The 44361-nt window shown below is 71.5% G+C and carries 39 protein-coding genes and 4 pseudogenes; 19 read left to right on the forward strand and 24 right to left on the reverse strand.

What is annotated here, in order from left to right:
* Positions 1-125 precede the first annotated feature (125 nt).
* The 3 genes from ACZ6NC_RS04760 (at position 126) to ACZ6NC_RS04770 (ending at position 5622) form a co-directional block, all read left to right on the forward strand.
* Positions 126-1637 carry a glycoside hydrolase family 43 protein gene (locus ACZ6NC_RS04760; protein WP_465729000.1) on the forward strand — a complete coding sequence of 504 codons (1512 nt, stop codon included), beginning with the start codon at positions 126-128 and terminating at the stop codon, positions 1635-1637.
* 46 nt (positions 1638-1683) lie between these two features.
* Positions 1684-3435 carry a cellulase family glycosylhydrolase gene (locus ACZ6NC_RS04765; RefSeq protein ID WP_465729002.1) on the forward strand — a complete coding sequence of 584 codons (1752 nt, stop codon included), beginning with the start codon at positions 1684-1686 and terminating at the stop codon, positions 3433-3435.
* 69 nt (positions 3436-3504) lie between these two features.
* A complete protein-coding gene (locus ACZ6NC_RS04770; protein WP_465729004.1) occupies positions 3505-5622 on the forward strand; it encodes a beta-galactosidase in 2118 nt (705 codons plus the stop codon).
* Between the two features lie 67 nt (positions 5623-5689).
* Here the strand turns inward: ACZ6NC_RS04770 and ACZ6NC_RS04775 are convergent.
* Together ACZ6NC_RS04775 and ACZ6NC_RS04780 are read right to left on the reverse strand one after the other, a co-directional pair.
* Positions 5690-5845: pseudogene (locus tag ACZ6NC_RS04775) on the reverse strand (aldose epimerase family protein); the annotation flags it as partial.
* Positions 5833-6078: pseudogene (locus ACZ6NC_RS04780) on the reverse strand (ribulokinase); the annotation flags it as partial. The pseudogenes ACZ6NC_RS04775 and ACZ6NC_RS04780, both read right to left, overlap by 13 nt.
* A 42-nt stretch (positions 6079-6120) precedes the next feature.
* Between ACZ6NC_RS04780 and ACZ6NC_RS04785 the strand changes: the two are divergent.
* Positions 6121-6480 (forward strand): MarR family winged helix-turn-helix transcriptional regulator, encoded by a 360-nt coding sequence (locus ACZ6NC_RS04785; RefSeq protein WP_465729403.1) that lies wholly within the window; start codon positions 6121-6123, stop codon positions 6478-6480.
* A gap of 46 nt (positions 6481-6526) precedes the next feature.
* Here ACZ6NC_RS04785 and aspA read toward each other — a convergent pair whose 3' ends face one another.
* The 5 genes from aspA to ACZ6NC_RS04810 all read right to left on the reverse strand — a co-directional run bounded on the left by aspA (position 6527) and on the right by ACZ6NC_RS04810 (position 12088).
* Positions 6527-7936: an aspartate ammonia-lyase gene (aspA, locus tag ACZ6NC_RS04790; protein ID WP_465576997.1), complete on the reverse strand. Its 1410-nt coding sequence runs from the start codon at positions 7934-7936 to the stop codon at positions 6527-6529.
* A 37-nt stretch (positions 7937-7973) separates the two neighbouring features.
* Positions 7974-8990 (reverse strand): asparaginase, encoded by a 1017-nt coding sequence (locus ACZ6NC_RS04795; protein ID WP_465576995.1) that lies wholly within the window; start codon positions 8988-8990, stop codon positions 7974-7976.
* A 109-nt stretch (positions 8991-9099) separates the two neighbouring features.
* Positions 9100-10539, reverse strand: coding sequence for an amino acid permease (locus ACZ6NC_RS04800; protein ID WP_465729007.1), 1440 nt, complete (start codon positions 10537-10539; stop codon positions 9100-9102).
* Complete coding sequence (locus tag ACZ6NC_RS04805) at positions 10536-11213, reverse strand: FadR/GntR family transcriptional regulator (protein WP_465577036.1); 678 nt, start codon at positions 11211-11213, stop codon at positions 10536-10538. The genes ACZ6NC_RS04800 and ACZ6NC_RS04805 overlap by 4 nt, the downstream gene beginning before the upstream one ends.
* An 86-nt stretch (positions 11214-11299) precedes the next feature.
* On the reverse strand, positions 11300-12088 hold the full coding sequence (locus tag ACZ6NC_RS04810) for a gamma-glutamyl-gamma-aminobutyrate hydrolase family protein (protein WP_465576989.1): 789 nt from the start codon (positions 12086-12088) through the stop codon (positions 11300-11302).
* 269 nt (positions 12089-12357) lie between these two features.
* Here ACZ6NC_RS04810 and ACZ6NC_RS04815 point away from each other — a divergent pair, with 269 nt between their 5' ends.
* Complete coding sequence (locus ACZ6NC_RS04815) at positions 12358-13266, forward strand: LysR substrate-binding domain-containing protein (protein WP_465576986.1); 909 nt, start codon at positions 12358-12360, stop codon at positions 13264-13266.
* 68 nt (positions 13267-13334) lie between these two features.
* On the opposite strand, the gene ACZ6NC_RS04820 is transcribed toward ACZ6NC_RS04815, so the two are convergent.
* The 3 genes and pseudogenes from ACZ6NC_RS04820 to ACZ6NC_RS04830 form a co-directional block, all read right to left on the reverse strand.
* Entirely contained in the window at positions 13335-14597 is a 1263-nt protein-coding gene (locus ACZ6NC_RS04820; protein WP_465729010.1) for a hypothetical protein, read from the reverse strand.
* Positions 14598-14682: 85 nt separating this feature from the next.
* Positions 14683-15369, reverse strand: coding sequence for a hypothetical protein (locus ACZ6NC_RS04825; protein ID WP_465729012.1), 687 nt, complete (start codon positions 15367-15369; stop codon positions 14683-14685).
* A gap of 147 nt (positions 15370-15516) precedes the next feature.
* Positions 15517-16197 (reverse strand): annotated as a pseudogene (locus ACZ6NC_RS04830) (endonuclease/exonuclease/phosphatase family protein); the annotation flags it as partial.
* A 294-nt stretch (positions 16198-16491) separates the two neighbouring features.
* On the opposite strand from ACZ6NC_RS04830, the gene ACZ6NC_RS04835 reads away from it, so the two are divergent.
* Positions 16492-17412, forward strand: a complete 921-nt coding sequence (locus ACZ6NC_RS04835; RefSeq protein ID WP_465576978.1) for an NADP-dependent oxidoreductase — start codon at positions 16492-16494, stop codon at positions 17410-17412.
* A 590-nt stretch (positions 17413-18002) separates the two neighbouring features.
* On the opposite strand, the gene ACZ6NC_RS04840 is transcribed toward ACZ6NC_RS04835, so the two are convergent.
* On the reverse strand, positions 18003-20588 hold the full coding sequence (locus ACZ6NC_RS04840) for a GH32 C-terminal domain-containing protein (RefSeq protein WP_465729014.1): 2586 nt from the start codon (positions 20586-20588) through the stop codon (positions 18003-18005).
* Between the two features lie 91 nt (positions 20589-20679).
* On the reverse strand, positions 20680-21645 hold the full coding sequence (locus ACZ6NC_RS04845) for a carbohydrate kinase family protein (RefSeq protein WP_465729016.1): 966 nt from the start codon (positions 21643-21645) through the stop codon (positions 20680-20682).
* 256 nt (positions 21646-21901) lie between these two features.
* On the opposite strand from ACZ6NC_RS04845, the gene ACZ6NC_RS04850 reads away from it, so the two are divergent.
* The 4 genes from ACZ6NC_RS04850 to ACZ6NC_RS04865 are packed head-to-tail and all read left to right on the forward strand — an operon-like array spanning position 21902 to position 25874.
* Positions 21902-22915 carry a substrate-binding domain-containing protein gene (locus ACZ6NC_RS04850; protein WP_465729018.1) on the forward strand — a complete coding sequence of 338 codons (1014 nt, stop codon included), beginning with the start codon at positions 21902-21904 and terminating at the stop codon, positions 22913-22915.
* Between the two features lie 56 nt (positions 22916-22971).
* Positions 22972-23970, forward strand: a complete 999-nt coding sequence (locus ACZ6NC_RS04855; protein WP_465729020.1) for an ABC transporter permease — start codon at positions 22972-22974, stop codon at positions 23968-23970.
* Positions 23967-24794 (forward strand): ATP-binding cassette domain-containing protein, encoded by an 828-nt coding sequence (locus ACZ6NC_RS04860; protein ID WP_396320980.1) that lies wholly within the window; start codon positions 23967-23969, stop codon positions 24792-24794. Before ACZ6NC_RS04855 ends, ACZ6NC_RS04860 begins: the two co-directional genes overlap by 4 nt.
* Before the next feature lie 57 nt (positions 24795-24851).
* Complete coding sequence (locus ACZ6NC_RS04865) at positions 24852-25874, forward strand: LacI family DNA-binding transcriptional regulator (RefSeq protein ID WP_396320978.1); 1023 nt, start codon at positions 24852-24854, stop codon at positions 25872-25874.
* A 190-nt stretch (positions 25875-26064) separates the two neighbouring features.
* Here ACZ6NC_RS04865 and ACZ6NC_RS04870 read toward each other — a convergent pair.
* A pseudogene (locus tag ACZ6NC_RS04870) lies at positions 26065-26225 on the reverse strand (ricin-type beta-trefoil lectin domain protein); the annotation flags it as partial.
* Positions 26226-26301: 76 nt separating this feature from the next.
* Between ACZ6NC_RS04870 and ACZ6NC_RS04875 the strand changes: the two are divergent.
* On the forward strand, positions 26302-26682 hold the full coding sequence (locus ACZ6NC_RS04875; protein WP_465729023.1) for a transposase: 381 nt from the start codon (positions 26302-26304) through the stop codon (positions 26680-26682).
* Positions 26679-26849, forward strand: coding sequence for a hypothetical protein (locus ACZ6NC_RS04880; protein WP_465576963.1), 171 nt, complete (start codon positions 26679-26681; stop codon positions 26847-26849). Before ACZ6NC_RS04875 ends, ACZ6NC_RS04880 begins: the two co-directional genes overlap by 4 nt.
* A 126-nt stretch (positions 26850-26975) precedes the next feature.
* On the opposite strand, the gene ACZ6NC_RS04885 is transcribed toward ACZ6NC_RS04880, so the two are convergent.
* Positions 26976-27509 carry a hypothetical protein gene (locus ACZ6NC_RS04885; protein ID WP_465729025.1) on the reverse strand — a complete coding sequence of 178 codons (534 nt, stop codon included), beginning with the start codon at positions 27507-27509 and terminating at the stop codon, positions 26976-26978.
* Positions 27510-27752: 243 nt separating this feature from the next.
* Between ACZ6NC_RS04885 and ACZ6NC_RS04890 the strand changes: the two genes are divergently transcribed.
* Both ACZ6NC_RS04890 and ACZ6NC_RS04895 read left to right on the forward strand, forming a co-directional pair.
* Entirely contained in the window at positions 27753-28205 is a 453-nt protein-coding gene (locus tag ACZ6NC_RS04890; RefSeq protein ID WP_465729027.1) for a nuclear transport factor 2 family protein, read from the forward strand.
* A gap of 245 nt (positions 28206-28450) precedes the next feature.
* The gene (locus ACZ6NC_RS04895; RefSeq protein ID WP_465729029.1) at positions 28451-29968 is read left to right on the forward strand and encodes an MFS transporter; all 1518 of its coding nucleotides are present in this window, start codon (positions 28451-28453) and stop codon (positions 29966-29968) included.
* A 22-nt stretch (positions 29969-29990) separates the two neighbouring features.
* Here ACZ6NC_RS04895 and ACZ6NC_RS04900 read toward each other — a convergent pair whose 3' ends face one another.
* The 3 genes from ACZ6NC_RS04900 to ACZ6NC_RS04910 are packed head-to-tail and all read right to left on the reverse strand — an operon-like array spanning position 29991 to position 34770.
* Positions 29991-32075 (reverse strand): PQQ-dependent sugar dehydrogenase, encoded by a 2085-nt coding sequence (locus ACZ6NC_RS04900; protein ID WP_465729031.1) that lies wholly within the window; start codon positions 32073-32075, stop codon positions 29991-29993.
* Positions 32075-33730, reverse strand: coding sequence for a glycosyl hydrolase family 8 (locus ACZ6NC_RS04905; protein ID WP_465729033.1), 1656 nt, complete (start codon positions 33728-33730; stop codon positions 32075-32077). Before ACZ6NC_RS04905 ends, ACZ6NC_RS04900 begins: the two co-directional genes overlap by 1 nt.
* Before the next feature lie 11 nt (positions 33731-33741).
* Positions 33742-34770, reverse strand: a complete 1029-nt coding sequence (locus ACZ6NC_RS04910; protein WP_465729035.1) for a chitinase — start codon at positions 34768-34770, stop codon at positions 33742-33744.
* Between the two features lie 259 nt (positions 34771-35029).
* On the opposite strand from ACZ6NC_RS04910, the gene ACZ6NC_RS04915 reads away from it, so the two are divergent.
* Positions 35030-36460 carry an APC family permease gene (locus ACZ6NC_RS04915; RefSeq protein ID WP_465729037.1) on the forward strand — a complete coding sequence of 477 codons (1431 nt, stop codon included), beginning with the start codon at positions 35030-35032 and terminating at the stop codon, positions 36458-36460.
* A gap of 50 nt (positions 36461-36510) precedes the next feature.
* On the opposite strand, the gene ACZ6NC_RS04920 is transcribed toward ACZ6NC_RS04915, so the two are convergent.
* From ACZ6NC_RS04920 to ACZ6NC_RS04930, 3 genes are read right to left on the reverse strand one after another with little or no spacing between them, the layout of a single operon-like run.
* Positions 36511-36684 (reverse strand): hypothetical protein, encoded by a 174-nt coding sequence (locus ACZ6NC_RS04920; RefSeq protein ID WP_465729039.1) that lies wholly within the window; start codon positions 36682-36684, stop codon positions 36511-36513.
* Entirely contained in the window at positions 36681-36968 is a 288-nt protein-coding gene (locus ACZ6NC_RS04925; protein WP_396322315.1) for a hypothetical protein, read from the reverse strand. The genes ACZ6NC_RS04920 and ACZ6NC_RS04925 overlap by 4 nt, the downstream gene beginning before the upstream one ends.
* A complete protein-coding gene (locus tag ACZ6NC_RS04930; RefSeq protein WP_465729041.1) occupies positions 36965-37411 on the reverse strand; it encodes an ATP-binding protein in 447 nt (148 codons plus the stop codon). The genes ACZ6NC_RS04925 and ACZ6NC_RS04930 overlap by 4 nt, the downstream gene beginning before the upstream one ends.
* Before the next feature lie 280 nt (positions 37412-37691).
* On the opposite strand from ACZ6NC_RS04930, the gene ACZ6NC_RS04935 reads away from it, so the two are divergent.
* Positions 37692-38537, forward strand: coding sequence for a helix-turn-helix domain-containing protein (locus ACZ6NC_RS04935; RefSeq protein WP_465729043.1), 846 nt, complete (start codon positions 37692-37694; stop codon positions 38535-38537).
* Positions 38534-38752 carry a DUF397 domain-containing protein gene (locus tag ACZ6NC_RS04940; protein WP_465729045.1) on the forward strand — a complete coding sequence of 73 codons (219 nt, stop codon included), beginning with the start codon at positions 38534-38536 and terminating at the stop codon, positions 38750-38752. The genes ACZ6NC_RS04935 and ACZ6NC_RS04940 overlap by 4 nt, the downstream gene beginning before the upstream one ends.
* Positions 38753-38858: 106 nt before the next feature.
* Here ACZ6NC_RS04940 and ACZ6NC_RS04945 read toward each other — a convergent pair whose 3' ends face one another.
* Positions 38859-39254 (reverse strand): cupin domain-containing protein, encoded by a 396-nt coding sequence (locus ACZ6NC_RS04945; RefSeq protein WP_465729047.1) that lies wholly within the window; start codon positions 39252-39254, stop codon positions 38859-38861.
* A 52-nt stretch (positions 39255-39306) separates the two neighbouring features.
* Here ACZ6NC_RS04945 and ACZ6NC_RS04950 point away from each other — a divergent pair, with 52 nt between their 5' ends.
* Complete coding sequence (locus ACZ6NC_RS04950) at positions 39307-40299, forward strand: GlxA family transcriptional regulator (protein WP_465729049.1); 993 nt, start codon at positions 39307-39309, stop codon at positions 40297-40299.
* 411 nt (positions 40300-40710) lie between these two features.
* Positions 40711-41562 carry a hypothetical protein gene (locus ACZ6NC_RS04955; RefSeq protein WP_465729051.1) on the forward strand — a complete coding sequence of 284 codons (852 nt, stop codon included), beginning with the start codon at positions 40711-40713 and terminating at the stop codon, positions 41560-41562.
* Positions 41563-41957: 395 nt separating this feature from the next.
* Here the strand turns inward: ACZ6NC_RS04955 and ACZ6NC_RS04960 are convergent, their stop codons facing one another.
* From ACZ6NC_RS04960 to ACZ6NC_RS04970, 3 genes are read right to left on the reverse strand one after another with little or no spacing between them, the layout of a single operon-like run.
* A complete protein-coding gene (locus ACZ6NC_RS04960) occupies positions 41958-42350 on the reverse strand; it encodes a hypothetical protein (RefSeq protein ID WP_465729053.1) in 393 nt (130 codons plus the stop codon).
* Entirely contained in the window at positions 42343-43206 is an 864-nt protein-coding gene (locus ACZ6NC_RS04965) for a heavy metal-binding domain-containing protein (RefSeq protein WP_465729055.1), read from the reverse strand. The genes ACZ6NC_RS04960 and ACZ6NC_RS04965 overlap by 8 nt, the downstream gene beginning before the upstream one ends.
* A 1-nt stretch (position 43207) precedes the next feature.
* Positions 43208-44011: a heavy metal-binding domain-containing protein gene (locus ACZ6NC_RS04970; RefSeq protein ID WP_465729057.1), complete on the reverse strand. Its 804-nt coding sequence runs from the start codon at positions 44009-44011 to the stop codon at positions 43208-43210.
* Positions 44012-44361: the final 350 nt, after the last annotated feature.

Here is a 44361-nt window from a genome sequence, read left to right on the forward strand (position 1 = left end):
CCTCCCTTCGCCTACTCCCAATCACCACCCGCCCCTTACCCGGCCGCCCCCCCCCCCCCCCCCCCCCCCCCCCCCCCCCCCCCCCCCCACCACCCCGACATGCACCTCCGAAAGGAACCGACCACGTGTCAGACCAGACCCAGCCGACCGGCACCCTCCCCAATCCGGTGATCCCCGGCTTCCATCCGGACCCGAGCGTCTGCCGCGTGGGCGACGACTACTACCTCGTCTGCTCCAGCTTCGAGTACTTCCCCGGCATCCCCGTCTTCCACAGCCGCGACCTGTTCAACTGGACGCAGATCGGCAACGCCCTCGACCGGCCGAGCCAGCTGCGCCTGCCGCGCGAGTCCCCGTCCTCCGGTGGGATCTACGCCCCGACGCTGCGCCACCACGACGGCCGCTTCTGGCTGATCGTCACCAACGTCAGCGGCGACGGCAACATGCTCTTGACCGCCACCGACCCGGCCGGCCCCTGGTCCGACCCGGTCCGGCTGCCCGGGGTCCCCAGGATCGACCCGGACCTCGCCTGGGACGAGGACGGCACCTGCTGGTGCACCGTCGCCGGCGTCTCCCAGGTCCGCCTCGACCCGGCGACCGGCGAAACCCTCGGCGAGCCGCAGCGGATCTGGTCCGGCGCGCCCGACGCCACGGCCCCCGAGGCCCCGCACCTGTACCGGATCGGCGAGTACTGGTACCTGATGATCGCCGAGGGCGGCACCGAGCGCGGCCACGCCGTCTCCATCGCCCGCGCCACCTCGCCCTCCGGCCCCTTCGAGCCGTGCCCGGCCAACCCGGTGCTGACCCACCGCGGCATCAAGAGTCCCATCCAGAACACCGGGCACGCCGACCTCGTCCAGGCGCCCGACGGCTCCTGGTGGATGGTGCTGCTCGCCGTCCGGCCGCGCGGCGGCACCCCCGCCTGGTACGTGCTCGGCCGGGAGACCTTCCTCGCCCCGGTCGAGTGGGTGGACGGCTGGCCGGTGGTCGGCCGGGTCAGCCCCGAACTGCCCACCCCGGCCTGGCCGCTGCACCCCGTGCCCGCAGTCCCCGCCCGGGACGACTTCGACCAGGCCGAGCTGCACCCCCAGTGGATCTCGGTGCGCGAGCGCCCCGAGCACCTGTGCACCACGAAGGAGCGTTCCGGCTGGCTCACCCTGCGCGCCGCGGGCGCCTCCCTGGACGAGTACGACGTGGTGTTCGTCGGCCGCCGACAGCAGCACCTCGGCTGCCGGGCCCGCACCCTGATCGACCCCACCGGGGGCCGCGGCGGCCTCGCCGTCCGCATGGACGAGGAGCACCACTACGAGATCGAGGCGGCCGGCGGCGAGGTGAAGGTCTTCGCCCGGATCGGCTCGCTGCGCACCGAGGTCGCCTCCCGTCCGGTGCCCACCGGAGCCGTGGTGCTCGGTGTCGACGTCGTCCCGCGGCCGACGCGCGGCCCGCGCACCGGCCCCGACGACGTCGTCCTCGGCATCGAGGAGCCCGACGGCACCTTCACCGGGCTCGCCACCCTCGACGGCCGCTACCTGTCCACCGAGGTGGCCGGCGGCTTCACCGGCCGGGTCATCGGCATGTACGCCGCCGAAGGCACCGTCCACTTCGACCGGTTCGACTACGAGCCCCTCCCGCTCCCCTGACCACCCGCCAGGGGATCCTCCGCCCGTTCACCCGAAGGGATGACCCGTGAACGACGCACAGCAGACCGCACGCCCCCGCAGCCGCCGCCTCCACCGGACGGCCGGCCTCGTGGTGGCCCTGGTCACCACCGGAGCCCTCTGCGGCGGCACGGCGATCGCCGCCCCCGCCGACAAGGCCCCGTCCGCGGCCGAGGCGGCCGGGGCGAGGGCCCCGCACGACCCGATGGCCGCGGTGGCCGCGATGCAGCCCAGCTGGAACCTCGGCAACACCCTCGACGCCATCCCCGACGAGACGTCCTGGGGCAACCCGCTCACCACCAAGGCCACCTTCGACGGCCTCAAGGCCCAGGGGTTCCGCAGCGTCCGGATCCCCGTCACCTGGTACCCGCACCAGTCCGACACCGCGCCCTACATCATCGACCCGGTGTGGATGAACCGGGTGAAGCAGGTGGTCGACTGGGCCCTGGAGGACGGCCTCTACGTCGAGATCAACGTCCACCACGACTCGTGGAAGTGGATCGAGTACATGTCGACCGACCACGACACCGTCATGGCGCGGTTCAACTCGACCTGGCAGCAGATCGCCACCGCCTTCAAGGACGAGCCGCGCACCCTGCTCATGGAGAGCATCAACGAGCCGACGTTCGTCAACGCGACCGACGCCCAGAAGACCCAGTACCTGAACGAGCTCAACACCTCGTTCCACTCCGTCGTCCGCAACAGCGGCGGGAAGAACAAGGACCGCCTGCTCGTCCTGCCGTCGTACGAGACCAACAACGCCCAGCACTGGCTGGACGACCTGTCCACGACGATCAACTCGCTGCACGACCGCAACCTGGTCGCCACCGTGCACTACTACAGCTGGTACCCGTTCAGCGTGAACATCGCCAACGGAACCACCTACGACGCCACGGCCCGGAAGGACCTCACCGAGGGCTTCGCCCGGGTGCACGACACCTTGGTCGCCAAGGGCGTCCCCGTCTACCTGGGCGAGTACGGCCTGCTCACCTCGCCCTACTCCGGCGTGGTCGAGCGCGGCGAGATGCTGAAGTACTTCGAGCACGTCAACTACGAGGCGCGGCGCAACGGCATGACCTCCGCCGTGTGGGACGCCTTCAACGACTTCCTGAACCGCTCCACCATGCAGTGGCAGGTCCCCGAGATGAAGGCCCTGATCCAGAGCTCCTGGCGGACCCGCTCGGGCACCGCCTCCACCGACAACCTCTTCGTGCCGAAGTCCGGCCCGATCGCGGCGCAGACCATCACCCTGAACCGCAACGGCCTCTGGTTCGCCGGCCTCTGGCAGGGCGACCGCCCGCTGATCCCCTTCATGGACTACACCCTCGACGGCGACAAGCTCACCCTGACCGCCGGCGCCCTCACCCGCCTCGCGGGCGACCGCGCCGCCGGGGTCAACGCCACCCTCGAAGTCCGGTACTCCGACGGCGTCCCGTGGAAGCTCTACGTGCGCTCGTACGACAAGCCCACGATGGCCAACGCCACCGGAACGCTCGACGGGCTCACCATCCCCACCCGGTTCAACGGCTCCCTGATGGCCAACGTCCAGTCCACCTACCCCGACGGCACCGCCGCCGGCCCCGCCTCCTGGACCACCTACCAGACCTTCGACAACTACCGCACCGACTACGGCGCCAACACCACGACCGTCAAGCCCGACTTCCTCAAGTCCCTCAAGGACGGCGCCCCCGCGACGCTCGTCTTCCGCTTCTGGACCGGTGACACCGTCACCTACACCGTCACCAAGTCCGGCAACACCGTCACCGGCACCGCCTCCTGATCCCTGTTCCTCCCCGCCCCGGCTGCCTCCCACGGCAGCCGGGGTTCCCACACGTCCCGAGGTGCACCCGTGTTCCCGCTGCCCCCGCGCGTCCTGTTCGGCGCCGCCTACTACCCCGAGTACCAGCCGTACGAGCGGCTGAAGGAAGACCTCGACCTGATGGCCGGGGCGAAGTTCACCGTCATCCGGGTCGGCGAGTCGGTCTGGTCCACCTGGGAGCCCGAGAACGGCCGGTTCGAGCTGGACTGGCTGGCCCCGGTCCTCGACGGCGCCCACCAGCACGGCATCGCCGTCGTCCTCGGCACCCCCACCTACGCCGTGCCGCCGTGGCTGGCCCGGCAGTACCCGGAGATCGCCACCGAGCCGGAGACCGGCCGGCGGACGGGCTGGGGCGCCCGCCAGGAGGCCGACTTCTCCCACCCCGCCTTCCGCCACCACGCCGAACGCGTCAGCCGGGCCATCCTCGGCCGCTACGCCTCGCACCCGGCCGTCATCGGCTTCCAGGTCGACAACGAGCCCGGTCTGCGCCTGCCCCACAACCACGGCGTCTTCCAGCGCTTCGTCGACCACCTGCGGCACACCTACGGCGACGTGGAGACCCTCAACCGGGAGTGGGGCCTGGTCTACTGGTCGCACCGGCTCTCCACCTGGGCCGACCTCTGGCGGCCCGACGGCAACCAGCAGCCGCAGTACGACGTCGCCTGGCGGGCGTTCCAGGCGCGCCAGACCACCGAGTTCGTCGCCTGGCAGGCCGGCCTCGCCCGCGAGTACGCCCGGCCCGACCAGTTCGTCACCACCTGCCTCGCCTACCAGCACCCCGCGCTGGAGGACGACGAGATCACCGACACCCTGGACGTCACCGCGGGCAACCCCTACTACGACATGCAGGACGCCCTCACGCTGCCCGACCCCACGCCCGAGGACCACGAGCAGCAGTGGAAGACACGCGGCGTCTGGGCCCTGTACCAGAGCGCCGACCGGATCTTCTCCTCCCGCCAGGAGCCCTTCCTGGTCACCGAGACCAACGCCCAGGCGATCAGCGGCACCGAGGACAACCGGCCCGCATTCGACGGCCAGTGGCGGCAGGCCGCCTGGGCCCTCGTCTCGCGCGGTGCGCGGATGATCGAGTACTGGCACTGGCACACCCTGCACTTCGGCACCGAGACCTACTGGGGCGGTGTGCTGCCGCACAGCGGCAAGCCCGGCCGGGTGTACGCCGAACTCGCGCGCCTCGGTGTCGAGTTCGAGACCGCGGGCGCACTGGTCGCCGGGATCGAGCCCGATGCCGACCTCGCGATGGTCCACTCGATGCCCAGCAAGTGGCTGATGCAGAAGTACCCGCCGCTGGCGACCCCGGACGGCCGCCCGGACCCGGCCTCCTACCAGCGCTTCTTCGATCCGTTCTACCGCGGCGCCTTCGAGGCCGGCCGCCAGGTGCGGATCCTGCACGCCCGGCAGCTGCACGACGCCCGGGGCGGGCGCCGGGGCCTGGCACCCGACGAGGCCGCGCGGCGCCACCCCGTGCTGGTCGTCCCCGGCCTCTACCTCGCCGAGGACTCCCTGCTCGATTGGCTCGCCTCCTACGCCGAGGCCGGCGGCCACCTCGTCCTCGGCCCCCGCACCGGCTACGCCGACCACGAGGCCCGGGCCCGCCACGAGACCGCCCCGCCGCGCCTGACGACCGCCGCGGGCGCGTGGTACGACGAGTTCAGCAACCTGTCCTCGGACCTGCCGCTGCGCGCCGTCCCCGGCAGTTCGCTGGAGCTCCCGGCCGGCGCGACCGTGAACCGGTGGGTCGAGGGCCTGACGGTCACCGACGCGACGGTGCTGGCCGGGTACGACCACCCCCACTTCAGCCGCTGGTCCGCCGTCACCACCCGTGCCCACGGCGCGGGCCGGGTGACCTGCGTCGGCGCGGTGCCCGGACGCGACCTGGCCAGGGCGCTGGCCGCGTGGCTGGCGCCCGCCCCCGCGAGCGGCTGGCGCGATCTGCCCGCCTCCGTCACCGCGACCACCGGTACGGCCCCCGACGGGCGACGCGTCCACGTGGTGCACAACTGGAGCTGGCAGCCCGTCCGGACCCAGGCTCCGGTGGCCCTGGTCGACGTGCTGGGCGGTGCCTCGGTGCCCGCCGCCGGGTCGGTCTCCCTCGGCGCCTGGGACGTCCGGGTCTTCGTCTCGGACTGACGAACGACGTGAAGGGGGCGGCGGGCCCTGCCGGCCACCGCCCCCGCTCCCCTCGACGGACGGTCCGCTAATCCGCCGAGAAGCAGTAGACCGTCGTCGAGCGGAACTCCTCGCCCGGGCGCAGGACGGTGGAGGGGTACTCGGGACGGTTGGGCGAGTCCGGGAAGTGCTGCGTCTCCAGCGCGACGCCCGCGTACGCGCGGTAGGGGCGGCCGGAGCGATGACGTCCGCCGGATCGACGCCGGCGGCGCCGAGCGCGGCCGGGACGGCGGTCTGCGGCACCTCGCGCCAGTCCCCGGGGTGCTGCAGTGCCCAGTCGGGCGGCAACGGCCCTCCCACGCCGGGCAGTTCGCGCTCGATGACAGCGTGCGGGTACTCGTGGACGGCGGTGCCGACCTCCTCGCCGTCCCGTACGCGGACCACCACGGCGCGGCCGGAGAGGGTGCCGAAGTCGATCCCGACCACGTACAGGGCGCCCAGGCCGCCCTGCGCGGCGCCATGGACCGGGCTCTGCGAGAGCACGAACTGACCGTTCCGCAGTACGCCACCCTCGAACTCCTGGCCCTGAACCCCGGCATGTCCAACGCCGACCTCGCGCGCGCGACCTTCGTCACCCGCCAGTCCGGCAACGTCGTGCTGCAGGGCCTGCAGGAAGCGGGGCTGATCACCCGCCCGGCCACCGCCGACCACGGCCGGGCCCGCCCCGCCCACCTCACCGAGGAGGGCCGGGCGCGCCTGGCCGCCGTCGAGGACGCCGTCTACGCCATCGAGCGGCACATGGTGGGGTCGATCCCGCCCGAGCGCATCGCCGTGCTGCTCGCCGACCTCGACCGCATGGCGGCGGCTCTGGAGCAGTGACCACCCGTCAGGATCACCGCCCCGGGAGCCGCCCGGGGCCCCGTCCTCAGGCCACGGCCACGCCGCTGCCGGCGATGACCTCGGGCCGCAGCAGGGCCGCGAGCCGCTCCGCCGGGAGCAGGCCCCTCTCCAGCACGAGTTCGGCGACACCCCGGCCGCTGGCAAGGGCCTCCTTGGCGATGTCGGTGGCTGCCGTGTACCCGATGTGCGGGTTCAGGGCGGTCACCAGGCCGATGGAGTTCTCGACGGTCGCGCGCAGCACCTCGGTGTTGGCGGTGATGCCGACGACGCAACGCTCGGCGAGGGTGTGGCAGGCGGCCCGCAGGTGGGTGATGGACTTCGACAGCGAGTGCAGGATGATCGGTTCGAAGGCGTTGAGCTGGAGCTGACCCGCCTCGGCGGCCATGGTGATCGCGATGTCGTTGCCGATCACCTCGAAGGCGACCTGGTTGACGACTTCGGGGATCACCGGGTTGACCTTGCCGGGCATGATGCTCGAACCGGCCTGCACCGGCGGCAGGTTGATCTCGCCGAGGCCCGCACGCGGCCCGGAGGACAGCAACCGAAGGTCGTTGCAGGTCTTGGACAGTTTGACGGCTATGCGCTTGAGGACGCCGGACATCTGGACGAACGCGCCGCAGTCCTGGGTGGCTTCGACCAGGTTGGCCGCGGTCACCAGGGGCAGTCCGGTGATGTCGGCGAGATGGCGCCGGGCGTATTCGGCGTACCCGGCGGGGGCGTTGAGGCCGGTGCCGATCGCGGTCGCGCCGAGGTTGATCTCGTGGATCAGCTCGGCGGCTTCCGCGAGCCGGCTGCGGTCCTCGTCGAGCATGACGGCGAAGGCGGAGAACTCCTGGCCGAGCGTCATCGGCACAGCGTCCTGCAGCTGGGTGCGGCCCATCTTCAGGACGTCGCGGAACTCGACGGCCTTGCGGGCGAAGGCGTCCTGGAGGACGGCCATCGCGTCGAGCAGGCCGCGCACGGCGGACACCGTCGCGACCCGGACCGCGGTCGGGTAGACGTCGTTGGTGGACTGGCCGAGGTTGACGTCCTCGTTGGGGTGCAGGTGGGAGTACTCGCCCTTGGCGTGCCCCAGCAGTTCCAGCGCCCGGTTCGCGACGACCTCGTTGGCGTTCATGTTGGTCGAGGTGCCGGCGCCGCCCTGGATGACGTCCACGACGAACTGGTCGTGCAGCTTCCCGCCCCGGATCTCGCGGCAGGCGGCGACGATCGCGGCGGCCTTCGCGGGTTCCAGCAGGCCGAGTTCCTCGTTGGCGAGGGCGGCGGCCTCCTTCACGGCGGCCAGTGCGTCGATCAGGTGCGGGTAGGCGGAGATGGGGGTGCCGGTGATGGGGAAGTTCTCGGTGGCGCGCAGTGTGTGGACGCCCCAGTAGACGTCGGCAGGGACGTCACGGTCCCCGAGCAGGTCGTGTTCGCTGCGGGTGGCGACGGTCATGGGTGTGCGGTTCCTCTTCTCGGAGTGGTGGGTCGGGTCACGCGTGGGCGAGCAGGGCCTCCGGGTCCAGGGCGGCCACCGGCCGCACGCCACCGACCGGCCGGCCACCGCCGACCACCGGCTCCCCCGCGAACCCGGTCAGCAGCCGCTTGTCGACTCCTGCCAGTGCCAGGGCGGCCGCCGCCACCGGGATGCGCGCCCGGTTCGCCCCGTCCGCGATCTTCAGGGCGACGGCGCGGCCGTCCGGCAGCGCGGCGACCTGGACGCCCTCGAATCCGTCCTTGGCGAGCAGCCCGGGTACCGCGCGCATCAGCTCGGCCACGTCCCGCCCTGCGCCGGAGGCCATCTCCGGGTGGCTGCGCAACGCGTCCGCCACCCGGAATTCAGGGGTCCCGGGCGCGCCGGTGGCGATGCGCGCGGCGGCACGGGCCAGGCCGTGCAGGGAGACGGCGAACAGGGGGGTGCCGCAGCCGTCCACCGTGGCGCGCGCGATGCGCTGGCCCGTGAGGTCCTCCACGACTTCCGCGATCATCCGTTGGAGCGGGTGCTCAGGCGCGTCGTAGTCCTGCAGCGGCCACCCGTTGAGCTTGCAGAGGTGGAGCATCGCGGCGTGCTTGCCCGAGCAGTTCTGGGCGAGCCGGGAGGGCGGGCGGTCCTCCCGGATCCAGGTGTCGCGGACGGCCGGGTCGTACGGCAGGTCGGGGACGTTGCGCAGGTCGTCCTCGGTGAGGCCGACGAGCGCCAGGATCCGCCGGGCGCCGGCGAGGTGGCGTTCCTCGCCGGAATGGCTGCCCATCGCGAGGGCGAGCAGTTCGCCGTCGAGCGGCAGTCCCGCCCGGACCATGGCGACGGCCTGGAGGGGCTTGAGCGCCGATCGCGGGAAGCACGCGGCCTCCGCGTCACCGAGGCGGAACCGGACCTTGCCGTCGCCGTCGAGGACGACGACGGAACCGTAGTGGGTGCCCTCGACCACACCGCCACGGGTGACGTGGGCGACGGGCACGTGGCGGGGCTCGCGGATCGCGGGCGCGTCCGCGAGGGGGAGGGTGAGCATGACTGCCTCGATCGAAGTGGCTTGGGGCTGCTGACCTGTGTGCCTGGTGGCAGTGGGCCGGCCCGGGCGGACGCGCGGTGGCTCTGCGGGTCCCCCGGGCCGCCCGGGTTCAGTCGTCGGTTCCGGCGGCGGCGCGCGCGACGCGCCCGCGGATCGCGTACCAGCCGGCGACGAGTGCGGCGGCGATGAGCGGTACGCACAGCACCGTGGTTCGTCCGGCGCCGCCGTCGGCGTACATGAGGACCAGGACGACGGCGAGGAAGGCCAGCGTCAGGAGTTCGGTCCAGGGCGAGCCGGGCAGCCGGTAGGCGGGGCGGGTCAGTTCGCCCGCCGTGGTCTTCCGCCAGAACAGGAGGTGGCAGACCATGATCATGCCCCAGGTGGCGATGATGCCGATGGCGGCGAGGTTAAGCACGATCTCGAACGCGTCGGCGGGGACGACGAAGTTGAGGCCGACACCGAGGACGCACATGCCGCTGGTGAGCAGGATGCCGCCGTAGGGCACCTGGGTGCGGCTCATCCTGGCGGTGAAGCGGGGGGCCGATCCGTTGACGGCCATGGAGCGCAGGATGCGGCCGGTGGAGTAGAGGCCCGAGTTGAGCGAGGACATGGCCGCGGTGAGGACGACCAGGTTCATCACACTGCCCGCCGCCGGGACACCGATGTGGGAGAGCACCGTCACGAAGGGACTCTGGCCGGAGGTGTACTCGTTCCACGGCATCAGCATCGACAGCAGGACGACCGAGCCGACGTAGAACAGGCCCACCCGCCACATGATCGAGTTGATCGCCTTCGGCATGATCTTCTCGGGGTTCTCGGTCTCCCCGGCCGTCACGCCGACCAGTTCGACGGAGGCGTAGGCGAAGACGACGCCCTGGATGATCAGCAGCATCGGCAGCAGGCCGTTGGGGAAGATTCCGCCGTTGTCGGTGATCAGGGACGGACCGGGTACGACGCCGTCGACCGGGTGCTGGGTGACGAGCAGGAAGATTCCGATGCCCATGAAGACCACCAGGGCGCTGACCTTGACGATGGCGAACCAGAACTCCAGTTCGCCGAAGATCCGCACCGAGATGAGGTTCACGGTGACGACCACGGCCAGGGCTATGAGCGCGATCACCCACTGCGGGACGTCGGAGAACAGGTGCCAGTAGTGGGTGTACGTGGCCACCGCGGTGATGTCGGCGATGCCGGTGGTCGCCCAGTTGAGGAAGTACATCCAGCCGGCGGTGTACGCGCCCTTCTCTCCCAGGAACTCCCGGGCGTAGGACACGAAGGCACCGGAGGACGGGCGGTACAGGACGAGCTCGCCGAGCGCTCGCACGACGAGGAACGCGAAGACGCCGCAGACGGCGTACGCGATGAACAGGGAGGGCCCGGCATCGGCGAGCCGGCCGCCCGCGCCGAGGAACAGCCCGGTGCCGATGGCACCGCCGATGGCGATCATGTTGACGTGCCGGGCTTTCAGGGACTTGCTGTAGCCGGTGTCACCGGCGTCGACGTGACGGGTCGTGGGGCGCTTCTCGTCTTTGAGGAACTGCTCGCTCACGCCTCGGCTCTACCTTCTCTTGAGGTGTCCGCGCGCTGGGGGCGCACGATGTCGGTGAGAGTGGCCTCCACGCGGTGGAGGTGGTGGGACATCGCCTCGACGGCGTCGGGCTCGGAACCGTCGATCAGGGCCTCGACGATCGCCCGGTGCTCGCAGTTGGACTGCTCGCGCCGACCGCCGAGTTCGTTGAGGAGGGTCGACTGACGCGCCAGTGCGTCACGGATCTCCTCGATCACCCGGCGGAACACCGGGTTGCCGGAGGCCTCGGCCACCGCCAGGTGGAACACGGTGTCCAGGGCGACCCACGCGGTGGTGTCGGTCTCCCGCTCCATCCGGTCGAGCAGGTGGGACAGGTGGTCCAGGTCCTCCGGGGTCCGGCGCAGCGCCGCGTAGCCGGCGACCGGGATCTCGACGTGCCGGCGCACCTCCAGGAGGTCGCTGGCCGCGTAGTCGCCGAAGGTGGGGTCCTCGACCGTGTTCGCCACGACGAAGGTGCCCTTGCCGGTCTTCGAGACCGTCAGGCCCATGGCTTGCAGGGCACGGAGTGCCTCCCGCAGCACGGGCCGGCTGACCTCCAGGGTCCGGCACAGCTCTGCTTCCGAGGGGAGCTTGTCCCCCACGGCGTACTCACCGCGCTCGATGGCGCTGCGCAGGTGGCCGAACACCGCTTCCATCGCGCTGACGCGCCGCGGGATCCCACCACCTGTCTGGCTGTCTGACAGGTTCACAGGCTGATCCTGGGGGCTGGAGCGCAGCGGTGTCAAGACACCCGGGTCGCCGTACGCACATCCGGCGAACTCCGCCGGACCCGCTCCTTCTGCTCGCCGACCCGACCCGCAGCGGGGTTCGGAGTCGACCCGGCGGCCGCCACCAGAGCGTGCACCACCGTCGAGTCGAAGGCCATCTCGGGGTGCCACTGCACGCCGACCACGAAGCGGTGCCGGGTGCTCTCGATCGCCTCGATGGTGCCGTCCGCCGTGCGGGCGCCCACGATCAAGCCGGCCCCGAGGGACTCCACCGCCTGATGATGGTGCGTGGCGACCTGGCGGGTCCCCGGAAGGAGCGCGCCGATCCGCGTCCCCGGCACCGTGGTGACGGCATGGGGGGAGAAGTGGCCGCCGTGCAGGTTGTGCCCGTGGTGGCCCACGGTTTCGGGGAGGTGCTGGATCAGGGTTCCGCCTGCGTGCACGTTCATCAATTGCATTCCGCGACACACTCCCAGCACCGGCATGTCACGCGTGAGAGCCTCGGCCAGCACGGCCCACTCCCACCGGTCGCGCTCGTGCACCGGCGGCCCCGTGCACGGGTGCGGCGTCGCCCCGTACAGCGCGGGATCCACGTCCTCGCCGCTGGTCAGGACGATGGCGTCCAGGCGCGCGACGACATCGGCAGCGGCTTCCGGCGCGTCCGGCGGCAGCAGGACCACGCGGCCGCCCGCCGCCCGGAGACAGCTGATGTACGCCGCGGGCAGCAGCGCGGCGGGCAGCTCCCACTCCCCCCACTGGGCGTCGGCGAGGTAGGTGGTCAGTCCGATGAGTGGCTTGGGCATACCACTTCCTTTCAGGGGCGGGAGTCGCTCGTCGACGGCCGTCTCCTCCGCGGCCCACCCGCCCCCGCGGACGCGGGGTCAGGAGGGCTGCGGAAGAGGGGGTGCACGGCCCCCGTGGGCGCACGAACGCGTCCGACGAGGGAAATGGTGGGTCGCGGACCCCGGGGGCGGAGACTTGCGCATCCGGGCCCCGAGCAAGAATCCTGCTGCCGTTCATGCTTAAGCACAAGAAAAGACATCTTCGCGACAGATAAGTGAGCATTAACTCCGTGCAGAGACTCGACCCCCGGTTGCTCGCCACCCTCGAAGCGGTGGTCCGCCACCGCTCCTTCAACGCCGCCGCACGCGAGCTGGGCTACAGCGCGCCCGCCGTCTCGCAACAGATCGCCGAACTCGAACGCCGCGCCGGCCTCATCCTGATCGAGCGCCGCCCGGTGCGCGCCACCCCGGGCGGCATGGTCCTCCTCGACGCCGAACAGCGCGTCCGAAGCGCACTGGCGGCGGCGTCCGTGGAACTCGACGCCATGCGTGCGGGTACGGCCGGACGGATCAGGCTCGGCGCCTTCGCCTCCGCCGCCGCCGGCATCGTCCCGCAGGCGCTGGCCGAGCTTCACGCGACCTATCCCGATGTGCAGGTCAGCCTCTCCCAGGTGGAGCCCGAAGCCGGCTACAGCCGGCTCAAGCGGGGAGACATGGACCTGGCCCTCAGTTACGACTACGACTTCATCCCGATGCCACCGCCCCGGACGCTGCGCCGAACGCTGGTCGCCCGGGACCCGGTCGTGGCGGTCGTCCCGGCCGACCACCACCTCGCCCACCGGGACGTCATCGACCTCGCCGACCTCGCGTCCGAGACGTGGATCGCCGCCCCGGAGGCCGCCCTTCGCCTGGAACTGCTCGCTCAGATGGCCAAGACACCGGGCTTCCAGGCCCGCCTGGAATACGACGGCGACGACTTCAACACCGTGCTCGGCTTCGTGGCCGCCGGCCTGTGCGTCGCCGTCATGCCCCGGCTGGCCCTCCCCCCGGGTAGCACCCAGGTCGTGGCGCGTCCTCTCGCCGACCCGGAGCTGACACGCTTCATCTACACCGTCCGCATCGACACCCGGCACGCCCCGCGCGCCCTCCTGGCCCTGGAGCGGATGCTCGCCGCGCAGGCGCTGGCCGCCCTCTCATGACCGGGGGCGACGCCTGACGGTTCGCAGCGTCGCCGGCCCGCCCGCGGGCCGGCTCTCCGGGCAACCTCTCACCCCTCCGCTCGGACACTCCGATCGGCGGTGAGCCGCTCGCGCCACTCGGCCACGGCGACGGGGGACATCGCCGCGAGACCGGCGATCACCTCATCGTCCCGCCCGTCGGTCCAGCTGAGGACCCGGGTCAGGACGGTGTTCCGGACCAGGCGGACCTCCTTCAGCAACTCCTCCAAGCGCTTCAGTTCCTCCCCGCTGGCGGCCAGCGCGTCGTCGACCGCCGCCCTTTCCTCGGCCCGCTGCTGCCGCAGGTAGGCTGTCAGGCCGGTGAGGACGACGCCGTCGTCGGCCGCAGCACTGCGGAACGTCTCGGCGAGGTGGTCCAACACGCAGTCGGGGGCGTCGGCGAGACTCGCTCCCACCACCTTCGCGCCCTCCCAGCTGCTCCGTCCGGCATCACTGGTCCGCAGCCAGAGCCCGGCTTCGACCGGGGCGCGGTCGCCGCAGGCGGCCGCGCGGTAGGCGTACAGGGCCGCACGGTGACCGTAGAAGGTGTAGCCCTCCCCGATCCGGACGCCCGCCGGAGCGCACATCCGTCCCGGAACGCCGCCGTAACCGGAATCGGGCTCGTACGCGGCGTACCCGTCCAGTTCGGCGTCGGTGGCGGTCGCCCACGCCGGGTCGCACAGCTCCGGATTCCGGGCCAGGAAGTCCGCCACTTCGACCCGCCAGGCGGGAACCGGGCTCATGCGCGGTTCGGCCCACGCCACCGCTCCCCCGGCGTCGAGCGTGTACCGGCAGGCCTGTTCGAGATCGACCCATGCCGTGGCGGCTTCGGCGGACCATTCCAGATCCCCGTCCGGACCCACCCGATGCAGCGAGCCGATCAACCCCTGGACCAGGGGCAGTACCCGTCGGACCAGTGCGTAGAGCTCCTCGGCCGTGAAGAACCGCCAGGTCTCGGAGTCCCGGTCGTCGACGGCGCGGTGGGTGAGCGGGATCGCGAACACCGCCGGGGACGGCAGAGCGCCCTCGCCGACCGTGGCCCGGCGGTGACCCGGGAGCCAGGAGGGGGCGTCCTCACTGCGGGTCCGCCAGTCGGTGTCCCCGAACCACACCGCGCCGGTGGCGGCGTCGACGGCGAGCCACTGCTGGTAACCGTTACCCGGCCCGAACCGCTCCTCGCGGTGCTCGGCCTGCCGGTCGTGCCACACGTATTCCGCTGGGGGCGGGTTGAGTTGGACGGCGACGAACCCGTCCTGCGGGCTGTACCCGACGACGACGTGTGCTGCCGGTTTGCTGTGCTCGGTCCCGGACATGCGGCTCCCTCCGTGCCGGACCGTGGCGGTTCCGCCACTGTGCGGCACCGAGCCTGCCCTGCGAGAGCCGTACGATCAAATCCGATCACTTGTGGACTTGCCGCCCCATGGGGTTCCGCGCACGAGCGGAGCCGACGACAGGCGATCCCGGAACGCCGCTGCTCCTCGCCGGCGCAACGGGGCACGAACCGGACCTTGACGCGGCGCCGTCGGGCGTCGCATGATCGACCCGTGAACCTGTCAGACAGCAAGACAGGCAGTATGATTGACGGCCCGTCACGATCACGTCCTCCGGCGGCAAGCCGGCCACGGAGGGCGGCGATGCCGGGCCGGTGACCGCGCGGCCAACGCCGCGCGGCCCGAGGCCGGCGATGACGGCGTAACCCTGGTGCTGGCGGTCGTAGATGAAGGTCTCCCGGGCCTGCGCCGCGGTGCGCCGGGTGGTGACCCGCACGCAGTAGCGCACGTTGGCGCGCAGCACGTCGGCCAGCAGCGGCGAGCCGTCGTTCCAGGATCCGCCGGTGTGCCAGATCCGGTTCATCCCGGTGAGGATGCGCACGGCCGCGTTCCCCTCCGGGGTGAGGTCGGCCATGGTGTCGGTCGTGCAGGAGTCCACGAAGGCGGCAGCTTGGGCGGGGCCGGCGGGCGCCGCGGCGGCCCGCCGCGGGGCGGCCGACAGGCTCAGGGCCGTGGGCGCGGTGAGGAGGCCGGCCGAGGTGACTGCGGAGTGGCGCAGGAAGCGGCGGCGGTTCAGGGTGGGCTGGTCGTTCATGGCTGTCTTCCTGCGATGGTGCGCCTGGCAGGCGGAGCGGTGTGCGGGAGGGGAGGTGGTCCCCGGCCCGGGTGGCGGCTCGGTGACGGGTGGTGCGGGGAAGTGCGGAAGGGGTCAGCGGCGGGTGAACAGGAACCCGAGCTTGTCGACCTCGTCGCCGGCCCGGGTGTAGCGCGTGTTGGTGTCGCCCATCACGACGACGGCGTTCCCCGCCGAGTGGGTCCTGATGTAGCCGGTGAGCTGCGCCAGGTTGGCGGCGCGGGCGACCTCGTCACCGGGCTCGGTGCCGGCGTTCGCGTAGAGGTTGTAGAAGTCCACGTACACGCCTTCGGCCAGCCGGGTCCGCATGAAGGTGAAGCCCTTGGGCGTGAGGCAGTCACCGGAGTCCAGCCGGCAGTCGTTCCACTTGACCCGCTCGAAGTCGTCGGTGTCGTAGCCGAGGTCGGACAGGGCGTTGAGGCCGCTGCCGATACCCGCCCGGCCGCTGGTGGCCGTTCGGTTCGGGTGCGAGTCGGCGGCGTACAGCGCGGCGTGGTAGTTGAAGTCCTCCTGGACGTTCACGACGTCGTACGGCGCGAGCCGGCTGCCGATGGCGGTGGTGCTGCTCTGCCGGTCGGTCGAGGCGCTGGACAGCACCTGCGGCAGACCGGCCACGTTGTACGTCAGCGCGGTGAACGACCCTCCCCCGGCCGGGACTTGCACGACCGGCGCATCGGCAGCGGCTTGCGCGACCGGCGCACCGATCAGGCCGCCCAGCGCGGTGGCCACACCGAGCGCGCCCACGAGCGCGGAGCGGAGGAAGGGGTGGCGGGGGCAGGACTTGGACATCAGCGCTCCGATCGGAGTACGGCCACGGGGATCCGGTGCCCGGAGCGCATGAGTGAATTATGTGAGCGTCAACACGGCCGACGATCAGTAATATCGCCTCTGACCTGCAGTTTTATCCCTCAGCCCCAGGCTTCGGCAAAGAGTTCTGTGAGCGTTAACAGGCGTTCTCCGCAGTGCTCGGATGGCGGTGCGGGGATGCCGGGCGCCCACCCCCGGCATAGCATTGCCGGTGGCACCCGCGTCCCCGCCATGCGGCGCATGAGGTCGCAACACCGCTCCCCCGGAGGTCAGTTCATGCGCGCCGTGACTTACGACTCCTACGCCCAGGACAACTCCCGGCTGAAGTACGGCGAGGTGCCCGACCCGAAGGTCGGCCCCGGGCAGGTGCTGATCGAGGTACGGGCGGCCTCCGTCAATCCGGTCGACTGGAAGGTCATGGCGGGCGGTCTGGACGGCATGATGGACACGGTCTTCCCCGTCGTCCCCGGCTGGGACGTGGCGGGCGTGGTCGCCAGGACCGGCCCCGACACGCCCGAGTTCGCGCCCGGCGACGAGGTGATGGCCTACGCCCGCAAGGACGCGGTGCAGGCCGGCACCTTCGCCGAGTACGTCGCGGTCGCCGCGCCCGCGGTGGCGCGCAAGCCCGTCGCGCTCGACTGGGCGCAGGCGGCCGGACTCCCGCTGGCCGGCCTCACGGCGCTGCGCAGCCTGGACCGGCTCGCCGTCGGCCCCGCCGACGTGCTGCTGGTGCACGGCGCCGCGGGCGGCGTCGGCAGCCTGGCGGTTCAGCTCGGCCGCGACCGCGGGGCCCGGGTGATCGGCACCGCCTCGGAGCGCAACCACGCGTTCGTCCGCGGGCTGGGCGCCGAGCCGGTGGACTACCGGGACGGCCTGGCCGAGCGGGTGCGCGCGCTGGCGCCCGACGGGGTGTCTGCGGTGGCGGACTTCGTCGGCGGCCAGCTGGAGACGACGCTGGCCGTACTCGCCGACGGCGGGCGGCACGTCTCCGTCGCCGACCCGACCGTGGAACAGCACGGCGGTCACTGGATCTGGGTCCGCCCGGACGGCGCCAAGCTGGCCGAACTGGCGGCGCTGGTCGACCGGGGCGCCCTGACCGTCGAAGTCGCCCGGACCTTCCCACTGGACCGGACGGGCGAGGCCTTCGACGCCAGCCGCACCGGCCACACCCGCGGGAAGCTGGTCATCGTCCCCTGACCCCCGACGGCTCACCACCCGCTGCCGCCGGCCCACGCTCCTGCCAGGACGCTCGGACCATAGATGGGTTCAGGCGGTTCGACGGCCACTGGCCAGCCGAGGCGCTTTTGGATGCGGCGGGGGCTGTAGAAGCCGTCGATGTAGGCGAACAGCGCCGGGTCGGCGTCCGTGCGGGTCCCGAAGATCGTACGGCGTACGCACTCCCGCAGGTGTCGACCGGGTGGGCGCCGGTGCCGAGCGTGCAGGAGCTCACGGTGAGCGTGCCGGACCGGCCGCTCCAACCCATGTCCCGCACGAACGACGGCCACAGCGTCGCCAGCAGCACCGCCCCGATCCCGAGGAAGCCGAGACCTCGCACCAGGTGCGGAGTGTCGTCCGAGCCGAGCCGCCGCCCCGTCGGTAGGTGACCCGCCACAACCCCTCCTGTCCGTCAGAGGGGCGAGATGGTCGCACACCCTCCTGCCGCGCGGCACCGCGACCACCGTCGTCGACACCGACTGCCGACGACTGACGGCCGGCACCCGGTCCGCCGGGGGTCGGGCCCCTCGGCGGACCACCCGACCGGCAACAGCTCCCGGACCGCTGCCCGTTCACGCCCGACCGGCACCCCTCGGGACCGGACCGACGGCAGCCGACCTCAGGTGATGGACCTCGACCGTCTCCGCCCGCGCCACGCCCCCGGCGGCGTAGAGGGCGACGCCGGTGTCGGCCGGGTCGGGGAACACCTGGTCGGTGAGGACGAGCGTGCCGTCGCCCGCGTAGACCTCGACCGAGGAGGTGTCGACCAGGACGCGCAGGTCGAGCCCGCCCTTCGCGTCCAACGGCAGCTTCGCCCGGTGCACGGCCGCGAAGGACTCGTGGAAGTCGGTGTTGCCGGAGGCCGTACGGTCGACGTACAGCTCGCCGGTCGCGGTGTCGTAGCCGATCCGGGTACGGTGCCCGCCGCCGGTGTGCACCGCGAGGCCGAACTCGCGGGCGGTGCCGGCCCGTAGCCGGGCGTCGACCTCCAGGGTGGCGCCGCTCACCGGGAGCGGGAGCGTGGTGTCGCGCACCGGCAGGTCGGAGCCGTGCCAGGGACGTCCATCGCGCAGTTCGTCCAGTTCGCGTACCGGGCGCTGGACGAGCACGGTGCGGCTGCCCCGCGTGGTGAGGGCGAGTTCGCGCGGGAAGCTGTCGGCACCGCGCCAGGGCGAGGTGGGGATCTTGTCGGCGTAGGCCCAGTCGTTCATCCAGCCGATCACCACCCGGCGGCCGTGCGGCTCGTCGTTGACGCTGGTGGCGGCGTAGAAGTCGGCGCCGTGGTCGAGCCAGTGGGCGCGTTGGACCATGGTGAGGGCCGGGGCGTCGGCGAGCGTGAACTGGTCGGCGAGCACGTGCCCCCAGCCCCCGGTGGCGTGGTCGGCGATCTGCAGCTGTACCTGTCGGCCGATCAGATCGCCGAGGTCCCAGGCGGTCCAGTCCAGGGCCTCGCTGTTGCCGCCGGTGGCGCTGCGGACCACCTGGCCGTCCAGCAGCAGGTTGACGGCGGTCTGCCGGTCCGTGGGCCGGGCCTGCTGGTCGGACAGCTGGAGGTCGTCGACCATCAGGTGCCCCCAGCCGCCGGTGGCGTTGTCGACGATCCGGACGGTGGCCCGGCGGCCGGCGAACTCGCCGACGTCCCAGCCGGTCCAGTTCAGCTCGCCGCTGTCACGGCCGGTGGCGGTGCGGACCACCCGGCCGTCCACCACGAGGTTGACGGTGGTCTCGCCGTCGGCGCCGGCCGGGTGGTTGCCGCCGCCGATCAGGAGGTCGAGGTAGCGGTGGTCGATGGTGAACTCGGGTGAGCTCACCGTGCCGGTGGCCGCGTCCCCGGCGGCGGGGGTGAAGGTGTCGAGCACGCCGGCGCCGAGGCCGCCGTCCAGGTGCTCCTCGGTGGGGGCGATCCCGGTGAGGTCGGCGGTGGCGGTCCAGCCGGGCGGGAGGGCGCGGCCCTCGAAGTCGGCGAGGGTGGTGCCGGGCGGCGCCGAGCTGTTCCCGGCGCCCGGGACGTACGGGTGGTTGCCGCCGCCCACCTGGAAGTCGAGGTAGCGGCGGGTGACGGTGAAGGGCGGCGAGAGGAGGTCGCCGGTGGCGGCGTCGCCGCCGAGGAACGTGTTGACCAGGCCCGGTCCGGTGAATCCGGAGACGGGCTGCTGCCCGGGCAGGGTGCCGGTGGCGGGGGCGGAGCCGAAGGCCGTCCCGGTGGACGTCCAGCCGCCGTAGCCGCCGCCGTCGAAACCGCTCAGCAGGGTGCCGGTGGGCGGGGTGTAGGTACCGGCCGGGTCGTCGGCGGTGAAGCGGGTGCCGTCGAAGTCGCCGATGAAGTACTGGACGGCCGTGGAGTTCTGGGGGCCGCCGTTGGTGGAGACGGTCAGCACCCACTTGGTCCGCGCGGGGTCGCCGTCCACGGCGAGGGGGAAGAGGTCCGGGCACTCCCAGACACCGCCGGTGGCCCCGGCCGGGCCGAACTCGCTGAGCTCGGTCCAGGACTTGAGGTCGTGGGAGGCGTAGAAGCGGATCCGGTGCCGGTCCGAGAGGGCGACGGCCATCAGCCAGCTGCCGGTCCGGTCGTTCCAGAACACCTTGGGGTCGCGGAAGTCGGAGGAGCCGATGTCCAGGACGGGGTTGCCCCGGTACTTCGTCCAGGTGGTGCCGTGGTCGAGGGAGTAGGCGAGCGACTGCGTCTGGCGGCCGTCCGGGGTCCGGGCGGCGCTGGTGTAGACCGCGACCAGCGGCGGGTCGGCGGCGGTGCCCAGGCCGCTGGAGTTGGCGCGGTCGTCCACCACCGCGCCGGAGAAGATCATCGCGGTGTCGTCCTGCGGGATGGCGAGCGGCTGCTCGGTCCAGTGCACCAGGTCGGGGCTGGTGGCGTGGCCCCAGGACATGTTGCCCCAGGTGGTGCCGGCCGGGTTGTACTGGAAGAACAGGTGGTAGGCGCCGTGGTGGTAGATCGGGCCGTTGGGGTCGTTCATCCAGTTCCGGGCAGGCGAGAAGTGGAACTGCGGGCGGTAGGGCTCCTGGTAGGCACCCGCAGCCTGGTCGCCGGCGGCGGCCGCGGCCGGAGTCGACGGCAGAGCGGTGAGGGCTGCGAGGGCGGTGGCGGCGAGTACGGCGAGCAGTCGGCGGGCACGGGAAACGGGCGCGGGGGGAACAGGCATGGTGGGGTGCTCCTCCGGGAGGGTGTCATCGTTGACTCATGTCATCGATGACAGCTGCTGCGGAGGATGATGGGCGGCCACCGACGTGCCGTCAAGAGCCCTGGCGCTGACGGGGTGTGCCGAGCTGCTCCGCCCACGGCGGGTTGGGGCCGGGAACCGAGCAGGTCAGGGCCGCGACCTCGGCGGCGAAGCGGCAGGCCGCGGCGGCCTCGGCGAGGCTCAGCCCGCCGAGCCGCCCGCCGAGCCGGCCCAGGTGCGCGAGGCGGTGCAGCAGCCCGGCGGTGAACGAGTCGCCCGCACCGACGGTGTCCACCACCGCGACCTCGGGCGCCGGCACCCGGACCCGCTCGCCGTCCAGCGAGACCAGCGCCCCCGCGCCGCCGAGGGTGATCACCACCAGCCGGGCGCCGGCCGCGTGCCAACCGTCGCAGGCCCGCTCCGGCGGGACGCCGGGCAGCAGCAGCTCCAGGTCGTCCGAGCTGAGCCGCAGGATGTCCGCCAGCTCGCACCACCGGTCGAGCCGGGCCCGGTAGACCGCCGGATCGACCAGCTGCGGGCGGACGTTGGGATCGATCGAGACGGTGAGCCCGGCCCGCGCCCGCTCGACGAGGTGCTCGACCAGAGCGCCCCCGGGCTCGCGGACCAGCGCGAGCGAGCCGGTGTGCAGGCAGCTCGCGTCGGCGAGCGGCAGGGCGGCGAGCTCGGCCCCGCTCCACTGCCAGTCGGCGGCGCGGTCGGCGTGGAACGCGTAGCGCGCCTGGCCGAGGTCGTCCACGGTGGCGATGGCGAGCGTGCTGGGCTCGGGGGCCGCCACCACCGCGCCCAGGTCGACCCCGGCGCTGCCGAGGTGGGCGCGGAACAGGCCCCCGAAGGCGTCGTCGGAGATCCGGCCGAGGAAGCGGGTGGGCGTGCCGAGCCGGGCCAGCGCGACGGCGGTGTTGGCCGGCCCGCCGCCGGGCAGCACGCGCAGGGCCAGCTCGCCCGGACGGGCGCCGGCCGGATCGGCGAAGGTGTCGGCGACGCACTCGCCGAGGACCGCGACAAATCGCTGGGACACGAAGGACCGCCTCTCGCGGATCGGTGGAGGAATGTCGCGCGGCATGGTCGTCAACTCGCGGCTGTCACGTGGCATTTCGACCGCGTTACCCAGTTGTTACGCCCGGGGGGCTTGCCCGCCGCGCCGGGCTGACTTCATCATCCTCGGCAAGGCGATGTCAACGTTGACAGTCAACGTTGACAGTCGACGCGTCGACCTCGGCCGGCGAGACCTGACACCGCCCCGGACCTCCGCACACCGCTCAGGGAGCCACCGCATGCCCCGTATCCCCGCCCTCGCCCGCGTCGCCGCCTGCGCCACCGTCGCGGCACTCGCCCTCACCGCCTGCGGCTCCGGCTCCAAGGGCTCGTCCGGCGCCGGCGCGTCGGGCGGCGCCGTCAAGGTCGGCCTGATCACCAAGACCGACACCAACCCCTTCTTCGTCAAGATGAAGCAGGGCGCCGAGAAGTCCGCCAAGGAGAACGGCGCCACCCTGGTCACCGCCGCCGGGAAGTTCGACGGTGACAACGCCGGCCAGATCGCCGCCCTGGAGAACATGGTCGCCACCGGGGTCAAGGGCGTCCTGATCACCCCCAGCGACTCCAAGGCGATCCTGCCCGCGATCAAGAAGGCCCGGGACAAGGGCGTGCTGGTGATCGCCTTGGACAGCCCGACCGACCCGCAGGAGGGCACCGACGCCCTGTTCGCCACCGACAACAAGCAGGCCGGCGTGCTGATCGGCCAGTACGCCAAGGCCGCCATGGCGGGCCGGACCGCGAAGATCGCCACCCTAGACCTCGCCCCCGGCGTCGCCGTCGGCCGGCTGCGCCACGACGGCTTCCTGCAGGGCTTCGGCGTCGCCGCCGACGACCCCGCCCTGGTCTGCTCGCAGGACACCGGCGGCGACCAGGCCAAGGCCCAGACCGCAATGGAGAACTGCCTGCAGAAGGCGCCCGACCTCAACGTCGTCTACACCATCAACGAGCCCGCCGCGCTGGGCGCGTACACCGCGCTCAAGGCCAAAGGCCGGGAGAAGGACGTCCTCGTCGTCTCGGTCGACGGCGGCTGCACCGGCACCCAGGCCGTCAAGGACGGGAAGATCGCCGCCACTTCGCAGCAGTACCCGCTGGTCATGGCCGCCAAGGGCGTCAAGGCGGTGGCCGACTACGCCAAGGGCGGCGCCAAGCCCACCGGCTACACCGACACCGGCGTCACCCTGATCACCGACCAGCCGCAGGCCGGCGTGGAAGCCAAGGACACCGCCTACGGCCTGGAGAACTGCTGGGGCTGACCGGCCCGCCCCTCAACACCCCGCCTCCGCTCCCCCGCTCCCCTGAGGATCCGCCGATGACCACGACCACCGCCCCGTACGCGGAACTCCAGCCGCCACCGCTCGCCCGCCGCCTGCTCGCCGCGCCCACCGCCGGACCGCTGGCCGCGCTGGTGCTGGCCTGCGCCTTCTTCACCCTGACCACCGACACCTTCCTCTCCAGCGGCAACTTCTCGCTGATCATCCAGCAGGTGATGGTGGTCGGGGCGCTGGCGATCGGGCAGACCCTGATCATCCTGACCGCCGGCATCGACCTCTCCTGCGGTGCGGTGATGGCCTTCGGCTCGATCACCATGGCCAAGCTCGCCGCCGAGGGCACCGTGCCGCCGCTGGTCGCCATCGCCCTCGGCCTGGCGGTCTGCGCGGCCTTCGGCCTGGCCAACGGCCTGCTGGTGCAGCTCATCCCGCTGCCGCCGTTCATCGTCACCCTCGGCATGCTGAACGTCGCCTTCGCGCTCACCCACGTCTACTCGGACGAGCAGACCGTCACCGACCTGCCCGGCCCGCTCACCTTCCTCGGCGGCACCTTCCCGCTCGGCAACACCGACGTGACGTACGGTTCGGCGCTCGCCCTGGCGCTGTTCGCACTCTTCGCCTACCTCCTCTCCCGCACCGCCTGGGGCCGGCACGTCTACGCCCTCGGCAACGGCCGCGACGCCGCCCGCCTCAACGGCATCCGCACCGGCCGCCTGACCATCGGCCTCTACGCCCTGGCCGGCCTGGTCTACGGCGTCGCCTCCCTGCTGCTGGTCTCGCGCACCGGCGTCGGCGACCCGCAGGCCGGACAGACCGACAACCTGGACTCCATCACCGCCGTGGTGCTCGGCGGCACCAGCCTGTTCGGCGGCCGCGGCAGCGTGCTCGGCTCGCTGATCGGCGCGTTGATCGTCGGGGTCTTCCGCAACGGGCTGCAGCTGATGGGCGTCGCCTCGATCTACCAGACCCTGATCACCGGCGTGCTGGTGATCCTCGCCGTGACCGTCGACCAGATCTCCCGGAAGCGAGCCAGCCGATGACCACGACCCCCGTCCTCCAGGCCCGCGGCCTGGTCAAGCGCTACGGCCACGTCACCGCGATCGACGGCGCCGACTTCGACCTCATGCCCGGCGAGGTGCTGGCCGTCATCGGCGACAACGGCGCGGGCAAGTCCAGCCTGATCAAGGCGCTCACCGGCGCGATCACCCCGGACGAGGGCGAGATCCGGCTGAACGGGGAGCCGGTCCGGTTCGCCGGCCCGCAGGACGCCCGGGCGGCCGGCATCGAGACGGTCTACCAGGACCTCGCCGTCGCACCGTCCATGGACATCGCCGCCAACATGTTCCTCGGCCGGGAGCTGCGCCGGCCGGGCGTCCTCGGCACGGTGTTCCGCAGCCTGGACCGCGCGCGGATGCGCGAGGAGGCGGCCGCCCACATGGCCGACCTGAAGATCGGTCTGCGCTCGCTCACCCAGCCGGTGGAGACCCTCTCCGGCGGCCAGCGGCAGGCCGTCGCGGTGGCCCGCGCGGTCGCCTGGGCGCGCAGCGTGGTGGTGATGGACGAGCCGACCGCGGCGCTCGGGGTCAAGGAGTCCGGGCAGGTGCTCGACCTGATCCGGCGGGTGCGCGACCGCGGCCTGCCGGTCGTGCTGATCAGCCACAACATGCCGCACGTCTTCGAGATCGCCGACCGGATCCACGTCCACCGGCTCGGGCGGCGGGCCGCGCTTATCCGGCCCGGTGACCACTCGATGTCCGAGGTGGTGGCCATCATGACCGGTGCGCTCACCGTCGCCGAGGACGGCAGCGGTACTGTCGTCGCGGACGCGGACGCCGCCCAGGCCGCCGGGGTCCGCACCAGCTGAGCAGTCCAGGGCGGCCCGGGCCGGGGCCGGGCCGCCACCCGACAGAAACGGTGATCCATGGCCGCGACCCGTCGTCCGACGCTGCACGACGTCGCCCAGGAGGTCGGCGTGAGCGCCAAGACCGTCTCCCGCGTGCTCAACAACGACGGACCGACCTCCGCCGCGACCCGGGAGAAGGTCCTCGCTGCCGTCGCCCGGCTCGGCTTCCAGCCCAACCTGATGGCCCGCAACATCCGCACCGGCGGCCCGGACACCACCATCGGCCTGGTCGTCCCCGACATGGGAAACCCCTTCTTCGGCACGGTCGCCGGCGGGATCGAGTCCGCCGTCCGCGAACGCGGGCTCACCCTGCTGCTCGGCTCCTCCGGCGACGACCCGGCCCGCGAACGCGACCTGATCTCCACCTTCCTGGCCCGCCGGGTCAGCGCGCTCATGGTCGTCCCGGCCGACGGTTCGGACCACGCCCACCTCAAGTCCGCCCGCGCCGCCGGGCTGCCGGTCGTCTTCCTGGACCGCCCCGGCGCCGGCCTCGCCGCCGACTGCGTGGTCTCCTCCAACCGCGACGGCGCCCGGGTCGGCGTCGCCCACCTCATCGCCCGGGGTCACCAGCGGATCGGCTTCATCGGCGACCTGCCGACCACCCTGTACACCCGCCGCGAACGCCTGGCCGGCTACAAGGACGCACTCGCCGCCGCCGGCCTCCCGTACGACCGCGCGCTGGTGGCCGGCGCGCACGGCCAGCCGGACGCGGCCACCGCCACCGACCGGCTGCTCTCCCTCCCGGAACCGCCCACCGCGCTGTTCGCCGCCAACAACTTCGCCGCCATGGGCACCGTCTCCGCCCTCGCCCACGCCGGACGGCGCGAGGTCGCCCTGGTCGCCTTCGACGACATCCCCCTCGCCGACATCCTGGAGCCCGCACTCACCGTCGTCGCCCAGGACCCGGCCGAACTCGGCGCCGCCGCCGCGCGCACCGCGCTCGCCCGCCTCGACGGCGACCGCGGCCGCGCCCGCACCGCCGTGGTCACCACCCGCCTCATCCCCCGCGGCTCCGGCGAACTCCCCCCACCCCGCCGCTGACCCGGCGTGGCCGGTCGGATCGGGCGCTCGGCGAGGGCCTCCGCCGAGCGGCCCGACGGCCGCCAAGAGCCCCGACCGGGGCCGGGGCCGGGGCCGGGGCCGGCATCAACCCATCCGAGGCGGCAGATCTGGCGGGACCCCGACGGGCGGTCGCCAGGGTCCTACCATCGCGCACGCGGGGTCATCCCAGGGTCCACTGCTGATTCCTGCCGCCGCTGCAGGTCCACAGCTGGACGGGCGACCCGTCAGCGGTGGCCAAGCCGGCCACATCCAGGCACAGCCCCGACTGCACCCGGTGATGGTGCCGTTCGAGTTCAGCTTCCACTGCTGGTTGGCCTGGCCGTTGCAGGACCGGACGATTGAAGTTCCACCCTGCGGTTGGACACCTGGAGACTGGGACGTGTGAGCCCGGAGGAAGCAGTTTCAGGTGGGAAGCAAGAGCAACATGAGTAAGCGGTACACGGCGGAGTTCAAGCGGGACGCGGTCGCGTTGGTACGCTCGTCGCCGCACCGGAACGTCACAGAGATTGCCCGGGAGCTGGGGGTCAGCCCGGAGGGGCTGCGGGGCTGGGTCAAGCAGGACCGCACCGATCGGGGCGAGGGCGGTCCCGGCGAGCTGACCAGCCCCGAGCGTGAGGAACTCACCCGGCTGCGCCGGCAGAACCTCGAGCAGCAGAACACCATCGAGATCCTGCGCAAGGCGGCCGCCTATTTCGCGGCCGAGACGACACGGTGGTCCGCTTCCGTTTCGTTGAGGACCACCACGGCGCCTGGGGCGTCAAGCGGATCTGCCGGAAGAAGGACGTGACGGTCGCACTGCTGGACGAGTCCCTCGCCCCGTCGGTGACCTGGGCCGTCATCGACGCCTTCCCGGGCAAGCTCACCTCCCTTGTTCATGTCGATGGCGTCGACCAGCCCGTCATCGGAGAACTCGTCCTGCGCTCGCTCCGCGTCGTCCCGCAGTTCCAGGCCTGACGTCCGGGCGGCGGCCCGCACGCCGCGGACGGGTGCGGGCCACTTGGTCAGGCACGATGACGGACATGCTCTTCGGCTGAGCCATGTGGTCCACGGGCGTCCGGGACGGTCCGCCGACGACGATGGTCACGCCTGCCAGTGCGGTTTACCGCTGACCATCCGGCAGTAGATCACCCGGCCGCCGGCCTCGTGGGTGCTCTTGCCGAGGTCGGCGTTACGGCAGAACTGCCCGGCCTGGTAGCAGTTGCCGGCGTTGGAGCGGATCTCGCAGTCGCTGGCGGCGGCCTTGGTCTGGGCGGCCTCGGGCTCGGGGTCGGCCGGGGGCTTGACGGTGGTCGCCTTCGGCTCCGGCGCGGCTTTGGTGACGGGCGCCTGCGGCTTGGGGGCGGCCGGCGCGGGCGGCTGTGACGCGGGCGCGGTGGCCGCCGGGGGCGGCGTCGGGACGGCCGGGGCCGACGCGGGCGGGGTCGGGACGGCCGGTGCGGGAGCGGTCGGCACGGGGGCCATGGTGCTGGCCGTGACCTGCGCCGTCACGGCGGGCGCCGAGGCGGCCGCAGGCGCCGCGGCGCCACCGGTCTCCGGGTCGCAACCGGTCAGGGCCAGGCCGATGGTGAGGACGAGTCCGGCGACGGAGGCCAGTCCGCGACGGCCGCCGCGCATCCGTGAATCCATGAGGGGAGAACACTCCGTTCCACTTGAAAGAGGATCGTGATTCCATCAGATCAGCGACACGGTGCCCACACGGTTCGCGCACTTGTTGGCGGATCGAGACCTCCCGACTACGGAGCGTCGGCGATCGCCCCGGCAGTGATCGCCGGCGCCGTGATTCCGCCCCCGGACGCCGGGCGCCTCTGGCAGGATCGGCCCGCCGACCACAGCAGCCGACCGGAAGGAGTCCGCGCCATGCCGGACAGCACCTCTGCCCGCAGCGTCCTGGCCCGCTATCGCCAGGCCATCCTCGACAAGTCCGCCGACGACCTCGCCAGCCTCTACGCGGAGGACGGCGTCCACGAACTCCCCTTCCTCTTCCCGGGGATGCCCGCCGCCTACCACGGCCGCGAGGAGGTGCGCGCCGCCTACCACGCGGCCTGGAGCGCCAGCCCCGCGAAGCCGCTGGAGATCCGCGAGGTCGCCACGCACGAGGGCGCCGACCCCGAGGTGATCGTCGCCGAGCAGCTCGTCCGCGGCGAACTCACCACCACGGGCCAACCGTTCAGCTTCCCCGGCCTGCTGGTGCTGCGGGTCCGGGACGGCCTGATCGTCCACGCCCGCGACTACATGGACGGCCTGACCGTCGCCCACACCATGGGCCGCCTCCCGGCCGTGGCCGCCGCCCTCGGCGCCGCCGGGAGCTGACCACGGGGTTGCGCGGCCGGGGTCGGCAGACGGGGGCGCGGGAGCGGGCCCCGCGCGGTGACGGAGCAGGGCCGGAACGATAGCCGAGCCGGGCCTCCCGCCGCCGGGCAGCCGTCTCCCCCTCCGCCGGACAGGGACTAAAACCCCCGATCGGCCGCGTTTGCCCGGGCTTACGCCATCCCGTTGCATACGGTCGGTGCCGTCCCGACCGAACCCCGGTCGGCAGGCCAAGGAGACCGGCTGCCGTGCAACGCAAGTGGTGGACCCTCATCGCCGTCTCGGTCGCGACGTTCATGCTGCTGCTCGACATCACGGTGGTCAACGTCGCCCTACCGTCGATCCGCAAGGATCTCGGCGCCAGCTTCACCGACCTGCAGTGGGTGTTCGACGCCTACGCGCTCTCGCTGGCCGCGCTGGTGCTGACGGCCGGTTCGCTCGCCGACCGGCTCGGCCGCCGCCGGGCCTTCGCAGTCGGCCTGGTGATCTTCTCCGGCGCCTCGCTGCTCTGCGCCCTGGCTCCCAACCCGACCTTCCTCAACGTGTCCCGGGCCGTGCAGGGCGTCGGCGGCGCCGTGATGTTCGCGGTCTCGCTCGCGCTCGTCGCCCAGGAGTTCCCGCCCGGCCGCGAGCGCGGCACCGCGATGGGCGCGTACGGGGCGACCATCGGCGTTGCGGTGGCGGTCGGCCCACTGGTCGGCGGGGCGCTCACCGACGCGCTCGGCTGGGAGTGGATCTTCTACCTCAACGTGCCGATCGGGGCGGCCGCCCTGGTGGTCACCTACCTCAAGCTGGCCGAGAGCCGCGACCCGAACGCCACCCGGGTCGACTGGGCCGGAGTGGTGACGTTCAGCACCGGGCTCTTCCTGCTCGTCCTGGCGCTGGTACGCGGCAATGCCGAGGGCTGGGGCAGCACGCTGATCGTGTCGCTGTTCATCGGCTCGGCCGTGGTGCTCGCCGCCTTCGTGGTGATCGAACTCCGCGTCCCCGAGCCGATGCTGCCGCTGGGGCTGTTCCGCCGCCACGCGTTCACCGGCGTACAGCTGGCCGCGTTCGCGGTGTCCAGCTCGCTCTTCGCCCTGTTCCTCTACCTGACGCTGTACCTGCAGAACTACCTCGGGCTCTCCCCGTTCGCGGCGGGCGTGCGCTACCTGCCGATCACGGCGCTCAGCTTCCTCGTCGCCCCCGTGGCCGGCGTGATGCTCTCCCGGGTGCCGGCCCGGCTGATGCTCTGCGTCGGCCTCGTCGCGATCGGCGCGGGCATGCTGCTGATGGGCGACGTCCAGCCCGACGACGACTGGACGGGCCTGCTGGCTGGCTTCCTCGTCGCCGGCGCGGGCGTCGGCCTGATCAACCCGGTGATCGCGGACGTGGCGGTGAGCGTGGTGCCGAAGGAGAAGAGCGGCATGGCGGCCGGCATCAACGACACCTTCCGGCAGGTCGGCATCGCGGTCGGCATCGCCGTCTGGGGGGCGATCTTCGTCGGCCGGGGCGCCGACAAGGTCCGCGAACTCACCGCGGGCACGCCGACCGCGGAGGGCTCCCACCCGCGCGAACTGATCGAGGCCGCCTCCTCCGGCAGCCTGCCTCAGGCCCTGGCCGCCGTCCCCGAGCCCGCCCGGCAGGCCGTCCAGGACGCCGCCCGTGCGGGCTTCCTCGACGGCCTCAACACGGTGCTGTTCCTCGGCGGCCTGGTCAGCCTGATCGGCGCGGCGCTCGCGCTCTGGCTGGTCCGGGAGAACGAGATCGACCGCACCGAAGCCTAGGCGCCGGAGCCCCGTCCGCGGACTAGCCGATGGCGATCGTGAAGATCTTGTCCGCGCCGTCGCCCGCCCCGCCGTTGTTGTCGGCGTTGGTGGTGGTGAGCCAGAGCCGGTCGGCCCCGGGCACCTTGGACACCGTCCGCAGCCGGCCGTAGGTGCCGACGTAGTAGGAGGTGGGAGTGGACACGTTCTCGGTGTCCCCGTCGATCGGGATGCGCCACATCCGCTCGCCCCGCAGCGCGGCCATGTAGACGACGTTGCGGACGATCGCGATGCCGCTCGGCGAGGCCTGGTCGACCGGCCAGCTCGCCTTGGGATTGGTCATCCCGGCCACGCTGCACGAGCCTTCGCACGTGGGCCACCCGTAGTTGGCCCCGGGCTTGATGAGGTTCAGCTCGTCCCGCTTGGAGTCGCCGAACTCCGCCTCCCAGAGCCGCCCGTTGCGGTCGAAGGCCAGGCCCTGCGGGTTGCGGTGGCCGTAGCTGTAGACGTAGTTGCCGAACGGATTGCCGGGGGCGGGCTTTCCGTCGGTGGTCAGCCGCAGGATCTTCCCGTTGAGCGTGTTCTTGTCCTGGGCCAGGGAGGACGTCTGGGCGTCACCCGTCGACGCGTACAGGTACCCGTCGGGGCCGAAGGCCAGCCGCCCGCCGTTGTGGTAGCGGTTCTTCTTGATCCCCTGGAGCAGCACCGTGTAGCCGCCCAGGCTGCTGCCGTTGTACGTCATCCGCACGATCCGGTTGCCCTCGGCCGCGGTGTGCATGAAGTACACGTAGTGGTTGGCCGACCAGTTGGGGTCCACGGCGGTGCCGAGCAGGCCGCCCTCGCCGTCGGTGGTGACGGCGTTGGGCACGGTGCCGACCTCGGTCCTGGTGCCCGCGGTGGTCAGCCGGAAGACCTTGAAGCTGTCCCGCTCGGTGACCAGCGCGCTGGTCCCGTCCGGCAGCCAGCCGATGCCCCAGGGCACCGTCCACCCGGTGGAGAAGGCGGTCGGCGAGCCCGGGACGCCGCCGTCGGCCGGGCAGGCTCCGGTGGTGAACGAGACGGTGCCGGACGGCCCCGAGTAGCCGCCCGCGGTGTCCCGGGCCACGACGTCCAGGGCGAACGGGGCGTCGCAGGCGAGCCCGGTGACCGTCGCCGTGGTCGCCGGCGGGGTGCCGGTCACGGTCTTCACGACGGCGGAGCCGCTGCGGACTTCGTACGCGACCACACCCTTGTCGTCCGTGCTGGCAGCCCACTTGAGGGTGGCGCCGGTGGCGGTGACCGCCGAGACGACCGGCGTGCCCGGCCGGCTGGGCGGCGGGTCGGTGCTCGCCGAGGTGGTGCAGTCGACCGCGACGCTGGCCGGCGAGGCGTTGCCGGAGCTGTCGCGGGCGATCACGGTGAGGTTGTAGGTGGTGGCGGGGGTGAGCCCGGTGAGCGTCCAGGACGTCGCGGTTCCCGGCGCCTCGGCGAGCTTGTTGCCGTGCTCGTACAGGTCGTAGGCGGTGACGCCGACGTCGTCGATGGCGGCGCCCCAGCCGAGCGTCAGGCCGTTCGGCCCGATGCCGGAGCAGCTCGGCGGGCCGGGACGGCTGGGCGGGGTGGTGTCGGCCGTGGCGCCCACCCGCAGGCGGTCCAGGTTGGGCCCGCCGTCGGCGGTGGTGGCGGTGGCCCGGATCCGGTTGGTGCCGGCGCCGAGGCCGACGGCGACGGTCTTCTCCGCCCAGGTGTCCCAGTCGGCGGTGGGCGGGAAGGCGACGCCGGCCGCGACGACCTTCCCGTTGACCGCGATGTCCATCGGGCGGTTCGCCGTGCCGGCGTTGGCGTACCGGAAGGCCAGCGGGGCGGTGCCGGCCGTGGTGGCGCTGACCGTGAACTCGACGGCGGAGCTGGTGGTGTTGGTGTAGTCGACGAAGCCGGTGCCGGTGTACCCGGTGTGGTTGGCGGCCGTCTTGGCCTGCACCAGCTGGGCGTCCTCGGCCTGGTAGTCGGTGCTCGCCGCGACCGCCGGGGCAGCGGTCGCCGACGGCGCCACCGTCACCCCGAGGAGCAGGCCGGCGGCGGCGAGTGCTGCGCCCCCGGCCCTGGCGAGTGCCGTCCGTGGGCGTCGCGGGTGTGCTCGGTCTGTCATCACGGCACCCAGTAGTTTCCGGAGGCGACGATCATCGACTGGAGCTGAACGCTGCTGCCGTAGTAGAGCGACGGATCCACGGCGGTGGCGACGAGCTTGTTCCAGAGCACGTCCAGCCAGGCCTGCGAGCCCGGGTCGGTCATCGCGGTGACCACGAACGGCGCGGTGAACGCCATGTCGTGCCCGCTGGCGAAGGCCGAGCCGTTGAGGTGGTAGCCGGTGACGATGTTCGCCGGGTTGCCGCCGGCCTTGCCCTTGATCCAGGCGTTCAGTTTGCGCGCCGAGGCCAGTGAGGCGGCGTCGCCGCTGGTCACGGCGTCGGTGCCGATCCGCCACGGGTCGCGGCAGGCGTTCCAGCCGTAGTCGCCGTCGTTGACGCTCTCCAGCACCTTGCCGGCGGCGGGCCTGGCCGTGCCGTTGGTGTTGACCACGAAGTCGGCGAGCAGGCCGGTGCCGGAGGCGTACGCGGACTGCTGCGAGGTGATCAGGTTCTGGTGCGCGGTGCGGATGGTGTCCCAGGCGGCGTCGCCGGTCGCGGCCCGGAAGGCCCGGAAGTGGTCGATCAGCCAGTCCGAGGAGCGGGTGACGTAGTAGGTGTTGTCGTCCGAGGTGGACCAGTCGCCGAGCCGCATCAGGTGGGTGCTCGGGTTGACCTCGCTCGCCTTGATGGCGTTGATGTGCTTGACGGCCAGGTCCTTGTAGTCGTACGTCCCTCCGCTGCCCCACTGCCGGTCGGCGAGCAGCAGCCCGTATGCGACGTCCAGGTCGCCGTCGGTCGCCGAGTCGGAGCCGTTGACGCTCTTGCAGGAGGAGTCCTGTTCGGCGGCGAGGAGGTTGGGGTTGTTCACCGACGGGTGGGCGAGCACGAACTTCACCATGCCGTCGAAGGCCGTCTTCGCGTTGGCGTCCGCGCCTGCCATCAGCGCGGTGATCACCATGCCGTAGCCCTGGCCCTCGGCGACGTACGGGTGGTCGGCGTCCGGCGAGATGGTCTCGTACCAGCCGTTGCCGCAGTTCTGCCGGACGAAGGCGGCCTTCCAGGCGTTGTACTTGTCGATCACCTGCTGGTCGGTCACGGCCTGCGCGCCGGACGGCTTGAGGGTGCCCGCCGCGTACGGGTGGCGGTGGCTGCCGAACGGCACCGCGGGGCCGCCGGGGGGCGGGCCACCGCCGAGGTCGGCGTCCAGGTAGTCCAGGTTGGGCAGGCCGCCGGCGGTGGTGGAGGTGAGCCGGATCCGGTTGGCGCCGGCGGCGAGCCGGACGGTGAGCGTCGAGGTCGCCCAGGTGTCCCAGTTGCCGGTGGACCGGAAGGCGCGGGCGGCCTCGACCGTGGCCCCGTTGACGGCGACGGCCGCCGGGCGGTCGGCGGTGGTCCCGTTGGAGTAGCGGATGCCGAGCGTGGCGTCGGCGGCGCTCGGCGCGTTGACGGTGAACTCCACCCAACTGCCGCTGACGTTGTCGCCGTTGACGAAGCCGCTGCCGGAGTAACCGGTGTGGTTCGACTCGACCACGCCTTGCGAGAGCCCTGCGCTCTCCGCCTCCTGACGGACCGGCGTGGCCGAGGCCGGCGGGGCCGCGAGCAGCCCGGCCGCCAGGCCCGCCCCCGCGAGCAAGGCGGCGGCGCGGGCACGGTGTCCGGTGATCAGCTGTGCCATCGGGGTGCTCCTCAGCCCTGGTACTGGACGACGATCTTGGTGAACTCGTACGGGGACTGCGCGATGCCGCTGCACGCGTCGGCGTCCGCGCCGGAGCCGCAGGCGCGGTCGCGGTTGACCGACCAGAAGGCGAACCGGGCGAGGTGGTGCTGCTTCGCGTAGCCGAGGATGGTGCGGAAGTCGGCCGTGGTGACGGTCTCGCCGGCCTCGTCGGTCTTCCCGTTCATGGACGACACGCCTGTGTGCCGGTACGCGGCGTCGTCGCTGTAGCCGTAGGCGCTCTTGACCGCCGCCTTCAGGCCGTCCAGGGCGCTGACCGTGGCCTGGCCCATGGTGCCGCTGTGGCCGCCGAAGTCGAACGGCATGATGACCCAGCCGTCGTTGGCCAGCCCGGCGGCGGCACCGCGCTTGATCAGGTCCTTGCCGGTGGCGTCCGGGCCGCTCGGGGTGGTGCCCATGGTGATGTAGGTGACGATGCCGGGGTTCCTGGTCTTGACGATCTTCAGGGCGTCGACCACGCGCTGACGGACCGTCGCGTTGGAGAACTCGGTGTTCTCGATGTCGATGTCCAGCGCCTTCAGCCCGTAGGCGTCGATCACCTTCTGGTACGCGCCGGCCAGCGCGCTCGCGCTGGAACACTTCTCGCCGAGCTTGTTGCCGCTCCAGCCGCCGACCGAGACCATGACGTCGCCGCCGGCCGCCCGGATCGACTTGATCGCGGCCTCGTCGGAGCCGCCGGCCAGCGCCCGGCTGCCGTCCCACTTCGGGTTGCATCCGCCGTCGGAGAGGATGAAGGCCAGGGTGAACCACTTGACCCCGGTCGCCTTCATCACGTCGGTCGGCTTCTGCGGGCTGCCCCAGCCGAGGTACTCGTACGGCGCGGCGGCCATCCCGGGTACGGCGCTCGCGGCGGCGGGGGCGGCGCTCGCGGCGGCGGGGGCGGCCGATGCGATGTTCACGGGTGCCAGCAGCAGGGCGGCCGGGCCGAGGGCGGCGGCCAGCAGCGGGGCGGTGAGGCGGACTCCGATAGCTTTGTGCATGCCAACTCACTTTCGTCGGCCCGCCACACGGAGGCGACAGGCCAGGGGGAGGACGGGAGAGCGCCCGCGGCAGCCACGGCGGGCGCCACCAGAATCGGGGCACCGGGCCGCGCGGTCAATGACTTTCGTTAGGAAAGTTTCCCAATGGTCGATTCGTCAACCCCGTTCTCTCCGGTCACCCTTGACGAATCTAGTAAAGCTCCCTAACTTGAACCCCCGCGCCCCGCCGGGCGCCCACTCCCCCACTCCGGAGGCCGCGGTGTCGTCCCCAGGTCTGTCCCGAAGAATCGGCCTCTTCCAGGCCGCCGCCATCAACATGAGCCAGATGTGCGGCATCGGACCGTTCGTCACCATCCCGCTCATGGTCGCCGCGTTCGGCGGCCCCCAGGCGGTGATCGGCTGGATCGCCGGCGCCGTCCTCGCCCTCGCCGACGGCCTCGTCTGGGCCGAACTCGGCGCCTCGCTCCCCGGCTCCGGCGGCACGTACGTCTACCTGCGCGAGGCCTTCCAGTACCGCACCGGGCGACTGATGCCGTTCCTCTTCGTCTGGACGGCGATGCTCTTCATCCCGCTGATCATGTCCACTGGCGTGGTCGGCTTCGTCCAGTACCTCGGCTATCTGTGGCCAGGCATGACGGACGGTCAGGGAGACGCGGTCGGGCTGGCGTTCTGCGCACTGGTGGTACTGCTGCTCTGGCGCCGGATCGAGAACATCGCCAGACTCACCACCGTGATGTGGGTGGTGATGATCGCCTCCGTGCTGGCCGTGATCCTCGCCTGCTACACCCACTTCAGCCCGAGCCGCGCCTTCGACTGGCCCGCCCACGCGGTCGAGCTCACCCACGGGCAGTTCTGGCTCGGCTTCGCGGCCGGCCTGACCATCGGCATCTACGACTACCTCGGGTACAACACCGCCGCCTACCTGGGCGCCGAGGTCCGGCAGCCCGGGCGTGTACTGCCGCGCGCCATCGTGCTCTCCATCGTCGGGATCATGGCGATCTACCTGCTGCTGCAGGTGGGCGTGCTCGGCGCGATGGACTGGCACGCGATGCTGGACCCCGACTCGGTGGCGTCGAAGTCGGTTGCCTCGGCGGTACTGGAGAGCACCTGGGGCAAGGGCGCGGCGGACGTCGTCACGGTCCTCATCCTGATCACCGCATTCGCGTCCGTGCTGGCCGGCCTGCTCGGCGGCTCCCGGGTCCCGTACGACGCGGCGCGCGACGGGGTGTTCTTCCGCGCTTTCGGCAAACTGCACGCCAAGCACGGGTTCCCCGTGTACGGGCTCGCCGCGATGGGCGCGCTCACGGCGGCGGGCTTCCTGCTCGGGCGCCACCTGAGCAGCGGTGCGGCACACCCGCCGCTCACGGTGCTGATCAACCTGCTGACGACGGTGATGGTGATCGTCCAGGCCCTCGCCCAGATCGTCGCGGTGAGCGTACTGCGGCGCCGGCAGCCGGGGTTGGCCCGGCCGTACCGGATGTGGCTCTACCCGGCGCCGGGCATCATCGCGGCGATCGGCTGGCTGGTGATCTACGGCTACGCCGACCGCAACGCGCCCGGCTTCCACCCCATCGAGTGGTCGCTGGCGTGGGTTGCGGCGGGGTGCGGGGCATTCCTGCTCTGGGCACGGGCGGAACGGACCTGGCCGTTCGGGCCGCGGGAGGTGCGGGAGGAGTTCGCCTCGGCCTGAGGCGTCGCGAATGGTGCAGCCTCGGGGCGACGGCTCCGAGGCTGCGCGCGTCAGTGGTGACCGTCGACGAATGCCTGCTCGACGCGACGCCTGACCCGCTCGAACGAGTCGGGGAGCGTGTGCGCCAACTCTGCCTCGATGCGGCGGCGTTCGGCCCGGAGGAGCCGCGCGACCGGCGCGCGGGAGCAGTGGACGAACCACCAGGGGTAGAGGAGCCGGATCACCGAACGTCCCCCGGGGCCGCCCAGTCGATGCGCAGGTGGTGGACACCCTCGGGGAGGATGACCGGGAGGGACAACGGCCCGGTGTAGTTGAGGTATTCGGCGACGACACGCTCGGCGCAGGGGCCGGTGAGGTAGCGCTCGAACCACAGCCACTGCGGCCTGCTCAGCGGGCGGAACTGGAGAGCGGACCAGAGGGAGTCCAGGGCCCTCGGGAGGAGCGGGAAGGTCGTCGGCGGCATGACGCCGCCGGTGATCTCGACGGTGACGAGGCGGTCATCCCTCACGCGGCACACTCCCCGGCGGTGGCGGCCGGGCCGATCTCAGCCCAGACGATCTTCCCGAGCCCCGTTCGGGGGCAGCAACCCCAGCGCTGGGAGAGGGACTTGACGAGGATGAGGCCGCGCCCGTTCTCGTCGTCGGCGGAGCTGGGGCGGAGCACGGGCTCCCGCTCCGCCCGGGCGTCATGCACCTCGATCCGCAGGCGGACGCGGTTGACGGAGAGCTCCAGGCGGATGCGGTTGCCGCTGGGCGTCCCGTGGATCACGGCATTGGTCACCAGCTCGGAGACGAGCAACAGCCCGACATCGGCGAAGCGTTGACCGTCAGGAATCTCCGCGAGCAGCTTTTCGAGCAGACGACGCGCCTCACCGGGCGATCGCTTGCTGCGCACCAGCCAACAGCTGGTTCCAACAGCTGCTGCGGGCGGGCGTTCGGATGTTCCGGACATGGGGGAACCACCTTCCGAATGCGGGGAATCAGGCCACGGCGTCGGCCGGAGGCATGAGGCATCAACGGACAAGGCGCCGGTAACACATGTCACCGTGCGTCATCTCTCCGTCACCATCAGCATGGAGCATGGCTCGACGCCGTCGCAAGTCATGTCGGGCAAATATGAAAACTTTCAGTTCTGCTGCCAAGGTGCCGCCCCTAAGCTCGGGTTGGCAGTGGCGAACCATCGCCGACGGCATGCACACTGGTCCACGGACAGCACTGGAGGGGTTACACAGATGGCAGTTGCAGTGCCGGCCGTGCGCTACCGGCGCATCGCGGCAGAGCTCAGGAGGCTCCGCGAGCTCAAGAACCTCTCGGCCGAGGAAGTGGTCGCCCAGGTCGACGGCCTCAACCTCGTGAAGCTCAGCCGGTACGAGAACGCGCGGGTCCAGTTGAAGCCCGACATCGTTCGAAAGCTCCTCGACTTCTATGAGTGCGAACCCGAGCTGAAGGAGGTTCTCGTAGAGATCCTCCGCGACCGACACCGGCCCGGCTGGGTGGCGGGATTTGATCAACTGAACCCGCTGTACCACGATCTGATCCGACTCGAAGAAACCGCCATCGGCAACAAGTCATACGAGTCTGCCTACATCCCCGGTCTTCTCCAGACACGTCGGTACGCGCACGCCATCATCTCAAGCGGCGTCTTCACGACTCCCAGCGTCGAGGCCCGCGTCGATGTACGGATCAATCGGCAGTCAGTCCTTACGCGTGCTGAGGCCCCGCTGAAGCTGTGGGCGGTCATTCATGAGTCCGCGCTGACGATGAGGGCCACCGATGGCGTCATGGCCGATCAGCTCGACAAGCTGGTCCAGTGGAGCGCCCTCCCGAATGTCAGTATCCAGGTCATGCCGGCGTTCGCCCCTCCGCACCCTGGCATGAACGGGCCTTTTGCACTCCTTGAGTTTCGCCAACGAGACCTCGACCTTGTGCTGCTCAGCGACATGCTCGCCAGCAATTGGGTGGAGAAGCCCGATCACGTCGACATCTATCGAACGGCCTTCGACGAGATCATGGCGACTGCCCTTGGTCTCGACGAATCCCTCAACATCATCCGAGAGAAGAGAGACCAGCTCAAGTGACCCACTACTCCGTCGCCTCCTCCCTCCCCGTGACGTGGAGGAAGGCCACCGCAAGCAACCCGAATGAGAACTGCGTCGAGTTCGGTCAGTTCGAAAGCGCAGTCGTGGTCCGGGACAGCAAGGACGCCCACGGCCCCGCCCTCGCCTTCGCGGCCGACGCGTGGCAGGCCTTTGTCGCCGGTATCCGTGCCGGGGACTTCCCCACCAACAGCTGACCCACCGCGACCTCCAGCAGCCCCGCGCCACATCGGCGCGGGGCTGCTCGGCTGTCCCAACTCCGTTGCACCGGCTGCCGAGCGGGGACGCCCGAAGCCTTTCGGCTCAGGCGTTGAGTGCATGTCCGGTCGTCGAGTCCACGTGGTCCGGGATCTCGTCGTGACGATCGCCTACGGTCAGTGTCCCGGCGCGCTCGAACATGAGGATTGCGGCGCCGGACGGAGCACAAGGCTTGTGCTCCGTACCTCGGGGGACGGTGAAGACCGCCCCCTGTGGGAGCAGGACCGTGCGCTCGCCACCGGGCTCGCGCAAGGAGATGTGCAGTTCTCCGTCGAGTACCAGGAAGAACTCGTCGGTGTCGTCGTGGGCGTGCCAGATGTGTTCGCCCTCGACCTTGGCGATGCGGACGTCATAGTCGTTGACGCGCGTGACGATGCGGGGGCTCCACAGGGCATCGAAGGAGGCCAGCGCCTTGCCGAGGGGGATGGGTTCGTTACTCATGGGCTCATCCTGAGCCGTTCCGCACGGTCGGCGTGAGTGCTAGGAATTGCATATGGCGAAAGAATCCTCTCACGCAGTGCGGGCCGCGGGCGCACACCGGGTCGTCGTGATCGTGGACGAGAACTCGAACCCCTTCGAGCTCGGCTGCGCGACCGAGGTCTTCGGTCTGCGCAGACCGGAGCTCGGTCGTGATCTCTACGACTTCAGGCTCTGCTCCCCCAAGCCCCGCACCCTGATGCGAGACGGCTTCTTCACGCTCACGGGAGTCGCCGATCTGGAAGCTGCCGACGCGGCGGACACCCTGATCGTCCCCAACCGCCCGGACACCGAGGCACCCCGCCGCCCCGCCGTGCTCGATGCCATCCGACGGGCTCACGCGCGCGGTACGCGCCTGATCGGCTTCTGCAGCGGCGCCTTCACACTGGCCGAGGCCGGAGTCCTCGACGGCCGGCGGGCCACCGCGCACTGGCAGTGGGCGGATTCCTTCCGAGCCCGCTTCCCTTCCGTCCACCTCGAATCGGACGTGCTGTTCGTCGACGACGGCGACATCCTCACCGCCGCGGGGAGCGCGGCCGCACTCGACCTCGGGCTGCATGTGGTCCGCCGCGACTACGGCGCGGAGGTCGCCAACTCCGTAAGCAGGCGGCTGGTCTTCGCCGCACACCGGGACGGCGGGCAGCAGCAGTTCGTGGAGCGCCCCATGCCCGACGTGCCGGACGAGTCCCTGGCGCCCCTCCTGGCCTGGGCCCAGGAGCGATTGGACTCGCCGCTCACGGTCTCCGACCTTGCGGCACGTGCGGCGGTCAGTCCGGCGACGCTGCACCGCCGCTTCCGGGCACAACTGGGAACGACACCGTTGACGTGGCTCACGGGGGAACGACTCGCCTTGGCCTGCCGGTTGATCGAGCGAGGTGAGTACCGCTTCGAGGTGGTCGCGCGGCGCAGCGGGCTTGGCACCGCTGCCAATCTGCGCACGCTGATGCGCCGCGAGACCGGCATCACTCCATCCGCATACAAGGAGCGGTTCGGGCCGGAGATGAACTGATTGCGAGGCATCCCCCTCCCATGCGGCGCAGGAAGGTGTCTCATCGCCGACTGCCGCCTGGGGCAAGGAGGCTGGTGAGCCAACCCGAACCGCCGGGCGCCGGGGCGGCGCCACCCGCCCGGCAGCGCACTGCGCGGCGGCTCAGAAGGCATCGGCCATCTCCGCATCCCCGAGAACGACGTGATCACACGATCCCTCCCGCGGCGACAGCGGCACCGTGTCCGTCAGGGAAACTCGCCGATCACATGGGTTGGGGCGGCGGCCTCCGAAGAGGGAGGCGCTCTCCACAACACTCTGGTGTCACTGGAGGAACTCTGACACCATCTCATCCGGGGTGAACAAACAGTGTGCCAACGTTCACCTCGCCCGCACAGCGTAGTCGTAGAGCGTTGAGAAGATCTGAGGCCGACAATGAAGACCTTACGGAACCACGTCCCGAATCTGGTGACGGTCGTGCTGCTGCTCCTGGGCATGATGACCGCCGCAACCGCGCAAGCGCAGGCGGCCCCGCAGCGGCTCGCCGGCAGTGCGACCATCTGCTCCAACTCCCCCATCCCCGCCGGGTGGGTCATCACAAGCTCAAACAGCAGCTGGGGCTGTCCCGGCACCGGAGTCTCGTACGCCATCACCGATTCGAGCACGCTGACCAGCATCTCCGTGTGCTCCATGTCGCCCATCCCCGCAGGATGGGTCGTCACGTGGTCCTACAGCAGCGACGGCTGCGCCGGCACCGGCGTCCGCTACAACATCAGCACCACCGCCAACCAGACCGGCATGGGCGGCGTCTGCTCCATGTCCCCCATCCCCACAGGATGGGTCATCACATGGTCCTACAGCAGCAGCAGCTGCGCCGGCACCGGCGTCGCCTACAACATCAGCAACACCGCCAACCAGACCGGCATGGGCGGCGTCTGCTCCATGTCCCCCATCCCCGCAGGATGGGTCATCACATGGTCCTACAGCAGCAGCACCTGCGCCGGCACCGGCGTCGCCTACAGCATCAACAACACCGCCAACCAGATCAGCATGGGCGGCGTCTGCTCCATGTCCCCCATCCCCACAGGATGGGTCATCACATGGTCCTACAGCAGCAGCACCTGCGCCGGCACCGGCGTCGCCTACATGATCAACAACATCGCCAACCAGACCAGCGCCGAGATGTGCTCCTTCTCCCCCATGCCCGCCGGGTGGGTCCGCACAGGGTCGTACGAGAGCGGCAGCTGCTACGGCAGCGGCGTCGCCTACTACATCCGCAAGGCCTGACCGGCCGCCGTCGGCTCGGCTCGATTCCCATGAAGCGCTGGGAAAACGATCCGGGCCAGGGGCTTGTGGGACCTGGCTTTGCCCTGTTGCAACGACCAGTAGGGCAAGCGCGAAGGCCTCACCGCAGGGGCGCGGCATTCATGAGGCCGCGCCCACGTGCTTGCGATGTGCCGGTTCGGCACCGGAGCCCGCATCTCAACGATCGTGGAACGTGTCTGTTCGCACGGGGTTCCCGGTCGGGTGGTCTTCCGGCCATACACGCATGAAGGCAGGGCCTCCTGGCAGCTTGGGAGGCGACCCATCACCGAGCTCCAGGAGACCCTGCCGTCGCCAAGGAGGTGTGCAGCACATGCGCACGAAAACCGACGCTCCTCCCTGATCCTCTGCGGAGGTGGTCAGGCCAGGAAGCGCTCGATGGCCTCGCAGGCACGGGCATTCGAGGCCGCAGCGTCTGCCAGAGACCGGGCCAGGGCGTTGATCCACTCGTCCAGGCCCACTTGGCGGCGCGAGAGCACGATGCCCCGCACCTCGTGGCAGATCTCGCCGACCACCCGGCCCCGATCCATCCGGAGCGAGAGCCGCTGCTCCCCGAGTGCGACGTCCAGTTCGGCGACCGAGCCCTCGCGCCCGGCCACCCGGTCCGTGACGGAACGCCTGCGCTTGACCCGCACAGCGCCGGGCGGCAGCGAGTCCGCCAGGTTCGTCGACAGCACTGTGGCGTAGAGGTTCAGGTCCGCGCTGTCCTGGCGCAGCGCCGCGGCCAGCAGTTCCGCTTCCATGTCAGGCATCGAGGCTCAGCACCATGGTCGGTCGGTCGATGACGTGGTCGTCGCGAAGCGGGCGCACCGCTGTCCCGATGGCGAAGAACTCGGTGGTGTGCGACCCCCAGGTATGCGAGTGCTGCCGCAGCTGGACCGCCACGATCCCCTCGGCCTCCAGGGCCTGTCCCTCCGCCTGCATGCGGCTCATCGCCAGCTCGCGTGCGTCGTAGAGCGCCTGGGTGAACGGCTCGATCTCGACGTTGCGGCCCGTGGTGCCCAGCGCTTGGGCGAAGCGCTGGTGCGCCACGTGGTAGACGCACGACCCCATGACCATGTCCAGCGGTGCGTATCCGGCCCGGATCAGTGTCCAGAAGTCCTGGCCGGACAGGTCCGAGGTGAACGGCTTGCCCTTGTTGTTGCGCCAGGTTCCGCCCGGTCCCGGGTCCGCACCGTCCGCCTTGACCGCCGTGCCGACCGCGATGAACTCGGCGACGTCCGAGCCGAACTCCTTGAACTCGATGTCCAGCCGCACCCCCACGATCCCGTCCGCCCCCAGAGCGCTCGCCTCCGCCTCCATCCGGTTCATCGCCAGCTCGCGCGCGTGGTACATGGCCTGTGACAGCTTGGTCAGCTCCTGGTTCTTCGACCACCGGCCGAGCTGGATGCCGACGTGGTAGACCGAGGAGCCGAGGACCAGGCCGAGCGGGCGGAAGCCGGCCTCGCGCACCAGCAGGAACTCGTTCACCGTCAGGTCCGAGGTGAAGAGCGAGCCCTTCTCCCCCGGCTGGAGCTGCGCGAGCCGCCGCATCGCGTCCTCGGGCACGCCCTCCGCAGCCGGCTGCACGGCTTCCCCACCCAGTTCCTGCCCCGTTCGCTCGGTCATGTCAGCGCTCGCGCTCCAGTCTCATGATGGTCAGTGGCCTGGGCCCGGCGGGCCGCGTGGGGCGGCCGAACCGGGCGATGGAGGTGCCGACGAAGACCGCCTCCGCGGTGAAGTCGCCCGAGTACCCGTAGTACCCGTAGTACCCGTAACCGGTGCACTCGCTCTCGCTCACCGTCAACTCCACGTCGTCCAGCACCACCCCGTCGCCGCCGTGCCTCGCCGCGTCGAGGGCCAGCTGGTTCCGGGCGTCGTGGCGGACGTGGTTGATCAGCTGGGTGTAGCCGTAGACCTCCTGGTTCCCGGCGGTCCAGCGAACCCGGCGGGAGGTGCGCCAGTCGTCGTGCCGAATCGCGATGGCGATGCCGAAGGCGAGCCCGGTGGGAACCCATCCGGTGTGGATGAGCTTGGCGAAGTCCTGGCCCCTCAGGTGCGAGGTGAAGGGCAGGCGGGGCCGGATCCGCGAGCGGGCCCGGACGGCGGTGCCCAACGCGGTGAACTCCAGACCCCCCGCCGGGAACTCCTCGACCCGCAGCTCGACCCCGACGATCCCGTCGCCGCCGAGCGTGCGGCACTCGGCGACCGCGCGGGCCAGCGCCAGCCTGCGCGCCGCGTACAGCGTCCTCACCAACGGCGCGAAGGACGACTCCCACCGCGAGGACGGCACCTTCTTGCCGTCTATGACCGACCACACGCCGGGGCAGCCCCAGACGCCGGTGTACCCGATGTTGAAGACGGCTGTGCCGAGTACCTGCCCGACCGGATCGAACCCGGCACCCTTGATCGCCGCGAACTCCCCGGACGACAACGTCGAGTCCCATGTGTTGTTGCCGGCCCGGGGCGCTGCCGTCCCGTCTGCAGCGGCCCCCGGCTGACCGGCGTCCCGTCGGTGTGTCATCGGCTCCCGTGCCATCAACCTCTCGGCTCACCGCGCGGATCGCGTCGCCATTCGGCAGCTTATGTCATCGGGGGGACGGTGCTTCCCGATCATCAGATCGTTGTCCTGTTGATGCCGTTGACCGACATCGCCGGCAGCGGGCAGCCGTTCACCGGCAGCTTCCAGGCAGCGCGGCGCTCCGGCCGGTTGGCCGCGGGGGGGGGGGGGGGGGGGGGGGGGGGGGGGGGGGGGGGGGGGGGGGGGGGGGGGGGGGGGAGGGG

The sequence above is a fragment of the Kitasatospora sp. NPDC041988 genome (genome assembly GCF_055588525.1).

Excerpts from the sequence above, each read along its gene's own strand:
- ACZ6NC_RS04945 (WP_465729047.1), bottom strand. The coding sequence starts at position 39,254 with ATGAGTAACGAACCCATCCCCCTCGGCAAGGCGCTGGCCTCCTTCGAT.
- ACZ6NC_RS04825 (WP_465729012.1), bottom strand. The coding sequence starts at position 15,369 with ATGAACGACCAGCCCACCCTGAACCGCCGCCGCTTCCTGCGCCACTCC.
- ACZ6NC_RS04860 (WP_396320980.1), top strand. The coding sequence starts at position 23,967 with ATGACCACGACCCCCGTCCTCCAGGCCCGCGGCCTGGTCAAGCGCTAC.
- ACZ6NC_RS04935 (WP_465729043.1), top strand. The coding sequence starts at position 37,692 with ATGGCAGTTGCAGTGCCGGCCGTGCGCTACCGGCGCATCGCGGCAGAG.
- ACZ6NC_RS04950 (WP_465729049.1), top strand. The coding sequence starts at position 39,307 with ATGGCGAAAGAATCCTCTCACGCAGTGCGGGCCGCGGGCGCACACCGG.
- ACZ6NC_RS04865 (WP_396320978.1), top strand. The coding sequence starts at position 24,852 with ATGGCCGCGACCCGTCGTCCGACGCTGCACGACGTCGCCCAGGAGGTC.
- ACZ6NC_RS04840 (WP_465729014.1), bottom strand. The coding sequence starts at position 20,588 with ATGCCTGTTCCCCCCGCGCCCGTTTCCCGTGCCCGCCGACTGCTCGCC.
- ACZ6NC_RS04900 (WP_465729031.1), bottom strand. The coding sequence starts at position 32,075 with ATGACAGACCGAGCACACCCGCGACGCCCACGGACGGCACTCGCCAGG.
- ACZ6NC_RS04930 (WP_465729041.1), bottom strand. The coding sequence starts at position 37,411 with ATGTCCGGAACATCCGAACGCCCGCCCGCAGCAGCTGTTGGAACCAGC.
- ACZ6NC_RS04890 (WP_465729027.1), top strand. The coding sequence starts at position 27,753 with ATGCCGGACAGCACCTCTGCCCGCAGCGTCCTGGCCCGCTATCGCCAG.
- ACZ6NC_RS04850 (WP_465729018.1), top strand. The coding sequence starts at position 21,902 with ATGCCCCGTATCCCCGCCCTCGCCCGCGTCGCCGCCTGCGCCACCGTC.
- aspA (WP_465576997.1), bottom strand. The coding sequence starts at position 7,936 with ATGACCGTCGCCACCCGCAGCGAACACGACCTGCTCGGGGACCGTGAC.
- ACZ6NC_RS04885 (WP_465729025.1), bottom strand. The coding sequence starts at position 27,509 with ATGCGCGGCGGCCGTCGCGGACTGGCCTCCGTCGCCGGACTCGTCCTC.
- ACZ6NC_RS04955 (WP_465729051.1), top strand. The coding sequence starts at position 40,711 with ATGAAGACCTTACGGAACCACGTCCCGAATCTGGTGACGGTCGTGCTG.
- ACZ6NC_RS04965 (WP_465729055.1), bottom strand. The coding sequence starts at position 43,206 with ATGACCGAGCGAACGGGGCAGGAACTGGGTGGGGAAGCCGTGCAGCCG.
- ACZ6NC_RS04960 (WP_465729053.1), bottom strand. The coding sequence starts at position 42,350 with ATGCCTGACATGGAAGCGGAACTGCTGGCCGCGGCGCTGCGCCAGGAC.
- ACZ6NC_RS04820 (WP_465729010.1), bottom strand. The coding sequence starts at position 14,597 with ATGTCCGGGACCGAGCACAGCAAACCGGCAGCACACGTCGTCGTCGGG.
- ACZ6NC_RS04810 (WP_465576989.1), bottom strand. The coding sequence starts at position 12,088 with ATGCCCAAGCCACTCATCGGACTGACCACCTACCTCGCCGACGCCCAG.
- ACZ6NC_RS04785 (WP_465729403.1), top strand. The coding sequence starts at position 6,121 with ATGGACCGGGCTCTGCGAGAGCACGAACTGACCGTTCCGCAGTACGCC.
- ACZ6NC_RS04855 (WP_465729020.1), top strand. The coding sequence starts at position 22,972 with ATGACCACGACCACCGCCCCGTACGCGGAACTCCAGCCGCCACCGCTC.
- ACZ6NC_RS04795 (WP_465576995.1), bottom strand. The coding sequence starts at position 8,990 with ATGCTCACCCTCCCCCTCGCGGACGCGCCCGCGATCCGCGAGCCCCGC.
- ACZ6NC_RS04905 (WP_465729033.1), bottom strand. The coding sequence starts at position 33,730 with ATGGCACAGCTGATCACCGGACACCGTGCCCGCGCCGCCGCCTTGCTC.
- ACZ6NC_RS04910 (WP_465729035.1), bottom strand. The coding sequence starts at position 34,770 with ATGCACAAAGCTATCGGAGTCCGCCTCACCGCCCCGCTGCTGGCCGCC.
- ACZ6NC_RS04835 (WP_465576978.1), top strand. The coding sequence starts at position 16,492 with ATGCGCGCCGTGACTTACGACTCCTACGCCCAGGACAACTCCCGGCTG.
- ACZ6NC_RS04805 (WP_465577036.1), bottom strand. The coding sequence starts at position 11,213 with ATGGAAGCGGTGTTCGGCCACCTGCGCAGCGCCATCGAGCGCGGTGAG.